This is a genomic window from Streptomyces gilvus, from assembly GCF_022513565.1.
Classification (GTDB): domain Bacteria; phylum Actinomycetota; class Actinomycetes; order Streptomycetales; family Streptomycetaceae; genus Streptomyces; species Streptomyces gilvus.
Map to the genome: position 1 here is coordinate 55,766 of NZ_JAKWBE010000031.1, position 49,904 is coordinate 105,669.

Annotated in this window: 48 protein-coding genes and 4 pseudogenes (1 of these 52 cut by a window edge); 20 read left to right on the forward strand and 32 right to left on the reverse strand. The window is 70.2% G+C overall.

The annotated features are described in order from the left end of the window. The 4 genes from MKW14_RS33675 to MKW14_RS33690 form a co-directional block, all read right to left on the reverse strand. On the reverse strand, positions 1–1,313 hold the 5' portion of the coding sequence (locus MKW14_RS33675; RefSeq protein WP_240869402.1) for a sensor histidine kinase. Its footprint begins 127 nt before the window's first position; the window shows 1,313 of its 1,440 coding nt (coding positions 1–1,313); its start codon is at positions 1,311–1,313; its stop codon lies off the left edge, out of view. Then, positions 1,314–2,054, reverse strand: coding sequence for a response regulator transcription factor (locus MKW14_RS33680; protein ID WP_240869404.1), 741 nt, complete (start codon positions 2,052–2,054; stop codon positions 1,314–1,316). It lies immediately after the preceding gene. 140 nt (positions 2,055–2,194) lie between these two features. Continuing rightward, a complete protein-coding gene (locus MKW14_RS33685) occupies positions 2,195–2,806 on the reverse strand; it encodes an FMN reductase (protein WP_240869407.1) in 612 nt (203 codons plus the stop codon). Next, on the reverse strand, positions 2,803–3,963 hold the full coding sequence (locus MKW14_RS33690; RefSeq protein WP_240869414.1) for an LLM class flavin-dependent oxidoreductase: 1,161 nt from the start codon (positions 3,961–3,963) through the stop codon (positions 2,803–2,805). Before MKW14_RS33690 ends, MKW14_RS33685 begins: the two co-directional genes overlap by 4 nt. Before the next feature lie 105 nt (positions 3,964–4,068). Between MKW14_RS33690 and MKW14_RS33695 the strand changes: the two are divergent. After that, positions 4,069–4,898: pseudogene (locus MKW14_RS33695) on the forward strand (DUF6597 domain-containing transcriptional factor). Positions 4,899–4,968: 70 nt separating this feature from the next. Here the strand turns inward: MKW14_RS33695 and MKW14_RS33700 are convergent. Further along, positions 4,969–5,442 (reverse strand): MarR family winged helix-turn-helix transcriptional regulator, encoded by a 474-nt coding sequence (locus MKW14_RS33700; RefSeq protein ID WP_240869416.1) that lies wholly within the window; start codon positions 5,440–5,442, stop codon positions 4,969–4,971. Between the two features lie 117 nt (positions 5,443–5,559). Then, positions 5,560–6,027 carry a hypothetical protein gene (locus tag MKW14_RS33705; RefSeq protein ID WP_240869421.1) on the reverse strand — a complete coding sequence of 156 codons (468 nt, stop codon included), beginning with the start codon at positions 6,025–6,027 and terminating at the stop codon, positions 5,560–5,562. 105 nt (positions 6,028–6,132) lie between these two features. Here MKW14_RS33705 and MKW14_RS33710 point away from each other — a divergent pair, with 105 nt between their 5' ends. The 4 genes from MKW14_RS33710 (at position 6,133) to MKW14_RS33725 (ending at position 8,763) form a co-directional block, all read left to right on the forward strand. Beyond that, positions 6,133–6,471: a YnfA family protein gene (locus tag MKW14_RS33710; RefSeq protein WP_240869424.1), complete on the forward strand. Its 339-nt coding sequence runs from the start codon at positions 6,133–6,135 to the stop codon at positions 6,469–6,471. A gap of 107 nt (positions 6,472–6,578) precedes the next feature. Continuing rightward, positions 6,579–7,337, forward strand: coding sequence for an SDR family NAD(P)-dependent oxidoreductase (locus MKW14_RS33715; RefSeq protein ID WP_240869427.1), 759 nt, complete (start codon positions 6,579–6,581; stop codon positions 7,335–7,337). After that, a complete protein-coding gene (locus tag MKW14_RS33720) occupies positions 7,337–7,480 on the forward strand; it encodes a hypothetical protein (RefSeq protein ID WP_240869430.1) in 144 nt (47 codons plus the stop codon). The genes MKW14_RS33715 and MKW14_RS33720 overlap by 1 nt, the downstream gene beginning before the upstream one ends. 17 nt (positions 7,481–7,497) lie before the next feature. Then, entirely contained in the window at positions 7,498–8,763 is a 1,266-nt protein-coding gene (locus tag MKW14_RS33725) for a GNAT family N-acetyltransferase (protein WP_240869433.1), read from the forward strand. A 1-nt stretch (position 8,764) separates the two neighbouring features. On the opposite strand, the gene MKW14_RS33730 is transcribed toward MKW14_RS33725, so the two are convergent. Continuing rightward, positions 8,765–9,958: an RtcB family protein gene (locus MKW14_RS33730; protein ID WP_240869436.1), complete on the reverse strand. Its 1,194-nt coding sequence runs from the start codon at positions 9,956–9,958 to the stop codon at positions 8,765–8,767. Positions 9,959–10,138: 180 nt separating this feature from the next. On the opposite strand from MKW14_RS33730, the gene MKW14_RS33735 reads away from it, so the two are divergent. The 3 genes from MKW14_RS33735 to MKW14_RS33745 all read left to right on the forward strand — a co-directional run bounded on the left by MKW14_RS33735 (position 10,139) and on the right by MKW14_RS33745 (position 13,480). Beyond that, entirely contained in the window at positions 10,139–10,954 is an 816-nt protein-coding gene (locus MKW14_RS33735) for a DUF3558 domain-containing protein (RefSeq protein WP_240869440.1), read from the forward strand. 118 nt (positions 10,955–11,072) lie between these two features. Next, positions 11,073–12,023 carry a DUF3558 family protein gene (locus MKW14_RS33740; protein ID WP_240869443.1) on the forward strand — a complete coding sequence of 317 codons (951 nt, stop codon included), beginning with the start codon at positions 11,073–11,075 and terminating at the stop codon, positions 12,021–12,023. A 155-nt stretch (positions 12,024–12,178) separates the two neighbouring features. Then, the gene (locus MKW14_RS33745; RefSeq protein WP_240869446.1) at positions 12,179–13,480 is read left to right on the forward strand and encodes a DUF2637 domain-containing protein; all 1,302 of its coding nucleotides are present in this window, start codon (positions 12,179–12,181) and stop codon (positions 13,478–13,480) included. 100 nt (positions 13,481–13,580) lie between these two features. On the opposite strand, the gene lysS is transcribed toward MKW14_RS33745, so the two are convergent. Continuing rightward, positions 13,581–15,323 carry a lysine--tRNA ligase gene (gene lysS, locus MKW14_RS33750; RefSeq protein WP_240869449.1) on the reverse strand — a complete coding sequence of 581 codons (1,743 nt, stop codon included), beginning with the start codon at positions 15,321–15,323 and terminating at the stop codon, positions 13,581–13,583. A 127-nt stretch (positions 15,324–15,450) separates the two neighbouring features. Here lysS and argS point away from each other — a divergent pair, with 127 nt between their 5' ends. Beyond that, positions 15,451–17,208, forward strand: coding sequence for an arginine--tRNA ligase (gene argS, locus MKW14_RS33755; RefSeq protein ID WP_240869451.1), 1,758 nt, complete (start codon positions 15,451–15,453; stop codon positions 17,206–17,208). Here the strand turns inward: argS and MKW14_RS33760 are convergent. Then, the gene (locus MKW14_RS33760) at positions 17,186–17,611 is read right to left on the reverse strand and encodes an ATP-binding protein (protein ID WP_240869453.1); all 426 of its coding nucleotides are present in this window, start codon (positions 17,609–17,611) and stop codon (positions 17,186–17,188) included. The genes argS and MKW14_RS33760 overlap by 23 nt on opposite strands. Before the next feature lie 113 nt (positions 17,612–17,724). Here MKW14_RS33760 and MKW14_RS33765 point away from each other — a divergent pair. Beyond that, positions 17,725–18,553, forward strand: a pseudogene (locus tag MKW14_RS33765) (helix-turn-helix domain-containing protein). After that, the gene (locus MKW14_RS33770; protein WP_240869455.1) at positions 18,550–18,792 is read left to right on the forward strand and encodes a DUF397 domain-containing protein; all 243 of its coding nucleotides are present in this window, start codon (positions 18,550–18,552) and stop codon (positions 18,790–18,792) included. The pseudogene MKW14_RS33765 and the gene MKW14_RS33770 overlap by 4 nt, the downstream one beginning before the upstream one ends. On the opposite strand, the gene MKW14_RS33775 is transcribed toward MKW14_RS33770, so the two are convergent. Beyond that, positions 18,776–19,591 (reverse strand): class I SAM-dependent methyltransferase, encoded by an 816-nt coding sequence (locus MKW14_RS33775; RefSeq protein ID WP_240869470.1) that lies wholly within the window; start codon positions 19,589–19,591, stop codon positions 18,776–18,778. The genes MKW14_RS33770 and MKW14_RS33775 overlap by 17 nt on opposite strands. Before the next feature lie 74 nt (positions 19,592–19,665). Here MKW14_RS33775 and MKW14_RS33780 point away from each other — a divergent pair, with 74 nt between their 5' ends. The 3 genes from MKW14_RS33780 (at position 19,666) to MKW14_RS33790 (ending at position 22,489) form a co-directional block, all read left to right on the forward strand. Beyond that, positions 19,666–20,256 carry a TetR/AcrR family transcriptional regulator gene (locus MKW14_RS33780; protein ID WP_240869473.1) on the forward strand — a complete coding sequence of 197 codons (591 nt, stop codon included), beginning with the start codon at positions 19,666–19,668 and terminating at the stop codon, positions 20,254–20,256. A 406-nt stretch (positions 20,257–20,662) separates the two neighbouring features. Next, positions 20,663–22,081, forward strand: a complete 1,419-nt coding sequence (locus MKW14_RS33785) for a phage exclusion protein Lit family protein (protein WP_240869475.1) — start codon at positions 20,663–20,665, stop codon at positions 22,079–22,081. 15 nt (positions 22,082–22,096) lie between these two features. Further along, positions 22,097–22,489, forward strand: a complete 393-nt coding sequence (locus MKW14_RS33790) for a hypothetical protein (RefSeq protein ID WP_240869477.1) — start codon at positions 22,097–22,099, stop codon at positions 22,487–22,489. Here MKW14_RS33790 and MKW14_RS33795 read toward each other — a convergent pair. The 4 genes and pseudogenes from MKW14_RS33795 to MKW14_RS33810 form a co-directional block, all read right to left on the reverse strand. Beyond that, positions 22,455–22,727, reverse strand: coding sequence for a hypothetical protein (locus MKW14_RS33795; RefSeq protein ID WP_240869480.1), 273 nt, complete (start codon positions 22,725–22,727; stop codon positions 22,455–22,457). The two genes, MKW14_RS33790 and MKW14_RS33795, sit on opposite strands and share 35 nt — an antisense overlap. Further along, positions 22,724–23,452: pseudogene (locus MKW14_RS41675) on the reverse strand (AAA family ATPase). The gene MKW14_RS33795 and the pseudogene MKW14_RS41675 overlap by 4 nt, the downstream one beginning before the upstream one ends. A 48-nt stretch (positions 23,453–23,500) precedes the next feature. Beyond that, the gene (locus tag MKW14_RS33805; protein ID WP_240869484.1) at positions 23,501–24,127 is read right to left on the reverse strand and encodes a DUF4276 family protein; all 627 of its coding nucleotides are present in this window, start codon (positions 24,125–24,127) and stop codon (positions 23,501–23,503) included. After that, positions 24,124–25,545 (reverse strand): AAA family ATPase, encoded by a 1,422-nt coding sequence (locus MKW14_RS33810; RefSeq protein ID WP_240869489.1) that lies wholly within the window; start codon positions 25,543–25,545, stop codon positions 24,124–24,126. The genes MKW14_RS33805 and MKW14_RS33810 overlap by 4 nt, the downstream gene beginning before the upstream one ends. A 540-nt stretch (positions 25,546–26,085) precedes the next feature. Between MKW14_RS33810 and MKW14_RS33820 the strand changes: the two are divergent. Next, a pseudogene (locus MKW14_RS33820) lies at positions 26,086–26,274 on the forward strand (IS5/IS1182 family transposase); the annotation flags it as partial. Positions 26,275–26,340: 66 nt separating this feature from the next. Here the strand turns inward: MKW14_RS33820 and helR are convergent. Continuing rightward, the gene (gene helR / locus MKW14_RS33825; protein ID WP_240869491.1) at positions 26,341–28,503 is read right to left on the reverse strand and encodes an RNA polymerase recycling motor ATPase HelR; all 2,163 of its coding nucleotides are present in this window, start codon (positions 28,501–28,503) and stop codon (positions 26,341–26,343) included. A 146-nt stretch (positions 28,504–28,649) separates the two neighbouring features. Between helR and MKW14_RS33830 the strand changes: the two genes are divergently transcribed. Next, entirely contained in the window at positions 28,650–29,417 is a 768-nt protein-coding gene (locus MKW14_RS33830; RefSeq protein WP_240869493.1) for a DUF4253 domain-containing protein, read from the forward strand. A 202-nt stretch (positions 29,418–29,619) separates the two neighbouring features. Here the strand turns inward: MKW14_RS33830 and MKW14_RS33835 are convergent, their stop codons facing one another. Further along, positions 29,620–30,522: an SAM-dependent methyltransferase gene (locus MKW14_RS33835; protein WP_240869495.1), complete on the reverse strand. Its 903-nt coding sequence runs from the start codon at positions 30,520–30,522 to the stop codon at positions 29,620–29,622. A gap of 284 nt (positions 30,523–30,806) precedes the next feature. On the opposite strand from MKW14_RS33835, the gene MKW14_RS33840 reads away from it, so the two are divergent. Next, a complete protein-coding gene (locus MKW14_RS33840; protein WP_240869497.1) occupies positions 30,807–31,004 on the forward strand; it encodes a hypothetical protein in 198 nt (65 codons plus the stop codon). Between the two features lie 5 nt (positions 31,005–31,009). On the opposite strand, the gene MKW14_RS33845 is transcribed toward MKW14_RS33840, so the two are convergent. From MKW14_RS33845 to MKW14_RS33875, 7 genes are all read right to left on the reverse strand, one after another. Then, positions 31,010–31,378, reverse strand: coding sequence for a DUF805 domain-containing protein (locus MKW14_RS33845; RefSeq protein ID WP_240869500.1), 369 nt, complete (start codon positions 31,376–31,378; stop codon positions 31,010–31,012). A gap of 281 nt (positions 31,379–31,659) precedes the next feature. Next, positions 31,660–32,652 (reverse strand): porphobilinogen synthase, encoded by a 993-nt coding sequence (gene hemB / locus MKW14_RS33850; RefSeq protein WP_240869503.1) that lies wholly within the window; start codon positions 32,650–32,652, stop codon positions 31,660–31,662. Positions 32,653–32,764: 112 nt separating this feature from the next. Continuing rightward, complete coding sequence (locus MKW14_RS33855) at positions 32,765–34,468, reverse strand: bifunctional uroporphyrinogen-III C-methyltransferase/uroporphyrinogen-III synthase (protein WP_240869514.1); 1,704 nt, start codon at positions 34,466–34,468, stop codon at positions 32,765–32,767. Next, positions 34,465–35,424: a hydroxymethylbilane synthase gene (gene hemC, locus MKW14_RS33860; RefSeq protein WP_240869517.1), complete on the reverse strand. Its 960-nt coding sequence runs from the start codon at positions 35,422–35,424 to the stop codon at positions 34,465–34,467. Before hemC ends, MKW14_RS33855 begins: the two co-directional genes overlap by 4 nt. After that, entirely contained in the window at positions 35,421–37,175 is a 1,755-nt protein-coding gene (locus MKW14_RS33865; protein ID WP_240869521.1) for a glutamyl-tRNA reductase, read from the reverse strand. Before MKW14_RS33865 ends, hemC begins: the two co-directional genes overlap by 4 nt. Beyond that, positions 37,172–37,936, reverse strand: coding sequence for a redox-sensing transcriptional repressor Rex (locus tag MKW14_RS33870; RefSeq protein WP_240869523.1), 765 nt, complete (start codon positions 37,934–37,936; stop codon positions 37,172–37,174). Before MKW14_RS33870 ends, MKW14_RS33865 begins: the two co-directional genes overlap by 4 nt. Positions 37,937–38,182: 246 nt before the next feature. Continuing rightward, a complete protein-coding gene (locus MKW14_RS33875; protein WP_240869524.1) occupies positions 38,183–38,455 on the reverse strand; it encodes a glutaredoxin family protein in 273 nt (90 codons plus the stop codon). 104 nt (positions 38,456–38,559) lie between these two features. Between MKW14_RS33875 and MKW14_RS33880 the strand changes: the two genes are divergently transcribed. The 3 genes from MKW14_RS33880 to MKW14_RS33890 all read left to right on the forward strand — a co-directional run bounded on the left by MKW14_RS33880 (position 38,560) and on the right by MKW14_RS33890 (position 42,019). After that, positions 38,560–39,474, forward strand: a complete 915-nt coding sequence (locus tag MKW14_RS33880) for an HAD family hydrolase (protein WP_240869526.1) — start codon at positions 38,560–38,562, stop codon at positions 39,472–39,474. 308 nt (positions 39,475–39,782) lie between these two features. Further along, positions 39,783–40,556, forward strand: coding sequence for an ECF subfamily RNA polymerase sigma factor, BldN family (locus MKW14_RS33885; RefSeq protein WP_240869528.1), 774 nt, complete (start codon positions 39,783–39,785; stop codon positions 40,554–40,556). 245 nt (positions 40,557–40,801) lie between these two features. After that, positions 40,802–42,019 (forward strand): DUF5667 domain-containing protein, encoded by a 1,218-nt coding sequence (locus tag MKW14_RS33890; protein ID WP_240869535.1) that lies wholly within the window; start codon positions 40,802–40,804, stop codon positions 42,017–42,019. Between the two features lie 55 nt (positions 42,020–42,074). Here the strand turns inward: MKW14_RS33890 and MKW14_RS33895 are convergent, their stop codons facing one another. The 9 genes from MKW14_RS33895 to MKW14_RS33935 all read right to left on the reverse strand — a co-directional run bounded on the left by MKW14_RS33895 (position 42,075) and on the right by MKW14_RS33935 (position 49,844). Beyond that, positions 42,075–43,121 carry a lysophospholipid acyltransferase family protein gene (locus tag MKW14_RS33895; RefSeq protein WP_240869539.1) on the reverse strand — a complete coding sequence of 349 codons (1,047 nt, stop codon included), beginning with the start codon at positions 43,119–43,121 and terminating at the stop codon, positions 42,075–42,077. Positions 43,122–43,135: 14 nt separating this feature from the next. After that, the gene (locus tag MKW14_RS33900) at positions 43,136–44,197 is read right to left on the reverse strand and encodes an NAD-dependent epimerase/dehydratase family protein (protein WP_240869542.1); all 1,062 of its coding nucleotides are present in this window, start codon (positions 44,195–44,197) and stop codon (positions 43,136–43,138) included. A 248-nt stretch (positions 44,198–44,445) separates the two neighbouring features. After that, entirely contained in the window at positions 44,446–44,544 is a 99-nt protein-coding gene (locus MKW14_RS33905; RefSeq protein ID WP_003948845.1) for a 30S ribosomal protein bS22, read from the reverse strand. A 157-nt stretch (positions 44,545–44,701) separates the two neighbouring features. After that, the gene (locus MKW14_RS33910) at positions 44,702–44,911 is read right to left on the reverse strand and encodes a helix-turn-helix domain-containing protein (RefSeq protein WP_016437488.1); all 210 of its coding nucleotides are present in this window, start codon (positions 44,909–44,911) and stop codon (positions 44,702–44,704) included. Between the two features lie 129 nt (positions 44,912–45,040). Beyond that, a complete protein-coding gene (locus tag MKW14_RS33915; RefSeq protein ID WP_240869561.1) occupies positions 45,041–45,856 on the reverse strand; it encodes a phosphatase in 816 nt (271 codons plus the stop codon). A gap of 143 nt (positions 45,857–45,999) precedes the next feature. Then, positions 46,000–47,172 carry an acetoin utilization protein AcuC gene (locus MKW14_RS33920; RefSeq protein ID WP_240869545.1) on the reverse strand — a complete coding sequence of 391 codons (1,173 nt, stop codon included), beginning with the start codon at positions 47,170–47,172 and terminating at the stop codon, positions 46,000–46,002. After that, positions 47,123–48,337: an MFS transporter gene (locus MKW14_RS33925; protein ID WP_240869548.1), complete on the reverse strand. Its 1,215-nt coding sequence runs from the start codon at positions 48,335–48,337 to the stop codon at positions 47,123–47,125. The genes MKW14_RS33920 and MKW14_RS33925 overlap by 50 nt, the downstream gene beginning before the upstream one ends. Before the next feature lie 81 nt (positions 48,338–48,418). After that, positions 48,419–49,129, reverse strand: coding sequence for a VC0807 family protein (locus MKW14_RS33930; RefSeq protein WP_240869550.1), 711 nt, complete (start codon positions 49,127–49,129; stop codon positions 48,419–48,421). 70 nt (positions 49,130–49,199) lie between these two features. Then, on the reverse strand, positions 49,200–49,844 hold the full coding sequence (locus MKW14_RS33935) for an HAD family hydrolase (protein WP_240869555.1): 645 nt from the start codon (positions 49,842–49,844) through the stop codon (positions 49,200–49,202). Positions 49,845–49,904: the final 60 nt, after the last annotated feature.

Here is a 49,904-nt window from a genome sequence, read left to right on the forward strand (position 1 = left end):
GAGAGGCCGAGGCCGGAGCCGGGGAGGGAGCGGGCGTCGGCGGCGCGGTAGAAGCGGTCGAAGACACGGACGAGGTCGCAGTCGGCGATGCCGGGGCCCCGGTCGAGGACCTCGACACGGACCGTGCCGGTCCGGGCGGGCCCGGAGACGGAGATCTCGATGGGACCGGTGCCGTCGCGGTCGAACTTCGCCGCGTTCTCCACGAGGTTGGACAGCGCCCGGGTCAGCATCCCGAGCCGCCCGTCCGTCGTCGTGTCGCCGCTGGAGCGGACCGTGACCTCCCGCCCCGTACGGCGCCGGGCGACCCCCGCGACGTCCTCGGCGATGTCGACGAGGTCCACCCGCTGCGGCGGCTCCGTGTCGGACTGCCCGGCGGCGAGATCGACCAACTCGTTGACGAGGTCGGTGAGTTCGCGTGCCTCCTGGCCGAGGTCGGCGACCAGTTCCTCCCTCGTCGAGGGCGGCAGTTCGTCGATGCGGCGCAGCAGGGAGATGTTCGTCCGCAGAGAGGTGAGCGGGGTGCGCAGTTCGTGGCCCGCGTCCTGGACCAGGCGCCGCTGGTCCTCCTCCGACTGGGCGAGCCGGCCGAGCATCCGGTCGAAGGCGCGGCCGAGGCGGCCCACCTCGTCGTACCCGGTGACCGGCACGTCGATGCCGAGCCGGCGGGTGCGGGCCACGTCCTCGGCGGCCGAGGTCAGGATGATCAGCCGGCGGGTGATGCGCCGGGCCAGCCACCAGCCGAACAGACCGGCGGCGGTGACCACGGCGGCCATCAGGATCAGCGTGCGCTGCTGCAGCGCCCGCAGCAGGTCCTCGGTGTCGCTGAACTCCTGCGCCACCTGCACGGCACCCCGCCCGTCGCCGAGCGACACGGTCGCGATGCGGTAGACGTCCGCGTCGACGCCGACGTCCTTGTGCTCGACCATCTGCGCGGCCGCGCGCGTCACCGCGATCGCCCGGTCCGCGGCCGTCACCGGCAGCCCCGGGCTCCCGGAGTCGACGACCTTGCCGTCCGGCCCCAGCACCTGCACGTCCGTCCGGGCCGGCCGCACGATGTCATGGCCCGGCGCCGACGAGGAGAAGTCGTCCGGGGTCATCCGGTGCTGGCGCACCTCGTCCCGCAGGTCCTGCACGACCTGGTCGAACACCGACTCCTGGTCCACCCGCACCAGCCGCGCCGCCGCGCTGTACGACAGCACGCCGACCAGCACGGTCACACAGGCGGTGACCGTCGCGAACGACACCGCGAACGTGGTGCGCAGGGAGACCAGCCCGGGCCGCCGTCTGGCCAGCAGCCGCCTGAGCCGGCCCACTCAGTCCTCCCGGAGCACGTAACCCACGCCACGGACCGTGTGGATCAGCGCGGGCGCGCCGGGCACGTCGAGCTTGCGGCGCAGATAGCCGACGTACACGGCGAGGTTCTTCGAGCCGGGGCCGAAGTCGTAGCCCCAGATCCGGTCGTAGATCGTGGAGTGGTCGAGCACGATGCCGGCGTTGCGCACCAGCAGTTCCAGCAGCTCGAACTCGGTACGGGTCAGCTCCAGCTCGCGCTCCCCGCGCCAGGCGCGCCGGGCCTGGACGTCCATGCGCAGCCCGGCGGCCTCGATCTGCCGGCCGGAGGACGGGAAGGCGTCCTTCGTCCCCCTGGCCTCCTTCGGCGGTACGTCGGGCCCGGCGCCGTTCTCCAGGCTGCTGCGGCGCAGCAGGGCCCGCAGCCGGGCGAAGACCTCCTCGACGTCGAAGGGCTTGACCACGTAGTCGTCGGCGCCGGCGTCCAGGCCGGCGATGCGGTCCGCGGTCTCCACGAGCGCGGTGAGCATGAGGATGGGCGTGCGGTCACCCTCGGCGCGCAGTACCCGGCAGACCTGGAGGCCGTCGATGCCGGGCATCATCACGTCGAGCAGCAGCACGTCGGGCGGGGTCTTGTGGGCCTGCGCCAGTGCCTCGACACCGTCGGCGACCGCGGTGACCTGGTAGCCCTCCAGGGTCAGGGCGCGCTCCAGCGCGTGGCGGATGGCGCGGTCGTCTTCGGCGAGCAGCACAGTTTGGGGCACGTACCCAGTCTGCCAAGCCCTGTGGGGGTTCGGCCGAGGTGAGCGGACCGACGATCACCCTTTTTACCCGCCTCTCACCGTCACACAGGCAACCGAAGACGTACGCCTACCGTCTTCTCACCGACGGCCGGAGGTACCGCTCACCCGCCTGACGGACCGGTGGGGGACAGCGCCGCCAGCTGCTGCGCGAACGGCACGACCTCCAGGTCGTCCCTGGCCGGCCGCGGACCCGGGAGCGCCGACAGTCCCGTCATCAGCCGGGCCAGCTCCCCCGCCGCCCGCTCGATCCGGCCCTCCAGGCCCTCCGCGCCCCAGTCCTCCGAGGCCGCGTACACCCCGGTGGGCACGACCACCGCCCGCAAGTACGCGAACAGCGGACGCAGCGCGTGTTCCAGGACCAGCGAGTGGCGGGCCGAGCCGCCCGTCGCCGCGACCAGGACCGGCTTGCCCTCCAGCGCGTCCTTGTCGAGGACGTCGAAGAACGACTTGAACAGGCCGCTGTAGGAGGCCGAGAACACCGGCGTGACGACGACCAGTCCGTCCGCCGACGTCACGGCGTCCTGCGCGGCGGCCAGGGTGCGGCCCGGGAAGCCGTTGGTCAAGTTGTGCGCGATCTCCACGGCGAGGTCGCGCAGCTCGACCACCTCGACCTCGACCGGGGCCTGCCGGCCCACCGCCGCGGCCAGCCGGTCGGCCAGCAGCCGCGTGGACGACGGAACGCTCAGCCCCGCCGAGACGACGACGAGCTTCATGCGACGACCTCCTCATCCGCGGCCTTGCGTCCGGCCTTCTCCGCGTCCTTCTGTGCGTCCTTCTGTGCGACCTTCTGTACGGCCTTCTGCGCGTCGGCGAGCAGCGACGCGTGGGTCGGCGCCTCCGGCACGTCCGCCGGACGGCCCGCCGCGAACTCCTTGCGCAGCACCGGCACGACCTCCTCGCCCAGCATGTCCAGTTGCTCCAGCACGGTCTTCAGCGGCAGCCCGGCGTGGTCCACCAGGAACAGCTGGCGCTGGTAGTCACCTGCGTACTCCCGGAAGGCGAGCGTCTTCTCGATGACCTCCTGCGGGGAGCCGACGGTCAGCGGGGTCTGGTCGGTGAAGTCCTCCAGCGAGGGCCCGTGGCCGTACACCGGAGCGTTGTCGAAGTACGGACGGAACTCGCGCACCGCGTCCTGCGAGTTGCGGCGCATGAACACCTGCCCGCCGAGGCCCACGATCGCCTGCTCCGGCGTCCCGTGCCCGTAGTGCGCGTACCGGGTCCGGTACAGCTCGACCATGCGCTTGGTGTGGTCGGCCGGCCAGAAGATGTTGTTGTGGAAGAAGCCGTCGCCGTAGTACGCGGCCTGCTCGGCGATCTCCGGCGAGCGGATCGAGCCGTGCCAGACGAACGGGGGCACCCCGTCCAGCGGCCTCGGCGTCGAGGTGAAGCCCTGCAACGGCGTCCGGAACTTCCCCTCCCAGTCCACGACGTCCTCACGCCACAGGCGGCGCAGCAACGCGTAGTTCTCTATCGCGAGGTTGACGCCCTGGCGGATGTCCTGGCCGAACCAGGGGTAGACCGGCCCGGTGTTGCCGCGGCCCATCATCAGGTCCACCCGGCCGTCGGCCAGGTGCTGGAGCATCGCGAAGTCCTCGGCGATCTTCACCGGGTCGTTGGTGGTGATGAGGGTCGTCGAGGTGGAGAGGATCAGCCTCTCCGTGCGCGCGGCGACGTATCCGAGCATCGTGGTCGGGGACGAGGGCACGAACGGCGGGTTGTGGTGCTCGCCGGTCGCGAACACGTCCAGGCCGACCTCCTCGGCCTTCAGGGCGATGGCGACCATGGCCTTGATGCGCTCACGCTCGGTCGGCGTACGGCCCGTGGTGGGGTCCGGCGTCACATCGCCGACGCTGAAGATCCCGAACTGCATGGTCGCTCGACCTCCAAGTTGTTGACGGTTCAACTATACCCCCCTAACGAGGCCCGGCTCCCCTGTATTCCGCGCACTGTCAGTGCCCCGTCCTACGATCCCGCCATGGCCGCCGAACGCCGTGACACCCGAGGCATCGTCGGCGCCGCGGACTTCCTCGCCCGCGTCGACTTCCGCCGCCCCGACGCCGCCGAGCCGCTGCGCGCGTACGTCGAGCACTACTGGCTGATCGACTGGGACCTCCCCGAGCCCTACGTCTCACACGTGGTCCCGCATCCCGCCGTGCACATCGTCTTCCAGCAGTTCGAAGGCCAGGAGCCCTTCGTGGAGATCGCCGGCGTCCAGCACGGCCTCTTCACCCAGAAACTCGAGGGGCGGGGCCGGGTGTGCGGCATCAAGTTCCGGCCGGGCCGCTTCCGCGCCTTCGCGCCGGACCGGCCGGTGAGCGCGTGGACGGGCCACCGGGTCCGCTCCCCCGAGGTCCTCCCGGACGCCGATCCCGCCGCCGTCCTCGCCCCCGACGACGAGCCGACCCGCATCGCCGCCCTCGACACCTTCCTCCTCACCCGGAACCCACGCCCCGACCCCCAGGCCGAACTCGCCGCGGCCCTGGTCGACCGCGCCCGCACCGACCGCTCCATCCGTCGGGTCACCGAACTGGCCCACACGGAGGGCATGTCCGTACGCCTGCTGCAGCGCCTGTTCGCCGCCCACGTCGGCGTAGGCCCTGGGGGTCCCCCCTCTGGGGGAGGGTGATCCTGCGCTACCGCATCCACGAGGCCCTGGAGCGCGCCGAGTCCTCGGACAAGCTCGACTGGGCCACCCTCGCCGCCGACCTCGGCTACGCCGACCAGGCCCACCTGGTACGCGACTTCACCGCGACGGTGGGGGTACCGCCGACGGCGTACGCGGCACAGGGCGGCGGGGTGGGCTGAGCCGACACCGCTCCGGCGCCGCTCGGTCGCCGATCCGGCAGCGCTCCGGCACCAGCCGCGCCCGGACGCGCTAGACGTCCCCGGCGCGCAGCCGGGTGATCTGCCGGCCGCTGAACTCCACCGTCCGCCTCATGTGCCAGACGACAACGGCGAGTTGGGCATCGTCCAGGTCGTCGAAGAGGGTGGACCAGCCGCCGCTCAGCCGCTCCCACATCCGGCCGAACTCGGCGATCTTCTCCGGCACCGTCAGCACCAGCACCTTGCGCCGGTCGTCCGCGTCCCGCCGCCGTACGACGTACCCGGCCTTCTCCAGCCGGTCCACCAGCCGCGTCGCCGACCCGGTCGTCAGTCCCGTCAGCTCGGCGATCCGGCCCGTGGTCACCGGCCCGCCCTCCAGCGTCAGCAGGTTCAGGCACTGCAGATCCGTCGGATGCAGCCCGATGCGGTCGGCCACGGCCTGGTTGAACAGGGCGTAGGAGGCCATGTAGCGGCGCGAGACCGTGGACAGCTCCTCCAGCAGCCGCTCCCGTGCGCCACCCGCCATGCCCCGCTCCTTCACTTCTGCACCGTGCAGAGATCGTACGGCGCAGAGGTCCGCCGGCCCGGAAGCCACGGCTGCCGCGACTCAGCAGTAGTAACTCAGCAGTAGTAGTCGTCGCCCTCAGAAGCAGTAGTCGTCGCCCGTGGCCAGGACGAGTACCCGCTGCCGGTCGTTCCGCCGGTTCCGGTCCACCGTGCCGCCGCTCCACACCGTGTCGATCTCCAGCAGCACCTCCGACGGCGCCCCCCGCAGCCGTACCCTCAGCCCGATCCGCTCGCCCACCCCGTCCGCCGCCAGCGCCCCCACCCGGCACAGCACCGCCTGCGGCTCCGACCGCGCACACCCCGCCGGCCACGACTGCGCGTCCGCCAGCGCCCGCGACCAGCGCAGCCGTACCGTCGCGTCCGGTACGGCGGACGGCCCGAAGTTGCCGGGCGTGAACCGCACCTCCACCCGCCCGTCGGTCAGCGAGGCGGCACCGTGGTAGGCGAGGTCGGCCTCCGGACCGCCCCCGACGGCCCGCGCGGGACCCACCGCCCCCCAGACCGCGGCCAGCACCGCCGCCGCCCCCGCAAGAACCCTCCGCATGCCCCACTCCTCACTCCGGCGCCGTGGACGTACGGATGTATCCCGCGCGCGGGCGCTCCGCAGGCGCCCTCCATCAGGTGACACCGCGCGTGACACGCTGCTGCCATGCTCATCGCCCGCTCCGCCGCCCTCTTCGTCCTCGCCGCCCTCTTCGAGATCGGCGGCGCCTGGCTGATCTGGCAGGGCGTCCGCGAACACCGCGGCTGGCTGTGGATGGCCGGCGGCGTCCTCGCACTCGGCGCGTACGGCTTCGTGGCCACCTTCCAGCCCGACGCGCACTTCGGCCGCATCCTGGCGGCGTACGGCGGCATCTTCGTCGCGGGTTCGATCCTGTGGGGGGTGGTCGCGGACGGGTACCGGCCGGACCGCTGGGACGTGACGGGGGCCGCGATCTGCCTGGCCGGCATGGCCGTGATCATGTGGGCCCCGAGAAACGGCGGATGACCGCCCCGTACCGAGGAGCGCTCCCCCATACCAAGGGACGCCCGGTGCCTCCCGCCTATCCTGTCCGGGACGAACCCGCACACCGAACCCCGCCGAGGAGCAACCTGATGGCCCCGTCCCGCATAGCGATCGTCACCGGCGCGAGCAGCGGAATCGGCGCCGCGACCGCCCGCAGGCTCGCCGAGGCCGGCTACCGCGTCGTCCTCACCGCCCGCCGCGAGGACCGCATCGAGGCGCTGGCCAAGGAGCTCAACGAGGCGGGCCACCAGGCGACCGCGTACCGGCTCGACGTCACCGACCGCGCCGCCGTCGACGAGTTCGCGACGGCCTTCACGACGGTCGCCGTCCTCGTCAACAACGCCGGTGGAGCCCTCGGCGCCGACCCGGTCGCGACCGGCGACCCGGCCGACTGGCGCACGATGTACGAGACGAACGTCCTCGGCACGCTGAACGTCACCCAGGCCCTGCTGCCCAAGCTGGTCGCGAGCGGCGACGGCACGGTGGTCGTGATCTCCTCCACCGCGGGCCACGGCACCTACGAGGGCGGCGCGGGCTATGTCGCCGCCAAGCACGGGGCCCACGTCCTCGCCGAGACCCTCCGCCTGGAGATCGTCGGACAGCCGGTGCGGGTCATCGAGATCGCGCCCGGCATGGTCAAGACCGACGAGTTCGCACTGACCCGCTACGGCGGGGACGCGGAGGCGGCGTCCAAGGTGTACGAGGGCGTGGCCGAGCCGCTGACCGCCGACGACGTGGCCGACACCATCAGTTGGGCGGTCACCCGCCCCCACCACGTCAACGTCGACCTCCTGGTCCTGCGTCCGCGCGCCCAGGCGTCCAACACCAAGGTCCACCGGGACCTGTGATGGCCGCCGACGAGGGTGAACAGCGGCGCCTCGCCCTGGAGAAGAAACGCGAACGCTACGTCTGGTACTACCTCGCGTACTTCCTCTTCGGCATCCATGTCGTCGCGTTCGTGATGATCTACGCCGTGCTGCACGCCAAGTAGGCATAGAGTCACAGCCTGTGGACAGACACCTACGCTTCGACGCGCTGCACAACTTCCGTGACCTGGGCGGCTATTCGACCCCCGACGGGCACCGGATCCGTCCCGGGCGCCTGTACCGGGCGGACTCGCTGGCCAAGTTGGGGCGGGGCACGGAGGACTGGTCCCGGTTCCTCTCACTGGGCGTCCGCACGGTCGTCGACCTCCGCCACCCCTGGGAGATCGAGAAGCGCGGCCGCGTCCCCGACGACCCGTCCTTCACCTACCACAACCTCAGCATCGAGCACCGCCCGTACAACCAGCCGGCGTTGCCGCCCGAAATCGACCCGGGTCCGTATCTGGCGGAGCGGTACATGGAGGTGGCGGAGGACGGCACCAAGGAGATCCGCCGGGCGCTGGAACTCGTCGTGGCCGCGGCGGAGTCCGCCGACCCCCTGGTCTTCCACTGCGCCTCCGGCAAGGACCGCACCGGCCAACTGGCCGCACTCGTCCTGACGTTGCTGGGCATCCCGGACGAGACGATCATCGAGGACTACAGCCTCACCGAACTCGCGACACCGGCGATCCTCGCGGCCTGGACGGCACGCGAGGGCCACGCCCCGACCTGGCTGGGCTTCGGCCGCGCCCCGGCGACGGTGATGCGCACGTACCTGACCGCCATGAAGGCACGCTACGGCTCGATCGAGAGCTACGTGACGGGGGAACTCTCCTTGGACGCTGGGGAGTTGTCATCCCGCCTCCGAGCTTCCCTCCTGGAACCCCGCCCCACCACCTGGCCACCCCTGACCTACCGCAGAGCGACCCCCTCCGACGCCCCCACCCTGGTCCGCCTCCGCGACACAGCCGCCCTCTGGCAACTGGCCCGCGGCATCGACCAGTGGAAGCCGGGCGAGAAGGACGAAACCCACTTCCGCACCCGCATACGGGAGGGCGAGGTCTGGCTGGCCTACGCGGACGACCACCTGACCGGCGCCTACGAACTCTGGTGGGACGACCCGGCAGCCTGGGGCCCCCGCCCCTCCGACGCCGGCTACATCCACCGCCTCATGACGGTCCCCCACACCTCCCCACCCGGCACGGGCCGCCACCTCCTCACCCACGCCGAATCCCGCATCACCGCAAAGGGCCGCCCCTACGCCCGCCTTGACTGCCTGTCCTCCAACCCCCGACTGCGCGCGTACTACGAGTCGGCGGGCTACGCGGTCGTAGGCGAACAGCCGGCCAAGCCGGCCGGCACGGGCAGCCCGTACGCGGTGACCCTGCTGGAGAAGCGGCTGACGGGCTGACTCAGCCCTTCACGCAGACGACCTGCTTCAGCTTCGCCACGACCTCGACGAGGTCCCGCTGCTGGTCGATGACCTGCTCGATCGGCTTGTAGGCACCCGGGATCTCGTCGACCACGCCGGAGTCCTTGCGGCACTCCACGCCTCGCGTCTGCTCCTCCAGGTCCTTGGTGGAGAAGCGGCGCTTGGCGGCGTTGCGGCTCATGCGCCGACCCGCGCCGTGGGAGGCCGAGTTGAAGGCCTTCTCGTTGCCGAGACCCTTCACGATGTACGAACCCGTGCCCATGGAGCCCGGGATGATGCCGTACTCGCCGGAGCCCGCCCGGATCGCGCCCTTGCGGGTGACGAGCAGGTCCATCCCGTCGTACCGCTCCTCCGAGACGTAGTTGTGGTGGGCGCTGATCTCCGGCTCGAACGTCGGCTTCGCCTTCTTGAACTCCTTGCGGACCACGTCCTTCAGGAGCGCCATCATCATCGTACGGTTGTGCTTGGCATACTCCTGCGCCCAGAAGAGGTCGTTCCGGTATGCCGCCATCTGCGGAGTGTCCGCCACGAACACCGCGAGGTCACGGTCGACCAGGCCCTGGTTGTGCGGAAGTTTTTGCGCCACACCGATGTGGTGTTCCGCGAGTTCTTTACCGATGTTCCGCGAACCGGAGTGAAGCATGAGCCACACCGAATCGGACAAATCGATACAAACCTCCACAAAATGATTCCCTTGGCCAAGGGTTCCCATTTGCGCAGCGGCCCGCTCCCGCCGGAATCTGACCGCTTCTGCAACCCCGTCGAACCGGGCCCAGAAGTCCTCCCATCCTCCAGTGGCCAGCCCGTGGAAGCGCCCCGGCTCCACCGGGCTGTCATGCATCCCCCGCCCCACCGGAATCGCCTGCTCGATCTTCGAGCGCAGCCGGGAGAGATCTCCCGGGAGGTCGTTCGCCGTCAGGGACGTCTTCACCGCCGACATTCCGCAGCCGATGTCCACCCCCACCGCCGCCGGGCACACCGCACCCCGCATCGCGATCACCGAGCCGACCGTCGCGCCCTTGCCGTAGTGGACGTCCGGCATGACCGCGAGGCCCTTGATCCAGGGCAGGGTGGCGACGTTGCGGAGCTGCTGGAGGGCGCCCTCCTCGACCGACGCGGGGTCGGTCCACAGACGGATCGGGACCTTCGCCCCCGGTATCTCCACGTACGACATGTCTTCCTCATTCCCCCGGAAATGACAACAAAGATATCCACAGGTGGGTAATCGCAAAAACGGCGCCAAGGTCTACGAAAAGGACAGCGGACCGGCGGTCACGGCGTTGCGTGCGATAGACATTGTCTGCAGGGGTGCCCCCTGCGCGGCAAGCGATTAACCAGCGAGAGGAGCCTGACCGTGCAGCGGAAGGCGTACGTATCCGGCGTCGCCGCGCTCCTCGCGGCGCTGCTGGCCGGCTGCACCGGCGGCTCCAGCGGCGGCGGCACGACGGACGACGCGAACCGGGGCAACGCCGGCACGGCCACCCCCGCCGCCCAGCCGGGCAAGTACGACACGCTCCCGGAACCCTGCAGCGCGGTCAGCCACAACACCCTCGACTCCCTGCTGCCCGGCATCAAGCAGATCGCCGACCAGGACCAGCGCCAGAAGGCGTACGAGGGAGAGGCCGACCTCACCTACGACACCGACCGCAAGTCCGGCTGCCGTTGGAAGGTGGAGTCCACGGACGCGACGGACCATCTCCTCGTCGACTTCGAGCGGGTGGTGTCGTACGACAACGCGGTGAGCGACGACGCCGAGGCCCAGCAGTTGTTCGCGGCGAAGGTGGAGGCGGCGGACCTGCCCGAGCCGACCACCTCCAGCTCGGCCGCGGGCGTCACCGCCGACGCCGGTACCTCACCCACCACCTCGTCCTCACCCTCCTCATCACCCTCGCCATCGGCGTCCTCCTCGTCGTCCGCGGCCCCCTCCGACCTCCAGCCCCGCGTCCTGTCCGGTCTCGGCGACGAGGCGTTCCTCGACGACGTGGTCAGCGGCTCCGGTTCGACGGCTCAGCAGCGCACGGTGACTGTGGCGTTCCGCACGTCGAACGTCATCGTGACCATCGAGTACACGGAGCAGCCGGCCACCGTCGGCACGGTCCCGGACAGCAAGGAAATGCAGGACAGGGCAAGGAAACTGGCCTCTCAGCTGGCGGACACGCTGGGCGGATAAGGGGTGTTCACCGCTCCCCCGCGTCCCTTCGCAAAGCTTTCAAAGCAAAACCGCACAGCTTCCTCACCGCGTACCGTGGCCCCTCGGACCCGATCCGACGGCAGGAACCACGAGCGTCATGAGTGAAGGAACCATGCAGCGACCAGCACAGCGAGATGAGCTCGACCAGCGAGAGAAGCGGGCGGGGCGCCTGGGCCGTGTCCTTGTCTGCGCGGCGGCGGTCCCCGTGATGCTGATCGTCGCCGGCTGTTCCTCGGACTCCGGCTCCGGTGACAGTGGGAGCAAGGGGTCGCAGAGCGGCGGGAAGACGTCCGCGTCGGCGGGCGGGAGCGCGTCGCCGACGGTGCAGGCGGCGGCGTACCGGACGATTCCCGACTCGTGCGGGACGTTGTCGCAGAAGACGCTGACCTCGCTGGTGCCGAAGGGGGTCAAGTCCGCCAAGAAGGGCGCTTCGGACGAGGCGGGCACGCGGGCGAGCTGCTCGTGGAGCAGTCTGGCCAACAACGGTGTGAAGGGCTCGCAGTTCCGCTGGTTGAACGTGTCGCTGCTGCGCTTCGACTCGGACGCGGCGCGTGGTGAGGGCAACCAGCTGGCGCACGTGTACTACGAGAAGCAGGTCAAGGACGCCCAGTCGGTGGCGGGCGCGAAGAACGTGAAGTCGCAGGCGGTCGCCGGGACGGGCGACGAGGCGACGGCGGTGCGCTACGACCTGAAGAAGAAGGAGGGCGCCTTCAAGCAGCAGACGGTCGTGGCGCGGGTGGAGAACGTGGTGGTCACCCTCGACTACAACGGCGCGGGTCTGGCCGGTGACAAGACGCCGAACGCCGACGATCTGAGCAAGCTGGCGCAGCAGGCGGCCAAGGAGGCGGTGGCCTCGGTGGCGGCGGCCAACGGCGACGGCGGCCAGGGCGGCGGTTCCGGCGGCGGCTCGGGTGGCGGTTCGGGTTCGGGCACGGCGAAGCCGTCGCCTTCGAAGTCCGCGGCGCCGTCGGCGTCGGCGTCGAAGGCCGCGAAGTCCTCCGCGTCCCCCTCGGCCTCCCCTTCCTCCTCAGCGTCGCAGAAGAGCTGACCGTCACATCTGGACGGCAAATCGCAGCTCAACACCGCATTTTGACGGAGCCCGGCCCCCGGTGAGGGCCGGGCTCCTCCCGTCCGGCAGTACGACTGACATACACATGTGCCACCCTGTTGCGCGCAACAACACGCAAGGGGAGGGGAGTACGGGTGGCCGCGCCACTGCAGCTGACTCGGATGCACCGCGTTCTCATCGGCGTGGTCGTGACCGGCGCCGTGATCATCGCCGGCATCGGCTTCGCCGGTTCGTACGCGGCGGTCCGCGAGTTGGCCATCAAGAAGGGCTTCGGGAACTTCGCGTACGTGTTCCCGATCGGCATCGACGCCGGTATCTGTGTCCTGCTCGCCCTGGACCTCCTCCTGACCTGGATCCGCATCCCCTTCCCGTTGTTGCGGCAGACGGCGTGGCTGCTGACGGCGGCGACGATCGCCTTCAACGGCGCGGCGGCCTGGCCGGACCCGCTGGGTGTGGGCATGCACGGTGTGATCCCGGTGCTGTTCATCGTCGCCGTGGAGGCGGCCCGGCACGCGATCGGCCGGATCGCGGACATCACGGCCGACAAGCACATGGAGGGCGTGCGGCTGACCCGTTGGCTGCTGTCCCCGGTGCCGACCTTTCTGCTGTGGCGCCGGATGAAGCTGTGGGAGCTGCGCTCCTACGAGCAGGTCATCAAGCTGGAGCAGGAACGTCTCGTCTATCAGGCGCGGCTGCATTCGCGGTTCGGCCGCGCGTGGCGCCGCAAGGCTCCGGTGGAGTCCCTGATGCCGCTGCGGCTGGCCCGTTACGGCGTCCCGCTGGCGGACACGGCTCCGTCGGGCCTGGCCGCGGCGGGCATCGAGCCGGTCCTGCTGCCCCCGGCCCCGGCTCCGACGCCCACGCAGCAGATCGCCCCGCCGCCGGTGAACCGCGCGGTGGAGGCGCCGAAGGCTCCGGAGCCGGTGGAGCAGTACGACTACCCGCCCGAGGCGCCCGAGCCGGAGGTGAGCCCCTGGCTGCACGCCCGGCACCCGCAGCAGATCGAGTACCACGGCGACTACGACCCGACGTACGACCCGGAGCAGTACGCCCAGTGGTACGCGGAACAGCAGCAGGCCGAGCAGTACCAGCAGGAGCAGTACCAGCAGGAGCAGTACCAGCAGGAGCAGTACCAGCAGGAGCAGCAGTACCAGGAAGAGCCGTCCCCGGAGGAGACCGGCAGCTTTCCCATCCCGGTGAGTCCCGGCCGTACCCGCGAGCTGGGTGAGGGAGGCGGGCCGCCGGAGCTGACCGAGGAGGACTACTACCTGGTCTTCAAGAAGTCGATAGACGGCAGCTATCCCACCTCGGGCCAGTTCAGGGACGACGTGGAGGCGACCTACGGCACCGCGCTCCCGCAGCGGGAGGCCGAGCGCATGGTCAACCGCTTCACCAACCGGCACACAGCGGAACTGCAGGAAGACCACATCGCCTGACCGGCACCGGCGCAGGCAAAGGCGCAGGCACAGGAAAAGGGGCCCTCGGCAGAGGGCCCCTTTCCGTTGCCGTTACGCACTGCTCGCTGCTCGCTACTCGCTACTCGCCGAGCAGGCGCCGCACCCGGTCCTGTCCCACCGCCAGCAGCAGCGTGGGCAGTCGCGGGCCCGTGTCGCGCCCGACCAGCAGGTGGTACAGCAGCGCGAAGAAGGTCCGCTGGGCCGTCTTGATCTCGGCCGGCAGTTCCTTGGGCGTGGCGTCGGCCGCGAACCCGGCCTGCACCTTGGGGACGCCGTAGACGAGGTGGGTCAGGCCGTCCAGCGACCAGTGCGACTCCAGTCCGTCGAGCAGCAGCCGCAGCGACTGCTGGGAGGCCTCGTCGAGGGACTTCAGCAGTTCGGCGTCGGGCTCGTCCCGCACGATGGTGCGCTGGTCGGCGGGGACCTGGGTGTTGATCCAGGACTCGGCACGGTCGTACCGCGGGCGTGCCTCGTCCAGCGAGGCGAGCGGGTTCTCGGGGTCGAGCTCGGAGAGGATCCTGAGCGCCTGGTCCTCGTGTCCGGCGGTGATGTCGGCGACCGAGGCGAGCGTGCGGTACGGCAGCGGTCGCGGCGTCGTCGGCAGCGCACCGGCAGCCGTGCCCACCGCGCGGGCGTGCGCGGCGACGTCACCCGGCAGGGACGAGCCGTCGGCGACCTTGGCGTCGAGCTTGTCCCACTCGTCGTAGAGCCGCTGGATCTCCTGGTCGAAGGCGATCTTGAAGGACTGGTTGGGCCGGCGGCGGGCGTAGAGCCAGCGCAGGATCTGCGGCTCCATGATCTTCAGGGCGTCGGCGGGCGTCGGCACACCGCCGCGCGAGGAGGACATCTTCGCCATGCCGCTGATGCCCACGAACGCGTACATGGGGCCGATGGGCTGCTTGCCGCCGAAGATGCCGACGATCTGGCCGCCGACCTGGAAGCTGGAGCCGGGGGACGAGTGGTCGACGCCGGACGGCTCGAAGACGACGCCCTCGTAGGCCCAGCGCATCGGCCAGTCGACCTTCCAGACCAGCTTGCCGCGGTTGAACTCGTTGAGCCGGACGGTCTCGGAGAAGCCGCAGGAGGTGCAGGAGTAGGTCAGCTCGGTGGTGTCGTCGTCGTAGGACGTGACGGTGGTGAGGTCCTTCTCGCAGTTGCCGCAGTAGGGCTTGTACGGGAAGTAGCCGACGGAGCCGGAGGCGGAGCCGTCGTCCTCGCCGGCCGCGCCGGAACCCTCGGCGGCCTCCAGTTCGGCCTCGTCGACCGGCTTCTGGGACTGCTTGGCCGGGGCCTTCTTGGTGCGGTACTGGTCGAGGATCGCGTCGATCTCGGCCCGGTGCGCGACCGCGTGCAGGATCTGGTCCCGGTAGACGCCGGAGGTGTACTGGGCGGTCTGGCTGATCCCGTCGAACTCCACGCCGAGCTGGGCCAGCGACTCGATCATCGCGGCCTTGAAGTGCTCGGCCCAGTTCGGGAACGGGGAGCCCTTCGGCGCGGGAACGGAGGTCAGCGGCTTGCCGATGTGCTCGGCCCAGGTCTCGTCGACCCCGGCGACACCCGCCGGCACCTTGCGGTAGCGGTCGTAGTCGTCCCAGGAGATGAGGTGGCGCACCTCGTGTCCGCGGCGCCGGATCTCGTCGGCGACGAGGTGCGGGGTCATCACCTCGCGCAGGTTGCCGAGGTGGATCGGACCGGACGGCGACAGCCCGGAGGCGACGACGACCGGTTTGCCGGGGGCTCGACGCTCCGACTCCTCGATGACCTCATCCGCGAAACGGGAGACCCAGTCGGTGGTCTCGGTGCTCTGAGCCACGATCGGCACGTCCTTCTTTCTGAACGGGTGACGCTCCATTGTCACAGACGCCCCCGCGCCCGGGAAAACCGCTTTACCTCCCATGGGATACTGGTTGGGTCTATCGATCCCCACGAGGAGAACGGCACCCATTCCTATGGCCCCGGTCACGTCCCTCAGCGACTCCGTCAACCAGCAGCTCACGAACGCCCTCTCGGCCACCCTGCCGGAGGCCGTCGCGGAGCCGCTGCTGCGACGCAGTGACCGGGCGGACTTCCAGGCGAACGGCATCCTCGCCCTCGCCAAGAAGGCCAAGGCCAACCCGCGTGAGCTGGCGACGCAGGTCGTCTCGCACATCGTGACCGGCGACGACCTGATCAAGGACGTCGAGGTGTCCGGCCCCGGCTTCCTGAACCTCACGATCTCCGACCGGGCGATCACCGGGAACCTCGCCGCCCGGTACGCGGACGGCGACCGCCTCGGTGTGCCCCTGAAGGAGAACGCGGGCATCACGGTCATCGACTACGCCCAGCCGAACGTGGCGAAGGAGATGCACGTCGGTCACCTGCGCTCCGCGGTCATCGGCGACGCCCTGCGCGGCATGCTCGACTTCACCGGCGAGACGACGATCGGCCGGCACCACATCGGCGACTGGGGCACCCAGTTCGGCATGCTCATCCAGTACCTGTTCGAGCACCCCGGCGAGCTGGCCCCGGCGGACGACGTCGACGGCGAGCAGGCCATGTCGAACCTGAACCGGGTGTACAAGGCCTCGCGCGCGGTCTTCGAGGCGGACGAGGAGTTCAAGGAGCGGGCGCGGAAGCGGGTCGTCGCCCTGCAGTCCGGCGACAAGGAGACCCTCGACCTGTGGCAGCAGTTCGTGGACGAGTCGAAGGTCTACTTCTACTCGGTCTTCGAGAAGCTGGACATGCGGATCCGGGACGAGGAGATCGTCGGCGAGTCCGCGTACAACGAGGGCATGCCCGAGACCGCCCGGCTCCTGGAGGAGATGGGTGTCGCGGTGCGCTCCGAGGGCGCGCTCGTGGTCTTCTTCGACGACATCCGGGGCAAGGACGACCAGCCGGTGCCGCTGATCGTGCAGAAGGCGGACGGCGGCTTCGGTTACGCCGCCTCGGACCTGACGGCGATCCGCAACAGGGTCACCGACCTGCACGCGACGTCCCTGTTGTACGTGGTGGACGTACGCCAGTCCCTCCACTTCAAGATGGTCTTCGAGGCGGCGAGGCGTGCGGGCTGGCTGACCGACGCCGTGACCGCGCACAACATGGGCTACGGCACGGTGCTCGGCGCGGACGGCAAGCCGTTCAAGACGCGTGAGGGCGCGAGCGTACGGCTGGAGGACCTGCTGGACGAGGCGGTCCAGCGGGCCGCCGAGGTCGTACGCGAGAAGGCCCAGGACCTCACCGAGGACGAGATCCAGGAGCGGGCCGCGCAGGTCGGCATCGGCGCCGTGAAGTACGCCGACCTGTCGACGTCCCCCAACCGGGACTACAAGTTCGACCTGGACCAGATGGTCTCGCTGAACGGCGACACGAGCGTGTACCTCCAGTACGCGTACGCCCGTATCCAGTCGATCCTGCGCAAGGCGGGCGACACGAAGCCGGCCGCCCACCCGGAGCTCGAACTCGCCCCGGCGGAGCGGGCGTTGGGCCTGCACCTGGACGCGTTCGGCGACACGGTCTTCGAGGCGGCCGCGGAGTACGCCCCGCACAAGCTGGCGTCCTACCTCTACCAACTGGCGTCGCTCTACACGTCGTTCTACGACAAGTGCCCGGTCCTCAAGGCCGATACCCCGGCGCAGGTCGAGAACCGTCTGTTCCTGTGCGACATGACGGCCCGTACGCTCCACCAGGGCATGGCGCTGCTCGGGATCAGGACGCCCGAGCGTCTCTGACCTCGAACTCGCACCACACGGCCTTGCCCAACTCGCGCTCCCGGACACCCCACTTGTCGCTCAGGGCCGCGACCAGCAGCAGTCCGCGCCCGCCTTCGGCCCCGGTGTCCCCGCTCTCCACAATGCGGGGCTCGCCGGGGCCGCTGTCGTGCACCTCGACGCCCAGCACCCGTCCGTCGTAGCGCAGGAGCAGCCGTGAGTGGCGGCCGGGCGGGACGCCGTGCAGCAGGGCGTTGGTGACCAGTTCGCTCACGCAGAGCAGTACGTCGTCGGCGCGGTCGGTTCCGGCGAGGCCCCAGCCGGTCAAGGTCTCCGCCGTGAACCTCCGCGCGGCCTGCACGGATCGGCGCTCACGGCGGAAGAACCGCTCGCGCAGGGTGGGGAGTTGGATCGTGTCATTCACAGGACGAGAGTTGCGCAGAGTGACTAGTGTTGATCACTCCGTAAATCCGTACAGATTTTTTGTACGGGCTCGCACCCGGTGACGTACGCGCCCCGAGGGGGAGGGAGTCCTGCATGAGTGCCAGGAGGCCACCGCGGCCGAAGAACCTCACGTCCATGAAGATGCTGGGCAAGCAACTGGGCGCCGCGCGTCGCGCCGCGGGCCTCACCCAGAGCTCCCTCGCCGCGGCCGTCCGGGTCGACGAGGAGACCATCGCCTCGATCGAACAGGGCAGACGCGCCCTGAAGCCGGACCTGGCCGCCGCGCTCGACGACCTCCTCCAGACCAAGGGCACGTTGTCGGCGGGCGTGGCCAACCTCCCGGACATCGACCAGTTCCCGATGTGGGCGGAGCTTTACATGGAGCATGAGAGGGAGGCGATTGCGTTGTCCTGGTACGACAACGCGGTGCTTCCCGGTCTGCTCCAGACGGATGCGTACGTGCGCGGGGTACTGCGCAATCGTGTCCCCGCCTACGACGAGACCGAGATCGAGACGCGTACGGCCGCCCGTCTCGAACGCCAGGAGATCCTGCACCGCAGGAATCCGCCGACCTTGAGCTTCATCGTGTGGGAGCCGGTGCTGCGCATGCGCATCGGCGGGGCGGAGGTGTGGCGCGAGCAGCTTCGGCACCTGGCGGGCGGTGGCTGAACTGCCCTGCGTGTCACTGCAGTTCCTGCAGCTGGACAGTCCATACAACGCGGGCCTGAACGGCCCCTTCACGCTGCTCGAAACACCGGACCACCAGCACCTCGCCTACACCGAGTCGCAACGCGGCAGCCAGTGGGTTTCCGACGCAGATGAGGTGTCCATCCTCGCGCGCAAGTATGCGATGCTGCGGACGCAGGCTCTGACCACCCAGGATTCCATGGGCCTGCTCGACCGCCTGCTAGGAGACGAATGAGCACCGAATCACTGGAGTGGTTCAAATCGAGCTACAGCGGCGACGAGGGCGGACAATGCGTCGAAGTCGCCTTTTCATGGCGCAAGTCCAGCCATAGCAGCAGTGAAGGCGGCCAGTGCCTCGAAGTTGCTGTCGGCCCCCACACCATCCACATCCGCGACTCCAAGAACCCGGCGGACACCGGCCCCACCCTCCAGGTCACCCCGTCCGCCTGGGCCGCCTTCACCGCAACGAGGTGACGAGGGCCAGCGTCGCGTAGGGCACCGTCACGGTGCCGCCCCGCGCGTCGATGGCGGAGCCCACCGCGTCCAGAAGCTCGGCCAGCGCGTCGGCGGGCAGGCGCGTGAACGCGCCCTGCGTGGGCAGGACGTCCAGCCAGGCGTCGCGGGTGTAGGTGAACTCCCAGTCGTAGCGCCACCGTTCGGGCTCGGTGAAGCCGCCCGCCGCGCGGATGCCCTCGGCGGCCCGGTCGAGGAAGACCTGGTAGCCGTCGATCATCGAGCGCTGCACGGCCGCCCGGAAGTCGAACGGCGCGTCCGGCATGAGGCGTTCGGCGACGTCGGCGACCACTTCCGCGAGGTCCGTCGGAAGGTCGGCGACGTTCCAGAAGGGGACCAGGAGGCCGCCGGGACGAAGAGCCTGCGCCGCTCGCGCCGCGCCCCCGGTGAGGTCGATCCAGTGCCAGGCCGTCGCGGCGACGACGGCGTCGAAGCGCCGCTCCCCCGGCTCCCAGTCCTCGAACTTCGCCCCCTCCGTCTCCGTGCCGAGCCGTCGGGCCAACTCGGCCATGCGGGCGTCGGGTTCGACGCCGAGGACCGTGCAGCCGGCCGCCTGGAACTGCCGGGCTGCGATGCCGGTTCCGCAGCCGACGTCCAGGACGTCCGTGCCGGGCGCGGCGGCGACGATCCGCCGGATCAGGGGATCGGGGTAGCGAGGGCGGGCGCGGTCGTAGCGCTCGGCGTCCGTGCCGAAGGACTCGGCGATGTCGCGGTGCCGGTGGGGCTCGGGCGTGTGCCCGGAAGACGCTAGAGTGGGCATGCGCCCACCATGGGTGGGCACGCGCCCACTCGTCAATGGGCGCTCGCCCACTCACGCCGTACAGGAAGGACCGCATGCCGACAGGAGTGGCCATCCGCGACCCCCGCGAGCAGCTCTTCGCCGCCGCCCAGCGCATCCTGCTCCGGGACGGTCCGAACGCGCTGACCAGCAGGGCGGTCACGACGGAGGCCGGGGTCGCCAAGGGCGTGCTGCACCGGCACTTCGCGGACTTCGACGCCTTTCTCGCCGCCTTGGTGCTGGACCGCATCCGTCGGGTGGAGCGTCAGGGCGAGGCCCTTCGGGAGGCCGCCGGGACCGGAACCGTCACCGGCAACCTCACCGCCGCGCTCGCGGACCTCTTCGACCCGGTGGCCGTCTCGGTCGTCGGCCTTGTCATCGCCCGCGACGAACTCCGCGCCCGGCTGCGGGCGGCCGGTTCGGCCGGCATCCCGCTGATGACAGAGGCGGGGGCGATGCTCACGGCCTACCTCACGGCCGAACGCGACCTGAACCGCCTCACCCCCGAAGCCGACGTACACGTCCTCGCCCCGACCCTCCTGGGCGCCGCCCACCTGCTGTACGCGGACCGCGAGGCGGGTCCACCGTCCGAGGACGCCGTACGCCGCATCGTCGCGACGGTCGTCGCGGGTGCCCTGCGGGGCTGACTGGCGTGCGTATCGAGTCGGGCTCGGAGGTGGAGGCCGGCACCGTAGCTTCGGAGACATACTCGTATCGCAGCGTGACACTGGCGATGATCGTCCACGAGGCAACCGACAGCAACACCTCTACAGGCAACCACGCTCAACGTGAAGTGCCTCTGAAAACCAACCCGGCTGGCGCAGGCAGCACGTTCCCAATCCTGAAATCCGCAGGACAGATGGCCGTTGACGCACAAGGCTCAAGTACTCACAGGGGTGCCCGGGGCGCGAGGAGGTGGTCGGGCTGCTCGTGCCAGTCCGTTCACGCAGGCGGACGACGGATGGGGTCGCGGAACTGATGTGACCTCAACGCTCCGCACGCCCGCCTGAGTTCTGCCATCCTGTTTCTCCCGGTCTAGGGGGAGGCGAGGGCATGGCGGGGGACGCGAGTGAGTCCATGGCGAAGGCCCGTCGGCGTGTCCTGGCCTCCGACCGGGTAGGGCAGTTGCGGGAAACCCGCCGCAGGGCCGAGAAACTGGGCGCCCACAGTCTCGTACAGGAGGTGGACGAACTCCTGCGCCTGGCAGTGAAGGGCGAGGACCCGCTGGCGCTCGCTCTGGAGCACATACTGCGTGCGGTCCTGGATGCCGCCGCGGAGACGGCGCGCTGCCCGGACGGTGTCTCCATCGAGGTCGGTACGCTCGGTTACGACCTCAAGTCCGCTCTGCTGGCGAAGACGCTGCCCTTCGATGACGGGTCCAGGCTCATCCTGGTGAGTGACGCCCTGGGGTCCATGTGCGACATGCTCGCCAGGATCTGGGCCCTCAACCTGTCCCCTCGGCAGAGCCGGGTGGCCCCGTTCGGGTACCTCGGACTCACGGCCGAGCGCCGAGCACGCGAGCCGTGGCAGGACCCGACCATCCAGTCCTCCGTGGCACTCCTTCGATGGCACGGACTTCATCAGCGCTACCACAGCGTCCCCGCCAAACTCCGGGTACTTCTGGAGGAGCGGTACCGCCGCCTCGTTGACCGCTTCAACCTGGTGTCCGGGGCGTTCATCGTCGCCCATGAGGTGGGCCACATCCTCCTGGGGCATCCCCTCGGCCCCAGCGATGCCGCCGGCACCCGCAGCGTCCGGTTCGGTCCGGAAATGGAGCATGAGGCCGATGACTTCGCCATGGCCGTCCTGGACCGGATGGTGCGTGACACCATGCAGGCCGGCCGCACCGGAGCACTGATCGCCCTCCTGGCGTTGGAGTCCGAGGAGAGCTTCTCGTTCATCCGTCCGCAGAAGACGCACCCGCCCGTCACGGAGCGGATCGAGCGGACCCTCGCGGGGATGGGAGGCTTCCAGAGGTCCGGATTGGCTGCGTTGGCGCGGCCGCTCGTCAGGGCCTGCGGGGGCGCGAGTGACGTCCGACGTCCGATCCCGGATGAGTGGTGGGACGGGCTGATGGCCAACTCCCGGGTGAGCAAGGAGACACATGGCCCTTCCCACTTCGAGATCATCAGCTTCAAGGACGGCCTGGCCGGGGTGAAACCCGACCGGTGGATGGAGCTGATCGGGGACAGCGTCGCCAAGAAGGGCCAGCCCGATGTTCGGCAGGGACTGCGCGCCATCTTTGCCGGGCAGGTGCGCTCGGGACTCGCCCAGTGGGGGGTGCCCCCTGCCGTCGCCGACGCCGTCGACGATCCGGAGCGCTCCTTCACGGCCTACTGGCTGCTGACACGCATACAGGAGGAGGCTACCGTTCTCGCCGGCGCGGAGACGACCTACCGGTTCGCCGTGTCTGCGGCCGCGGTGAACGCGATCGACCTCCACATCCGCCAAGAACGCCAAGAACGCCAGTAACCAGCAAAGGGAGAAATGGTGACGAATTCTTCCGGTCGGTCGGACGACCGCGCGGTCGAGGCTGTGGAGAAGTACCTGGAGTGGAGCGAGGAGCAACTGTTCGCCGCTCTGGGAGCGGAGTTGGTGGGCGGAGGTCTCGGTCTCGGCGGTGAGGACCAGGACGAGAACGAGCGATTCGCCCGGAAGTGGTTCAGCCGCAACGTCGACGAACTCCGCAGCAAGATCTGCTTCACGCCTCAAGCGCAAGGGCTGATGGGCGCGACGGGCGACCGGACGGTCGAGGTCGCCACTATCGCGGAACTTCTCTCCGAGGCCACGAGTCTGGGGGCGCATCCGAGCATGCTCGTGTCCGTCCTGATCGCCCGCATGGGCCTCACGATGTTCTGCCGGGACGCCACTCCCCGTTGACGGCAGTGGGATGCCCCAACCAATGCACGGCGGAACCGAGGTCCGGACCGGACTTCTTGCGCAGCCGCACCGGGTCGTTGATGCGGACCAGCTTGGCCGCCGCGTCGAGGTCGGGCCAGTGAGCACGTATGAGGGTGGCAAGGTAAAAGTCGTTCTGGTCCTCACCGGCCAGCACGATGACGCCCCGATCCTGGTCTCTGGAGGGCCGCCCGCCGCTCTGCCGCGCCTTCGGGGTCACAGTTCCCCTCCGGTGAGATCGCCGCCCAGCACCCCGGAGAACCACAGCTCCCCGAGCGGCTGTTCGCCAGACTCCTCGACGATGTCCTTCACCTCGTCGACGGTGAGAGCAGGGATCGACTTCCTCGAACTCGATGTTCTCCAACTGAGGGAGGACGGCCCGGCGTCAGCGACCAAAACATCCAGATCTCCTCCCGACCACTGAGGTGGATCAGGAACCCGCCAAGGTTCTCGGCATGCGCTGAGAGGGTGACGAAGTCCGCGCCGCGCAGGCGGGTCGGCTGCCGGGCCGCCACGTCGACATCGAACACCCGGAACAACAACAGCCGGTCGGCGACCCGGTCACCTCGTCGCCGCCGTCGGTGGGACCGAGCCGGGGAAGCGTGGACAGGCCGCTGCTCAGCCTCCGGATACTGAAGTCATTGAGGGTGGAGTTGGTCGTCCACGTCGCCTTGAGGTTGACGTGCATCAATGTGGGCGGCGTGGTCCCACCCCAGAAAGCCACCTCGTCGAACCCGCCGCCGCGTCCAGCGCTGGCTTGAGGTCGGTGCGGATGATGTCGGCGAGGAAGCCGAACACCTTCAGCACGTTGGACTTGCCCGCCCCGTTCGGGCCCACCAACACGTGAGCGGACCGAGCGGCACGGTCACGTCGCGCAGACTGCGGAAGTTCGACGTGCGGTTCGAGGAGACGGCCAGGCGCGGGGAACCTATCGAGTGGATGCACGGAACGGCGGACCCGCTGTCGCGGAGGGTGGCGGCACAGGGCGTGCTGTCATGCACGGTCGAGCGCTGCTCTGAGATCGGTCATGAAGGCCTGCCAGGAAGGCAGTACGGACACTGGTCCATGAGGGTCCAGAGCTTCCAGGAGCTTGTGCCGGTGCCGGGGGAATCGGCTGCGGAACGTGGCCAGACGGCGCCCGGAGACACCGCTCGCCGTCGCCAGGGTCTGCTGCAGAACTTTCTTCGGGTCGGCGATCCGCTCGGCGCCGCTCCCCTTGGGAAGGTCGAGTGCCATACGCCCACGCGGGTTCTCCGCGACCCGGCGGATGGCCGCTTCGTCGAGGAGCAGCCAGGCTTCCAAAGCACGCACGGGAACGACCGCAATGTGCGGTCGGCCGGGCCATTCCGAGGTCACGGCCTCGGCCACCTCCTGGTGCCGCTTTCCCGGATCCACGCCGTCGGCGTCTCGGTGCACGATCACCAGGTCGTAGGCGTCATCCAGGCTCCGCACCGCACGGAGCTTGTCCGCCACGGCGTGGCAGTCGGTCAATCCGAGGCGACCGAAGTCAGGAGCGGTGACCACGGCCCGCGTTCCGGCCTCTGCCGCCACCGCCTCGATGTGAGGCACCAGCCCGTTGTCGCTCGTGCCCTCGCCGGTGAAGAGGACGCGCAGAGTCACGCCGCCCCCAGATCAAGGGTGATCTGAGCCCCCGGCGGAGTGGTCAGGTAGGGGAGGATGTCCGCCTTGGTGACGTAGTCCCGCCGTCCGTGCGCGACGCGCCACGTACCCTGCAGCGGGCGCAGCCGTAGGCCGTGGACCAGTCCACCGTCCTCCGTCCGCTGCATGGCCGCATCCGCGAAGAGGAGATCGTCGGGGGACACGAGCTGCACGACACCGGGTGAGTGGGTGTTGATGAGAACCTGGCGGAAGGGATTGTCGGGCCCGGGTTTCTCGCTGGGGTCGACCGCGAGTTCCCGGACCAGCTCCACCATTGGGTTCAGGTTCGCCGGATGGATGCCGTTCTCGGGTTCCTCCATGCAGATCATGCCCCGTACGGTCGGATCCTCGAGCAGCACGCACAACGCCAGGAAGCGGAGCGTGCCCTCGGACAGGCTGCGCGCGGGCAACAGCATCCCGTCCGCCTCCCGGACCTGGACCGTCAGCAGTTGCCGTACCTCGTCCTGGTCGACCGTGAGTTCGCGGACCTGCACTCCCGTGAGATCCGACAGTCGGCCGGCCACGCGCGCGTACACCTGGTCGGGATCCGTCTCGGGCAGGGTGTGCGCGACCCGGTAGAGGGCGGCGGGCAGGTGCGAGCCGTCGACGTCCATGCTCTGCGGATCCATGTACCGGTCCGCACTGCGCAGAGCGGAGGGCTCCAGCGCGAGCCTGCGCCACGACTCCATCTCCCGCCGGGCGGCGAGGATCGTCGGATCGTCGCTCGACGTGATGGTCGAGACGACTGTGGCCGGGGCGCGTGAGGCCGCCGCCGGTTTGGGCTGACCGCGACTGCCGCCGTCCTGATGGATCTTGACGATGGGCTCGCCGGACGACGCGTCCGTGTCGGTCGAGATGTAGGGAGCGCCGCTGCGGTGCCCGATGATCACCTCGTTGCGGAAGCGGCCGGCGCTGTGAGGAAACCGCAGGTGGTTCTTGGCGGCGCCCTTGATGATGTGCTGCAGGTTCTCGCGAAGCAGCGTCAACCGGCCGAAGCGGTCGAGCCCGGAGGGCTCCTGATAACCGATCTCCAGCTCATAGCGCAGGAAGGAGGTCGTCGGTTTGGCCACCCGCCCGAAGTCGTCCTCGATGACCGGTGGGACGATCATCTCGGCGGCGAAGCGCATGCGGTGCCGCCCCGCCCCGTATCCCTTCCAGAAGAGATCTCTCGGGTCGCCGTGGCGCTCGCCGTGCACCCCGCGGACTTCCTGCGCGGCCTCCATCATGGACCGGTCAGCGAGGAGGGACAGGAACTGGATCGCGTCGAACACGTTCGACTTGCCGGTCCCGTTCTCTCCCGCGATGCAGGTGAACGGTCCGAAGTCGATCGACAGGTCCAGCAGGTTCTTGAACCCGTGGACCTCCAAGCGGGTCAGCATCTGCCCTCCGTGAGGTCTGGCTTCCACTCCTGGACGGTCATCGTCCAGGAGTGGAACATCGTTGCTCAGCGTATCCGGGACGGCTGACAGCGGGCTGCGCATTCGGTGTGGTCATTCCGCCGAGGACCGGCGCGTACCCAGGGACGCCCACACGGTCTTGCCGTGGCCGGAACGGCGATCGGTGACGCCCCAGCCGTCGGCCAGGGCGGTGACGAGGAGGAGGCCGCAGCCGGACTCGGATTCGGCGTCGGGATCCGTGGGGGGTGGTGACGATGGGCCGACGGTCCGCGCGGGTGTCGGAGACTTCCAACCGCAGGCGCGTGCCGTCCGCCTCGGTGGCCAACCGGACGTGGAAGTCCCGGAATCCGCCCGTGCCGTACGGCGTTGGCACGCAGCTCGGCGGTGATCAGGGTCAGCGTCTCGTTGACGTCGCCGTCGTAGGGGTGGCCCCAGGAATCCTGGCCGTGGGGCGGTCGCAGACTCCTTGTAGCGCCGCCAGGTGTGATCATCTTCGTGTCGGCAAGCTGGCCGGCCGTGGAGGTCGCCGAGCAGTCGCAGAACTACCGATACGCGGCCAACGATCAGGTCGTCATCGACACCGACAACCAGCTCGTCGCCTCCCTCGGTCGACCGCTTCCCGGTAACCGCCACGACTGCAGGGCATGGGAGTTGTCCGGTGCGCAAGCCGCCGTCGGCGTGGCCACGGTGATCGCAGGCAGAGGTCACCAACGGAGCTCTTGCCGCTTCTCGTCATTTCAGCCCGGTCGGCAGGACAGCGCGCTGGTAGTTGAGGGGTCAAGCCGCCAGGGGAGTCCGGAGGACGACCAGGCGTTGGGTCGCGCGGGTCATCGCCACGTAGTGGTCGACCGCGCCCTCGATGCCGTCCCCGAACCTCTCCGGGTCGACGAGGACGACGAGGTCGAACTCGAGGCCCTTGGACAGTTCCGGGGTGAGGGAGCGGACGCGGGGGGTCGGGGGGCGGTAGGCGGGGGCGCCGATGACGCAGGCGATGCCGTCGGTGTGCTCGGCGAGCCAGGTGTCGAGGGTCGCGTCCAGGTCGGTGGCCGGGCCGTGCGTGACCGGGATGCCGCCGCTGCGGATGGAGGTGGGCACGTTGGCGTCGGGGAGCGCTGCCCGGATGACCGGCTCGGCCTCCGCCATGATCTCCTGCGGGGTGCGGTAGTTGACGGTCAGGGAGGCCAGTTCGACGCGGTCGAGTCCGACGCGTTCGAGGCGTTCCTGCCACGACTCGGTGAAGCCGTGCCGGGCCTGGGCGCGGTCGCCGACGATGGTGAAGCTGCGGGACGGACAGCGCGAGAGCAGCATCTGCCACTCCGCGTCGGTGAGTTCCTGCGCCTCGTCGACGACGATGTGCGCGAACGGGCCCGCGAGGAGGTCCGGTTCGGCGGCGGGCGGCGCGTCCAGGGGGACCAGGGAGTTCTGCAGGTCCTGGCCCTTCAGCATGGTCATCAGCATGCGCTGCCAGTCGTCGTCGGTCTGCTGGAGGTTCTCCGTGACCTGGGCCCGGTAGGCGCGTTCGGCGGCGACCTCGGCCTCGTGGCGGCGCCTGCGCCGGGACGCCTCCGGGTCGCCGAGCCGCTGCCGTGCCGCGTCCAGGATCGGCAGGTCCGACACCGTCCAGGCCTGCGGCTCGGCGCGCTGGAGCCGTCGTACCTCGTCCCGGTCGAGCCAGGGCGCGCACATGCGCAGATAGGCGGGCACCGACCACAGGTCGCCGACCAGGTCGGCCGCCTCGATCAGCGGCCAGGCGCGGCCGAGGGCCGCGTTCAGCTCCTGGTCCTGGCGCAGCGCCCTGCGGAACTGGTCGGGCGGGATGTCGCCGTCGTACTTGTCCATGAGGATCGCGACCAGCCGCTCCCAGACCTGGTCGCGGGCCTCGTTGTGCGGGGTGCCGGGTTCCGGGGCGTCGAAGGCCTCGGCCCAGTCGTCGGCGGTGAGCGGGATGCCGACCCAGTCGACGGTGACCGTGAGCCCCTCGGTGGGCGGCTCCTCGTAGAACCGGACGGCCTTCTCGACCGCCTTCACGAGGTCCGCGGACTCCTTCAGCCGGGCCACCTCCGGATCGGCCTCCACGCCCGCCGTCGCCCCCTCGGCGACCAGGTCCCGCAGGACGCAGGTCTGCACGCCCTCCTCGCCGAGACTGGGCAGCACGTCGGACACGTACGCCAGATACGGCCGGTGCGGGCCGACGAACAGCACGCCGCCGCGCCGGTGGCCGAGGCGAGGGTCGGAGTAGAGGAGGTGGGCGGTGCGGTGCAAAGCGACGACGGTCTTGCCGGTGCCGGGACCGCCGTCGACGACGAGCGCGCCCCGGGAGCCCGCGCGAATGATGGCGTCCTGGTCGGCCTGGATGGTGGCCAGCACGTCCCGCATGCGCTCGGAGCGGTTGGTGCCGAGGCTGGCGATGAAGGCGGACTGGTCGTCGAGCGCGACGTTGTGCTCCAGCTGGTCGGCGGTGAACACCTCGTCCCAGTAGTCCCTGATCCGCCCGTCGGTCCAGCGGTAGCGGCGACGGCTGACCAGGCCCATCGGGTTGGCGTGGGTCGCCGCGAAGAAGGGCTCGGCGGCCGGGGAACGCCAGTCGGTGAGCAGGCGGCGGCCCTCGTTGTCGGTGAGCCCGAGACGGCCGATGTAGACGGGCTGCTCGGGGTCGTCGGCCTGGACCATGCGTCCGAGGCACAGGTCGAGACCGAAGCGGCGCAGGGTGCGCAGCCGTCCGTTCAGCCGGTGCACCTCGATGTCCCGGTCCATGGCGGCCTGGCCGATCCCGCCGGGCGCCTTGAGTTCGGCGTCGAGGCGTTCGGACACCTCGGTGATCGCCTGCTTCAGGCTCGCCGCGATGGCCGCGAACTGCTGCTCGTCGCGGGCGATCAGCGCGGGGTCGGACTTCGCGGTGAGGTTGTCGGAAAGGTCGAACGCGGACAAAGACACAGACACTTCCTGAATCCCCCATTTACCCAGCTTCTCGGCTTCGGCCTGTGATTGTGCGCCACGAGGGGGGCCTTGCCGCAAGGCCCCCCTTGCGCTATAAGTTGAAAGTGGCGGGGAGTGTGATGTCAGTGCCTCCCTCTACAGTCACCGACATGGCGACACTTCCGAACCCCCTCCCGAGGCTCACGTCCCTCGGCTTGAGGCTGCCCGCGGGCCGACTGGTCGACGAGACGACCGAAGGACCGTGGCACGAACCCCTGTTGTGGCTGGCGGAGGAGCAGGCGACGGCCGGCGCCTGGGCGCGTCTGCGGGCAGCCGCTCCGCAAGCCGGGCTGCTGCCGGTCCTGTTGGACGTGGGCGGAGGCCATGGCGAGCCCGAGGGCTGGGAGTTGATGCCGGGGGAGGTCTCCTATCCCGGTGATCACGACGCCGACGAGGTGCTGGCGGCGTTCTGGGACGAGGACCCGCTGGAGGACGAGGACTGGCCGGGGCTCGCGCCCTCCCCGGTGCCGGCCGCCGACCCCGACGAGCGGGCCGCCGCGGTCGCCGACTCCCTCACCGACGGGCGGCCCTGGTTCAAGGAGCCGCACCTGGCCCTGGTGCCCGCCCGCCGCAGCGCCGACATCCCGGCGGCCATCGGCTGGAGCGGGCCCGTGAACTACGAGGAGGACGTCGCCCGTCTGTGCGCGGTACTGCGCTCCTGGGAGGACCGCTTCGGCATACGGGTCGTGGCGCTCGGCTTCGACCACCTGGCCGTCTCGGTGGCGGCGCCGCCCACCGACCTCGCCGAGGCGGAGGCGGTCGCCGCCGAGCACTACGCCTTCTGCCCGTACACGGTCCTGGTGGACACCGACGACACCCTCACCTCGCACGCCCAGAAGCTGGTCGGCGAGCGGATCTGGCACTTCTGGTGGGACTGACGGCCGGCCGCGCTGAAGACTCGACACGGCTCGCAGCGCGATGTCGACGCGTTCCATCTGATCGACGGGGATGTCTCGATGGTGTGGACCCCCGCACGTCACAGCGACGGCGGCGAGGCGGGCAGGGGGCGGCCGGTCGGAGGCACGCCCGAAACGCCCCGGCCCACCCGCGCGGCGGGACGGGACGGCTCCCGTTCCGTTCTCAGGCCTTGCGGCCGATTCCCGCGTACACGTTGATGTCGGCGTCCGTCACGTCGTTGATGTCGGCGTACCGGACCTTCTCGATCGCGTCGAGGGTCTCCAGGTAGGAGGCCTCCGGCTGCTGCGGCACCGGGGCGGCGTTGTCGGCCCGCCACCGGTGGGCGGGGACGACCCCCGGCTCGGCGAGTTCGAGGGAGCTCTCCGTGAAGAACCGCTCGACCTCGGCCTTGGACCGCAGCACGAAGGTGAACCCCCGCTCGGTGTACGTGCGTTGGACCGCACGGATGTTCTCGGGGTTGAGGTCCTCGGTGAGGTGGCTGAGCACCAGCCGGCTCCCGGAGGGCAGCGCCTCCATCAGCTCGCGCACGATCGGGTAGGCCTCCGCGTCCTCCACGAAGTGCAGGATCGCCACCAGGCAGAGCGCGATCGGCTGGTCGAAGTCCAGCGTCTTCGCTGCCTGTTCGAGGATGTGCGCCGGGTTGTTGAAGTCGGCGTCGATGTAGTCCGTACGGCCCTCGGGCCCGCTGGTGAGCAGGGCACGGGCGTGGGTGAGCACCACCGGGTCGTTGTCGACGTACACCACCCGTGAGTCGGGGATGATCCGCTGGGCGATCTGGTGGACGTTCTCCGCGGTGGGCAGGCCGGTGCCGATGTCGAGGAACTGACGGATGCCGTCGTCCTGGGCGAGCGTGTTCACCGCGCGGCGCAGGAAGTCGCGGTTGTGCCGTACGTCCAGGTAGCCGCGCGGGTTGGCGGCGAGCGCGGCGGCGGCCGCGGCGCGGTCGACCGGGTAGTTGTCCTTGCCGCCGAGGAAGACGTCGTAGACCCGGGCCGGGTGCGCCTTGGTGGTGTCGATCCTGCCGCGCAGCAGGGCGGGGTCTTGGCTCAGTGCGTCACCGGACACGGGTGTCTCCTGGAGAGTCGAGGCGGTCGTACGGGCGACCACGACCAGTCGCCAACAACCTAACTCCCGGCCGTACTTGATGGTGCCCGACCGGCGATCCCGCCGTTCCGGCACCCACGATCCGTCCCGCGAGCCCCCTGCGGGAAACCACGTCCCAGCAGGTCAGACGACGTCCCGTCACGTCGGCGTCCCGAATCTCGCGCGGACTGTGGCGTCGATGGCCGATCATCACTCAGGCTGAGGCCCGCACTCCAGCCGCCACCCCACAGAAGGCCCCCACGCCCATGCCCGCCACCCGCCGCTCGCTCACCGCCCTGCTCCTCGTCGCGCTCGTCGCGCTCGGCCTGACGGGATGCCAGGACGGCACGGGCCTCAAGGACGAGGGCCCGGCGACCCGTCACGCCCGGTCCCTGCACGCCCCCGGTCCCCCGTATGCGAAGAGGCCGCCCGGCGGGGAGCCGGGCGGCCTCGGAGGTCGCTGAGGAGATCAGCCGGCGTAGACCGGCGCCTCCTTGGGGTTCGGGCCGTACTTGTTCGGACCCGGCTCGCTGTCCAGGCAGGTGAAGACCAGCAGCGTGATGCCGCCGACGAGCGGGACGATCCCGAACAGCAGCCACCAGCCGGACTTGCCGGTGTCGTGCAGCCGGCGGACACCGACGGCCAGGCTGGGGAGCAGGATGGCGAGGTAGAAGACGCCCAGAAGCGCGATGCCCGCCATCGACTTCGACGCGCCGGCGATGACGGCCAGCACGATGTAGATGATGCCGACGAACAGCGCGTACATCCAGTACTCCTTGCGGCGCGCGCGCCCGCTGAACACCGCGTACTTCTTCAGCGCTTCGAGAAACCAGCTCATGGTGCGTCCCCCAGGGATCGACGTTCGGACCATCCGGAACGGATCAGGCCAGTCGCAGAAGGTAGGGACGGTGACGAGAACTCGTCAATTCCCCATGGCCGGCACACGAGTTCGCGGAAATACGGACAGATCCATCCGAGATCCATCACCGACCACGACGAATCGCCCGCCGTGCAACGCGAGTTCACGGGATCGAGTTGCTTCCGTTGCCGAACCGAAGGCGTTCCGATGCCGGTCGGTGGCCGATTCGAGGCCTGATCTGTTCCGTACCGTTGCCCGGTTCAGCGCACCTTCCGCGCCACCTCGGTCGCCCAGTACGTCAGGATGTTCCGCGCGCCGGCCCGCTTGATGCCGGTGAGGGCCTCCAGGATCGCCCGGTCGCGGTCGATCCAGCCCTTCTCGGCGGCGGCCTCGATCATCGAGTACTCGCCGGAGATCTGGTAGGCGGCCACCGGAACGTCCACGGTGTCGGCGACCCGCGCGACGATGTCGAGGTAGGGGCCGGCGGGCTTGACCATCACCATGTCGGCTCCCTCCTCCAGGTCCAGCGCCAGCTCCCGCAGCGCGTCGCCCACGTTCGCCGGGTCCTGCTGGTACGTCTTGCGGTCCCCCTGGAGCGAGGAGCCGACGGCCTCGCGGAAGGGGCCGTAGAACGCGGAGGCGTACTTGACGGTGTAGGCGAGGACGGCCACGTCCTCCCGCCCGATCTGGTCGAGCGCGTCCCGGATGACCCCGATCTGCCCGTCCATCATCCCGCTGGGGCCGACGACATGGGCGCCGGCGTCCGCCTGCACCTGGGCCATCTCGGCGTACCGCTCCAGCGTCGCGTCGTTGTCGACGCGCCCCTGCGCGTCGAGGACACCGCAGTGCCCGTGGTCGGTCGTCTCGTCGAGGCACAGGTCGGACATGACCAGCAGCTCGTCGCCCACCTCGGCGCGCACATCGCGGATCGCGACCTGCAGGATCCCGTCCGGGTCGGTGCCCGGCGTCCCGATGGCGTCCTTCTTCGACTCCTCCGGCACCCCGAACAGCATGATCCCGGAGATCCCGGCCTCCACCGCCTCCGCGGCCGCCTTCTTCAGGCTGTCCCGGGTGTGCTGGACGACACCGGGCATCGCGGCGATCGGCACGGGCTCGCTCACGCCCTCCCGCACGAAGGCGGGGAGGATGAAGTCGGCCGGGTGCAGCCGCGTCTCGGCGACCATGCGCCGCATCACGGGAGTGGTCCGCAGCCGACGGGGTCGGGCACCGGGAAACGATCCGTACTTCGACATGCCCTCTACGCTACGCCCGCCCCGTGGGCACCTTTGCCGACGCCGTGTCGAGCGCACCCGTGGGGTGCCGGGAACGGTGGGGCGTCCCCGCGCGGGACGCCCCACCCACTCCTCAGGTCGTCCGGCGCCGCCGGGCTCCCGGCCGCCGCTCGCTCGGCCGGGTCACCGGGTCGCCGGCCTCCAGTGCGGCGGCGCGGCGGCGCAGGCCGTAGTCGGCGAGGGCCTCCGTCAGCTTGTGCACGGACGGCTCCGGGGCCATGACGTCCACCCGCAGCCCGTGCTCCTCGGCGGTCTTCGCCGTGGCCGGACCGATACAGGCGATCACCGTCACGTTGTGCGGCTTGCCCGCGATGCCCACCAGGTTGCGCACGGTCGAGGACGAGGTGAAGAGAACGGCGTCGAAGCCGCCGCCCTTGATCGCCTCCCGCGTCTCCGCCGGCGGCGGCGAGGCCCGCACGGTCCGGTACGCGGTGACGTCGTCGACCTCCCAGCCCAGCTCGATGAGCCCGGCGACCAGGGTCTCGGTGGCGATGTCGGCGCGCGGCAGGAACACCCGGTCGATCGGGTCGAAGACCGGGTCGTAGGGCGGCCAGTCCTCCAGCAGACCGGCCGCGGACTGCTCCCCGCTCGGCACCAGGTCCGGCTTCACGCCGAAGGCGACCAGGGCCTTCGCCGTCTGCTCGCCCACCGCGGCGACCTTGATCCCCGCGAAGGCCCGGGCGTCGAGCCCGTACTCCTCGAACTTCTCCCGCACGGCCCGGACGGCGTTGACCGAGGTGAACGCGATCCACTCGTAGCGCCCGGTCACGAGTCCCTTCACGGCCCGCTCCATCTGCTGGGGCGTGCGCGGCGGCTCGACGGCGATCGTCGGGACCTCGTGCGGCACGGCCCCGTAGGACCGCAGCTGGTCGGAGAGCGACGCCGCCTGCTCCTTCGTCCGCGGCACGAGAACCTTCCAGCCGAACAGCGGCTTGTTCTCGAACCAGGACAGCTGGTCGCGCTGGGCGGCGGCGGAACGCTCACCGACCACGGCTATCACCGGCCGGCCGCCGTCCGGCGAGGGCAGCACCTTTGCCTGCTTCAGCATCTGCGCGACCGTGCCGAGCGTCGCGGTCCAAGTCCGCTGCCGCGTGGTGGTACCGGCGACCGTGACGGTCATCGGGGTGTCCGGCTTGCGGCCGGCCGACACCAGCTCGCCCGCCGCCGCGCCCACCGAGTCGAGCGTCGTGGAGACGACGACCGTCCCGTCCGAGGCGCCCACCTCCGTCCAGCACCGGTCGGAGGCCGTACGGGCGTCCACGAACCGCACGTCCGCGCCCTCGGCGTCCCGCAGCGGGACACCGGCGTACGCGGGCACGCCGACGGCCGCGGCGACACCCGGCACGACCTCGAACGGCACGCCCTCACGGGCGCACGCCAGCATCTCCTCGGCGGCGTAAGCGTCCAGGCCAGGGTCCCCGGACACCGCACGGACGACCCGCCTGCCGCCCCGCGCGGCCTCCATGACAAGATGTGCGGCATCCCGTACCGCGGGGGCCCCAAGGGTTGTTGACGTGCCGTCAACGACCGCCAGCTGAGGTGTGCCCGTGCCCGGAACAGGGTCCGACGAAGGACCCCCGTCCGTGTGCACCTCGGCGACGCCCTGCCTGGCGTGCCGGCGCACCACGTCGAGCACGTCGTGCTCGGCGACGAGGACGTCCGCGTTCGCCAGCGCCTCCACGGCGCGCAGAGTCAGCAGTCCCGGATCCCCGGGTCCGGCACCCAGGAAGGTGACGTGCCCGTGATCGAGGCCGGTGGGAAGGGTGGTGGGGCTCAATGTGCTCGCTCCCCCATCAGACCGGCCGCGCCCTGGGCAAGCATCTCGGCCGCGAGCGCACGGCCGAGCGCCGTTGCCTGGTCGTATGTCTCGGGCACGGGACCGGTGGTGGACAGCTGCACCGTACGGACGCCGTCGGTCGTGCCGACGACGCCCCGCAGGCGCATTTCCTTGACAAACTGCCCGTCGGCCAGAAGGTCGGCCAGCGCGCCCACAGGGGCGCTGCAGCCGGCCTCCAGGGCGGCGAGCAGTGACCGTTCGGCGGTCACGGCGGCCCGGGTGAACGGGTCGTCGAGTTCGCCGAGCGAGGCGATCAGGTCCGCGTGGTCCGCGGCGCATTCGATCGCCAGTGCCCCCTGGCCGGGGGCGGGCAGAACCGTGTCTATCGACAGGAAGTCGGTGACCTCGTCGATCCGGCCGATCCGGCTCAGGCCGGCGGCGGCCAGGACGACGGCGTCCAGCTCACCGTCGCGTACGTACCGGATCCGGGTGTCGACGTTCCCCCGGATCGGCACGGTCTCTATGTCCAGCCCGTGCCCGCGCGCGTACGCGTTCAGCTGGGCCATCCGCCGCGGCGAACCCGTCCCGATCCGCGCCCCGCGGGGCAGGTCGGTGAACTTCAGCGCGTCCCGGGCGACGATGACGTCCCTCGGGTCCTCGCGTTCCGGTACGGCGGCCAGGACCAGGTCCTCGGGCTGCGCGGTCGGCAGGTCCTTGAGCGAATGAACCGCGAAGTCGACCTCCCCCCGCAGCAGCGCGTCGCGCAGCGCCGTGACGAACACACCGGTGCCGCCGATCTGCGCGAGGTGCTCGCGGGAGGTGTCGCCGTACGTCGTGATCTCGACCAGCTCGACGGGCCGGCCGGTCACCCGGCTCACGGCCTCAGCCACCTGCCCGGACTGGGCCATGGCGAGTCTGCTCCGCCTCGTCCCCAGTCTCAGTGTCCTGTCAGTCATGCCGGCCCTCGGTCCTTGCTGTTCTCGGGTTCGTCATCGGCGCGCTCGGCGCGGGAGACGGCGGCGACCGTCTCCTGGTCCAGGTCGAAGAGGGTGCGCAACGCGTCCGCGTACCCAGCTCCGCCCGGCTCAGCCGCGAGTTGCTTGACCCGTACGGTCGGCGCGTGCAGCAGCTTGTCGACGACACGTTTCACGGTCTGCGTGATCTCGGCGCGGTGCTTGTCGTCCAGCGCCGGCAGCCGCCCCTCGAGCCGCGCGATCTCGTTCGCCACGACGTCGGCGGCCATGGTCCGCAGCGCCACCACGGTCGGTGTGATGTGGGCCGCCCTGAGCGCCGCCCCGAAGGCGGCGACCTCGTCGGCGACGATCCGCCGCACCTGGTCGACGTCGGCCGCCATCGGAGCGTCCGCGGACGCCTCGGCCAGCGACTCGATGTCCACCAGCCGCACCCCGACCAGCCGGTGCACGGCCGCGTCGATGTCCCGGGGCATGGCCAGGTCCAGCAGGAACAGCACGGGCGCGGGCCGCGGCGGCCCCACGACGGGTTCGGGCTTGCGCCGCTCCGGGATCCGTCCGACGGTGGCGGCGAGCGCGGCCAGCGCGACGATGGCGTCGGTGTCCTGCGCGGGATCGAACGAGGCCCCCGCCCCGCCCGTCTGCGGCCGAGGCGCGTTGTCCACCCAGGCAGCATGCTGCTCAAGCTCAGCAGCAGCCATCCCGGCAACGGCCCCTTCCCCGAGCACGGAGAAGTCGGCGGCGGCCTGCATGGGAGCAAGATCAAGCGGACAGTTCTCATCGCTTGAGCTGCGGGCATTCGTGCCGCCTAGGGCGGCTCCCGACCCAAAGACGGGCGGCACCTCGCCAGCGCCGAGTTGCGCGTCCAACCCCCGGCCGGCACCAGCATCCGGCACCCGCCCACCAACAGCCGCGGCAACCGCCTCAGCCGACAGCACAAGCCCAGTGGCCCCGGTACAGGACACCACGACATCGGCACGTGTCAGCTCACCCGGCACCGAGTCCATCGACACCGCCCGAGCCACACCCCCCGCGTCACCCCCGTCGTTGAGGATCTCCGCCAGCCGCTCGGCCCGATCAGCCGTGCGGTTGGCGATCACCACCTCACCGACCCCGGCCCGCGCCAGCGTCGCCGCCGCCAGCGACGACATCGACCCGGCCCCGATGACCAGCGCCTTCTTCCCCCGCGCCCACACCTGCACATCCGCACCGGCGGCCAACTGCTCCAGCCCGAAGGTCACGAGCGACTGCCCGGCCCGGTCGATCCCCGTCTCGGAGTGCGCCCGCTTCCCGACCCGCAACGCCTGCTGGAACAGATCGTTGAGCAGGCGCCCGGCGGTGTGCAGATCCTGTGCCCTGGCCAGCGAGTCCTTTATCTGCCCGAGGATCTGCCCCTCACCGACGACCATCGAGTCCAGCCCGCAGGCCACGGAGAACAGATGGTGGACGGCACGGTCCTCGTAGTGCACGTACAGATAGGGCGTCAGCTCATCCAGCCCCACCCCGCTGTGCTGCGCCAGCAGCGTCGACAGCTCGGCGACACCCGCGTGGAACTTGTCCACGTCCGCGTACAACTCGATCCGGTTGCACGTGGCCAGCACCGCCGCCTCGCTCGCCGGCTCCGCCGCGACCGTGTCCTGCAACAGCTTGACCTGGGCGTCCATGGCCAGCGCGGCCCGCTCCAGCACGCTGACCGGGGCGCTGCGATGGCTCAGCCCGACGACGAGGAGACTCATGCCGGCATCACGGCGGGTACGTCCCCGTCGGGTCCCTGCTCGGCGGACTCCTTGCGCGGCGCGGCGGCCGGGTGCGCGCCGTCGGCCCCCGCGCCCTCCTCCACGGCCTTGCGCTGCTCGTGGAAGGCGAGGATCTGCAGCTCGATGGAGAGGTCGACCTTGCGCACGTCGACGCCGTCCGGCACGGACAGCACGGTCGGCGCGAAGTTCAGGATGGAGGTGACCCCGGCGGCCACGAGCCGGTCGCAGACCTGCTGGGCGGCTCCGGCGGGAGTGGCGATCACACCGATCGACACCCCGTTGTCCTCGATGATCTTCTCCAGGTCATCGGTGTGCTGCACGGGGATCCCGGCGACCGGCTTGCCGGCCATCGCCGGATCGGCGTCGATCAGCGCGGCGACCCGGAAGCCACGGGAGGCGAACCCGCCGTAGTTGGCCAGGGCGGCGCCGAGGTTACCGATACCGACGATGACGACCGGCCAGTCCTGGGTGAGCCCGAGCTCGCGGGAGATCTGGTAGACGAGATACTCGACGTCGTAGCCGACACCGCGGGTGCCGTACGAGCCCAGGTACGAGAAGTCCTTGCGCAGCTTGGCGGAGTTGACCCCCGCCGCGGCCGCGAGCTCCTCGGAGGAGACCGTGGGTACCGAGCGCTCCGACAGTGCGGTCAGGGCTCGGAGGTACAGCGGAAGCCTGGCGACGGTGGCCTCGGGAATCCCTCGGCTACGGGTCGCCGGTCGGTGAGTTCGGCCAGTTGCCACGGTGCTCCTGCGGGTAGAGCGGGGCTGCAGGCGGTCACACGTTCCTGGACCGCCCCGTCGAATGCAGGCTATGTCTTTGTGAACGCGTGCACAAAGATGGTGTCCGATTTGCCCGGGCAACGTGACCGGGGTCACGCACACACGTCCCAGGCGCATCCCAGGGGGCAAAACCGACACTCTCCTCGCGAATCCCGCCCCCGAGACCAGATCTCCGTCGATCCTAGGCGACTTCCGGGCCGCCTTGTACTAATCAGTCAGTTCCCGGCGCAGCCGGCCCTCGTCGACCCGCCAGAACGTGTGCTGCCTGCCGTCGACGAGCACGACCGGGATCTGCTCCCAGTACTCGTCGTACAGGGCGCGGTCCTGGGTGATGTCCTTCTGCTCCCACGACACGCCGAGTTCGCCGCAGACCTTTTCCACGACGAGCTGCGCGTCCTCGCACAGATGACAGTCGGGCTTGCCGATGAGAGTGACCAACCGCTCATGCGGAGCGGCCTTGCGCCGGAAGATGGGAGCCATGTCGGCCATTGTCCCGCCTGTTTAACGACACGGTCGTGCAGTGTTCACAGCCTCCAAACCTCTCGACTCCGGAACCACCGAACAAACTGGCTATGCTCACGGGCATGGCCGCTCTCGGATGGCTCACTCCCCGTAGGCGCTCCGCCACGGCGCGGAGCGTGTTGGCAGGCGAGGCCTCGGCGGAGGCCGCGCGCAAGTCCTCGCAGGACGTCGTCCCCCAGGAGGAACCGGAGTTCCCGGTCCTCGGCGACGACAAGGCTGCCGCGTTCTTCGACCTGGACAACACCGTGATGCAAGGTGCTGCCCTCTTCCACTTCGGCCGCGGCCTGTACAAGCGGAAGTTCTTCGAGACCCGCGACCTCGCCCGGTTCGCCTGGCAGCAGGCCTGGTTCCGCCTCGCCGGGGTCGAGGACCCCGAGCACATGCAGGAGGCCCGCGACTCCGCGCTGTCCATCGTCAAGGGCCACCGCGTCGCCGAGCTGCAGTCGATCGGCGAGGAGATCTACGACGAGTACATGGCCGAGCGCATCTGGCCGGGCACCCGCGCCCTCGCCCAGGCCCACCTGGACGCGGGCCAGAAGGTGTGGTTGGTCACAGCGGCCCCCGTGGAGATCGCCACGGTGATCGCCCGCCGCCTCGGCCTCACCGGCGCCCTCGGCACGGTCGCCGAGTCGGTCGACGGCGTCTACACGGGCAAGCTGGTCGGCGAGCCCCTGCACGGCCCCGCGAAGGCGGAGGCGGTCCGCGCCCTGGCCGCGGCGGAGGGCCTCGACCTCTCCCGCTGCGCCGCCTACAGCGACAGCCACAACGACATCCCCATGCTGTCCCTGGTCGGCCACCCCTACGCCATCAACCCGGACACCAAGCTCCGCAAACACGCCCGAAACCTCGACTGGCGCCTACGGGACTACAGGACGGGCAGGAAGGCGGCGAAGGTGGGCATCCCGGCGGCGGCCGGAGTGGGCGCGGTAGCGGGAGGCACTGCAGCGGCGATCGCGATCAGCCGACGCCGGCGCTGAGCCGCATCCAAATCGCAGGGCGTACCCCCCAACCCCCACCCTCAGTCCTCTTGTCGGCGCACAGCCACAACACGCCCTGATCCCACCCCCAACCCGATCCTTTCCCGTCAACAACCGGTCACTCTCCGGCACTTGACAGGGCGTCATTCGGTTACAGAAGCGACGTAATCGATGATTTGAGCAACTCGGTGTAGCGGCGCCTGCACGAAGCGTTATTCTCCTCAGACGCAAACCGGTACCCCTCCGTCGCTACGACGGGTGAACGGTCCCGCACTGCACGTGATGGAAGCTCTGCCTCTGGGAGTCCCGTGTCCTCACACGTCGGGGTTGACGCCTCGGGCCTGGCTACGCTGCGCGCAACGGTCCAACGGCTGCTGCGCGACTTCGTCCCCACCGCGTACGCCGCCCCCGCCCTCGCCGTAGCCGCCACCCCCGTCGGCCCGTGCTACGCGCTCGCGGACGGCGGCGCCGCCGTCGGCAGACGCGGGCGTACGGCCGGTGCCACCACCGTCCGCCGTCCCGCCGCGGACAGCGACAGCGCGCGGATGATGGACCTGGTCGAGCGCGCCCAGGCCGGCGAGGCCGACGCCTTCGGACGCCTGTACGACCAGTACAGCGACACCGTCTACCGGTACATCTACTACCGCGTCGGCGGCAAGGCCACCGCCGAGGACCTCACCAGCGAGACGTTCCTGCGCGCCCTGCGCCGCATCGGCACGTTCACCTGGCAGGGCCGCGACTTCGGCGCCTGGCTCGTCACGATCGCCCGCAACCTGGTGGCCGACCACTTCAAGTCCAGCCGCTTCCGGCTGGAGGTCACCACCGGCGAGATGCTCGACGCCAACGAGGTCGAGCGCTCCCCCGAGGACTCCGTCCTGGAGTCCCTGTCGAACGCCGCGCTGCTGGACGCCGTACGCCGGCTGAACCCGCAGCAGCAGGAGTGCGTCACGCTCCGCTTCCTGCAGGGCCTGTCCGTCGCCGAGACCGCGCGCGCGATGGGCAAGAACGAGGGCGCCATCAAGACGCTGCAGTACCGGGCCGTCCGCACCCTCGCCCGGCTGCTGCCGGACGACGCCCGCTGAGGCGGCGCCGGGACCGGCACCCTCAGTGACGCTCAACTCGCCCACAGTGAAAGTCCGTTGACTCCTCGATCCGGTCATCCGCCGTCCGTAACCCAAGTGCCGCGCCGCTCGTTGTGCGGGATGCAGGCTCCCTGTGGTCACTCCCTGGCCGACTCCGATCACCCGATCGTGTGGATGTCGTCGGGGTGTGCAACCCTCAGGACCCCCTGGGGAGTCGACCGTCATGACGAGAGGAGGTGCCGCCAGTGATCGCGAACGTATCGGCGCACCGGCGGGCGAACGCCTTCGCCCAGGCCCTGGACGAGCAGCCCGACCGGGACACGGCGGCCGAGCGGTCCGAAACGCCCCCACCAGCGGCGGAGCGGACCGAGCAGGCCGAGCTGTTGGCCCTGGTGGTCGACCTCGGCGAGCTGCCCAGGCCGGAGCTGGACCCCGAGGTCAAGGTCGTCCAGCGGGCCCGGCTGGTGGCCGCGTTCGAGGCCATGCTGCAGGAGGGCGCGGGTGGCGAGGCGGCGGATGCCGAGGTGCCCGAGCAGCGCTCCCACCGCGCCCGGGGCGCGCACCGGGCGAGTGGGCTGGGCAAGCTCCGCCCGCGGTCCCGACTGACCAAGGGGCTCGCCGCGGGCGGGCTGAGTGTCGGTGTCGCCGCGGGAGCCTTCGGCGGGGTCGCCGCCGCCAGCTCGGACGCGCTGCCCGGTGACTCGCTCTACGGCCTCAAACGCGGCATCGAGGACTTCAAGCTCGACTACCTCAGCGACGGCGCCGACGAGCAGGGCCAGGCCTATCTCGACCAGGCCTCCACCCGGCTCAACGAGGCCCGCCGGCTGCTCGACCGCGGCCGCGGCGGCCATCTCGACCACGAGTCCCTGGGCGAGATCCGCCGCACCCTGTCGGGCATGACCGAGGACGCGAGCGAGGGCCACCGTCTGCTGCACGAGGCGTACGAGCGCGACCCGCACCAGCTGGGCCCCATCCAGGCCCTCTCCGTCTTCTCCCGCTCGCACCGTGAGGCCTGGGGCGCCCTGCGCGACAAGCTCCCGGTCCAGCTCGGGGACGTCAGCGAGCAGGTGTCGTCGGTGTTCGCCGCCATAGACGAAGAGGTCGCCCCGCTGCAGTCGCTGCTCCCCCAGCCCCCGGCCCAGGGCGGCGACAGCGGCCGGCACGGCTCGGGTACGCCGTCGACGGGCACGTCCGGCTCCGGCCACGGCTCGACGGCACCCGGCACGGGCGACGGCACCTCCGAGACCGGCCACTCCAGCAGCCCCAGCAAGTCGGCGTCCACCGGCAACGATGGCCTGCTCGGCGGCAACACGGGCGGCCTGCTCGACCCGCCCAAGTCCAGCGGCAGCGCCTCCCCGTCCGAGAGCAAGTCCCCCACGACCAACCCGGACGTCACCATCCCGCCCCTCCTCCCCGGCATCCTGCCCGGCCTGGGCATCAACGGCGAGGAAACGAACTCCTAGCCGGTACGACAGTGGGGGCGCCCTTTCCACGAAGGGCGCCCCCACTGTCGTACCCCTAGAAGAACACCGACCGCCGCTGCACCAGCAGCTTGTAGAGGGTGTGCTGGATCTGTTCCCTGACCTGGTCCGTCAGGTTGAACATCAGCATCGGGTCCTCCGCCGCCTCCGGCGGATAGCCGTCCGTCGGGATCGGCTCACCGAACTGGATCGTCCACTTGGTCGGAAGCGGAACGGCACCCAGAGGACCAAGCCACGGGAAGGTCGGCGTCAGGGGGAAGTAGGGGAAGCCGAGCAGGCGGGCGAGAGTCTTGGCGTTGCCGATCATCGGGTAGATCTCCTCCGCGCCGACGATCGAGCACGGGATGATCGGTGTGCCCCTGCGCAGGGCCGTGGAGACGAAGCCGCCGCGGCCGAAGCGCTGCAGCTTGTAGCGCTCGCTGAAGGGCTTGCCGATGCCCTTGAAGCCCTCCGGCATGACCCCCACCAACTCGCCCTGCCCGAGGAGCCGTTCGGCGTCCTCCGCGCAGGCCAGGGTGTGGCCGAGCTTGCGGGCCAGTTCGTTGACCACCGGCAGCACGAAGACGAGGTCCGCGGCCAGCAGACGCAGATGCCGGCCGGCCGGGTGGTGGTCGTGGACGGCGACCTGCATCATCAGGCCGTCCAGCGGCAGCGTGCCGGAGTGGTTGGCGACGATCAGCGCGCCGCCCTCGGCCGGGATGTTCTCGACGCCCTTCACCTCGACCCGGAAGTACTTCTCGTACACCGGGCGCAGCAGGGACATCAGGACCTGGTCGGTCAGCTCCTCGTCGTACCCGAAGTCGTCGACCTCGTAGTCGCCGGTGAGGCGCCGGCGCAGGAAGTCCAGCCCCCCGGCGATCCGGCGCTCGAGGCCGCCGTCGTCCCGCGGCTTCTCGGCCGGTTGTTCCTCACGCGTCACGGGAACATCATCCTGCGCCGGCCCCCTGCCCGGCAGGGGCTGGACCTCACCGACCGAATCCGTGTTCCTGCGCCTGCTCCCCGCGCCCCGGCGCCGCGCCGGCCGCGGCACGGCGCCCCCGCGGGACCGGTCGTCGTCGAACGGAATGACCTTGGCGTCCGCCATCGTTGATGCGCTCCTCAGTTGGCGCTCTGCGTCGGGGGGTGGCCACCGCCCAGGACGGGCAGTGCGGCGATCCGGTCGACGGCCCCCGCGAGGGCCTCCGGCGGCAGCAGTCCGGGCCCGTGACTGCGGGCGAAGTCCGCGAACGTCTCCGCGGTCGTGTACTTCGGCTGGAAGCCGAGCGTCTCCCGCATCTGGTCCGTCGCCACGACCCGGCCGTGCGTCAGCAGCCGGATCTGCTCGGGCGAGAAGTCCGTCACTCCCAGCGTACGCACCAGCGAGCCGGCCCAGGTGACGGCCGGCAGCAGCAGGGGCACGGTGGGCTTGCCGAGCCGCCGTGAGCACTGCGACAGCAGCAGCACGCCGTCCCCGGCGATGTTGAAGGTGCCGCTGTTGAGCGTGCCGCGCTCCGGCTCGTGCGAGGCGATCCGCAGCACCTCCATCACGTCGTCCTCGTGCACGAACTGCAGCCGCGGGTCGTAGCCGAACACCGTCGGCAGCACGGGCAGCGAGAAGTACGAGGCGAGCGGGGTGTCCGCGGCCGGCCCCAGGATGTTGGCGAACCGCAGCACGGCTACCGCCACATCGGGCCGGCGCCGCGCGAATCCCCGCACGTACCCCTCGACCTCGACCGCGTCCTTCGCGAACCCGCCGGAGGGCAGCGACTTCGGCGGGGTCGTCTCGGTGAACACGGCCGGGTCGCGGGAGGCGGAGCCGTAGACGTTCGTACTGGACTTCACCACCAGCCGCTTCACCGTCGGCGACTTCTGGCAGGCGCCCAGCAGCTGCATGGTGCCGATGACGTTGGTTTCCTTGACCGTGGTCCGGCTGCCACTGCCCAGCGCCATCGCCGTCACGTCCAGGTGGACGACCGTGTCGGCGGCGGTCTCCGCGAGGATCCGCGCGATGCCGGGCTGCCGGATGTCGGCCTGGATGAAGTCGGCGCCCCCGAGATGGTGCTCGGGAGGGACCGCGTCCACGGCCACGACCCGGTCCACCTGCGGGTCACGCTGGATCCGTCGTACGAACCGGCCCCCGAGCCTGCGGGCCACTCCGGTCACGAGCACGACCTTGCCCAAGATCAGCGCCTTCCTTCCAGACCGTCCGGTAGTCGTAGCCTGCCGCGTTCCCCGTGTGCGGCCAACTTAGCGGGTCGATGTTGCGCTGTGATGACCACCCAATGCACGAAGTAACGACATCCACAGACGTACGAACAGACCAAGCCATGTGAACCACGTGCGCGGGCACCGACACGCCGGGAGCGCGTATGCGTGTGGCCCCCCACCCAGTCTGGTGGGGGGCCACAGAACACGCTCTACGGCGCCGCTTACTTCTTGTTGCGACGCTGAACGCGCGTGCGCTTGAGCAGCTTGCGGTGCTTCTTCTTGGCCATCCGCTTGCGCCGCTTCTTGATAACAGAGCCCACGACTACCCTCGCTCACTTCTCATCACTCGGTGTTTGGGCGCCATGGGCCCACACGACCTACGAGGGGCTAGCCTACCGGTCCGAGCGCTGAGGTCGTAATCGAGGTTGCCGGGGGAGATCCCGAAGTGCCCTGAGGATCCCCCCGGAGCCACCGTCGTCAGGCGGTTTCCACCCCCACGTAACTCTCGCGGAGGTACTCGTGAACCGCGTTCTCGGGGACGCGGAAGGACCGCCCCACCCTGATCGCGGGCAGATGACCGCTGTGCACCAGCCGGTACACGGTCATCTTCGACACTCGCATCACCGAGGCGACCTCCGCCACGGTAAGGAACTGAACCTCGCTCAGAGGCCTCTGCTCAGCAGCCATGACACACCTGAACCTTCCGCACTCGACGGCCACCGGCTTCCCCTTCCGGTGACTCTTCGTCGCTGCGTGCTCACTCCCCAATGTAGGGGCGGGTGATGCGAGTGGGGAAGAGGTGCACCCATCGCAGGCCTACTGTGACAGACACGCTCGATTGAGTACGTAGCGGGTCAGCGGCCGGTAGTAAGCGGACCGCACGGCGTCATCAAGTGGAACGACGACGGACACGCGCCCCTCGGCCTCCCCCACGAACAGCGCGGGGTCGTCCGTATCGGCGAGACCGATGGCCTCGAACCCCAGCTGACCTGCCCCGCAGACCCAGCCGTGGTCTCCGACGACGAGCTCGGGCAGCGGCCCGCCGCCCTCCGCGGCCGCCGCCAGCGCCAGCCGAACCGGGAGCGGCGAATGAGTGTGCGCGCCGGTCGCACAACCGGGGCGAGAGGCGCCGGGTTGCCGGACGAGCGCGACTCCTCGTACGTACTCAAGGTTGTACGTACGTAGACCAAACCGGGTCGTTATGTCGACACGGCGACCATGCGCCGGTGTGAGGACGGCACATCCCGCCGCCGACAGAGCGTCCGCCAAGGCTGCGTAGAAGCCGAGCAGCCGATGCGGGTGTCCGGTGCCGAACAGCACGGGGGCACCGCGCCGGGCGACCACGGCCAGACGCCCGGCGAACGCGTCCAGAGCGGCCAGCGTGAGCTCCGGATCGATCACATCGTGACCGGAAACATGGCCAGGATCGTCCGAAACCCCACACTTGTCCGCCATCAGACCCATCACATCCCGCTCCCGCCACGTCCATTCGGGATCGAGACCGATCAGCACGCGAGGATCCCGAGCGGCGAAAAGCCGATAACTGCGCAGACTCTCCTCACGCGAGGTGGCGACGGCCCCGGCGAGACGAGCGGCCAGCAGATGGGCTCGCAGGGCCCCGGTGCTCAACACGTCAGCGATGGTGACGGACACCCCCGCCCCGGACCACACGAACAGCCAAACACCGCACAGTTGGCGTAACGGCCGCCGTCACGGTGCGCACCCGGCCCGGCGCCTGCACGACCTGGAGCGGCGGCGTGGCCGACCCCGGCCGGCTACGCCAGCAGCCCCCGCAGCGGGAACACCGCCCGCCGGGTCGCCAGCACCGCCTGGTCCAGGCGGTCGGCGGGGTCGTAGCCCTCGTCCCAGCTCGCGAAGGACACCGGCCACCGCCCGTCCGTCATCCTCGCCGGCGCCAACTGCCGGGTCCGCGCGAAGACTTCCTGCCGCCAGCCCTCCGGGATCATCGCCTCCGGCTCCACCGGCCGCCCCGCCGCGATCCCGACGAGATGCGTCCACGACCGCGGCACGACCTCGACCACGGCGTAACCGCCGCCGCCGAGCGCGACCCACCGCCCGTCGGCGTACTCGTGGGCCAGCTCGTGACAGGCCACCTGCACGGCCCGCTGCGCGTCCAGGGAGACGGCGAGATGTGCGAGCGGGTCCTCGAAGTGCGTGTCGGCCCCGTGCTGGGTCACCAGCACCTGCGGCCGGAAGTCCGCGATCAGCTCCGGCACCACCGCGTGAAAGGCCCGCAGCCACCCCGCGTCGCCGGTCCCCGCGGGCAGCGCGACATTCACCGCCGACCCCTCCGCCGAGTCCGCGCCCGTCTCCTCCGGCCACCCGGTCTGCGGGAACAGCGTCCGCGGATGCTCGTGCAGGGAGATCGTCAGAACCCGCGGATCCTCCCAGAAGGCCGCCTGCACCCCGTCCCCGTGATGCACGTCCACGTCGACGTAGGCGACCCGCTCGGCCCCCAGCTCCAGCAGCCGCGCGATCGCGAGCGAGGCGTCGTTGTAGATGCAGAACCCGGACGCACCGCCCGGCATGGCGTGGTGCAGCCCGCCCGCGAAGTTCACGGCGTGCAACGCCTCACCCCGCCACACGGCCTCCGCCGCCCCCACCGACTGCCCGGCGATCATCGCCGACACCTCGTGCATACCGGCGAAGGCGGGATCGTCCATCGTCCCGAGCCCGTACGCCCCGTCCGCCGCCCCCGGATCCGCCGAGGCCGCCTTCACGGCCGCGATGTAGTCCTCCCGGTGGACGAGCCGCAGCGTCGACTCCCCGGCGGGCCTCGCCGCCGCCACCTGGACGTCCTTGTCGAGCCCGAAGGCGTCGACAAGCCGCCGGGTCAGGGCGAGCCGGACCGGGTCCATCGGATGGTCCGGACCGAAGTCATAGCCCGTTACTGCCTCGTCCCACATCAGCTGTGCGCGGCCGCTCATGCCCGCCACCGTATCGGTCCGACGCGGGAGCGAACGAGCGGGCGTAGACCAGGGTCACCAGCACCAACACCATCGGCACGAGCATCGCCCAGCGGTAGCTCCAGGCATCCCCCAGCGCACCCACCAGCGGCGACCCGATCAGAAAGCCGACGTAGTTGAACACATTCAGCCGCGCCACGGCCGCGTCGGAGGCGTTCGGGAACAGCCGCCCGGCGGCCGCGAAGGTCTGCGGCACCAGCACACACAGCCCGAGCCCCAGCAGAGTGAACCCGAGCATCCCCACCCATGCCCCGGGCGCGACAGCCACCACGGCGAACCCGCCCGCGGCCACCACAGCCCCCAGCCGCACGACCGCCACGGCCCCGAACCGCCGCACGCCCAGGTCCCCCAGCGACCGCCCCACCAGCGTGGTCACCATGTACACGTTGTACGGCACCGTCGACAGCTGCTCCGAACTGCCGAGCACGTCCTTCAGATACTTGGCGCTCCAGTTGGAGACGGTCGAGTCACCGATGTACGCGAAGGTCATCACCAGACACAGCGGCAACAGCAGCTTGAAGACGACCGACTGCCCCTGGCTCCGCTCCTCCGCCAACTCGGCCACCGGATCGGCGTCGACGTACCACCGGCTCCCGACCAGCACGGCCGGCAGCAGCACCGCGATGACCGGCAGATACGACACCCACAGCGCGAGATGCCAGTGCGCCCCCACCCAGGCCAGCGAGGCCCCCACGATGCCGCCCAGACTGAACGCGGCGTGGAAGCTGAGCATGATGCTGCGCCCGTACGACCGCTGCAGGCTCACCCCGAGCATGTTCATCGAGGCGTCCAGGCCGCCCACGGCCAGCCCGAAGGCGGCCAGCGCGATCCCCAGCTCGGCCAGCTGGTCCCCGGAGCCGACACCGACCAGCGCCAGCATCACCACCGGCTGCAGGCACCGCAGCAGCACACTGGGCCGTATGCGCTTCACCAGCTGCTCGGTGGTCACGCTTCCGACGCCGGCCAGGATGGGCACGGCGGCCAGGAAGGCGGGCAGCAGCGCGTCGGAGACGCCGTACCGGTCCTGGATGGCCGGGATGCGGGTCACCAGAAGGGCGAAGGTGGCGCCCTGGGCGAAGAAGCTCAACGCCAAAGAGGCCCTACCGCGCCGCAAGACATCTGTCATGGCGGCGAGCGTAGGGCCCCTGGCTACCTGTGGGTAGATCCAGCCAAAGATGAATTTCCTTCACCTTTACCTTCGGTGCCTTCAGGCGGCGACAGCGACCTCGGGAACCTCGGCGGTGTCGGCGGCTTCGGCGGCGGCCACCTCGGCGGAGACCATCCGTGCCATCGGCTCGGCGGCGAGCCCGCCGCTGACCACGATCCCGATCCCGATCGCCCCGAGCAGGATGACCGTGCCGAGCCACACCATGGTGTCCACCGGCAGCGTGTACGCCCCCACGACCCGCACCACGCACTCGGCGAGCAGCGCCACGCCCCACACCACGGAGTACGCGCTCTCCGACCTCCGGAAGGCGGCGGATCCGCTCCGCAGCCGCTCGAAGGCCGCGTCCCGGGCCGCGTCCCCCTTGACCAGGAAGGGCCTGAGCCCCTCGGTCATCATCGGCCGTCCCAGCGCCACCGACACCAGGATCGCGATACCGATGGTGCTGCTGACCCCGCTGTCCTTGGCGAGCATCAGCCGCGGGTCACCGGAGACGAAGCTCAGCGCCAGCGACACCACGTTCACGAGCAGGATGAGCCCGGCCAGACCGTTGACCCGGCGCTCCTTGACCACGCCCCACACCGTCCGCAGAGCCGGCCCGACACTGCTCCACGCCAGGGCGGCGAAGGTGCTCGCGCCGAACCCGTCCTTCAGCAGGTAGTACGTTCCGAGCGGCACCGCCACGTCCACGATCAGCGGCCCGAAGGTGCTCTGCTTGCTCGCCTTGTCGGTGTTGCTCGTCTTCTTCGTCATGCCCTCTACCTTCGCGGAGGGCACCCCCACGGCAGTAGAAACGATCGTCCAGGGCTCGGCATGACATTTGTCAGCCGAGCAGCCCTGCCAACTCACACATGTCGCTGAACAGTTGGGTGGCCCCGGCGAGCTTGGCAGCGGGCGTCATGGCGGTGAACCCGTAGACGTCCATCCCGGCCGCCACAGCCGCCCGCACCCCCAGCGGACTGTCCTCGACGACCACACACCGCTCCGGCGCGACACCCATCCGCTCGGCCGCGTACAGGAACAGATCCGGCGCCGGCTTCCCCCGCCCCACGTCCTCGGAACTGAAGATCTGCTGCTCCCCGAACCACCGGTCCAGCCCGGTCTTCCGATGCCCCACCCGAATCCGCGCATGACTCCCCGAGGACGCCACGCAGTACGGCACCCCGTCCGCCGCGAGCTTCCCCAGCACGTCGACGGCCCCGGGCATCGGCTCCAACTCCCGCTCGAAAGCGGCGAACACCCGCGCATGGAAGACGTCGTCGAAGTCGTCCGGGAGCCGCCGTCCCGTCCGCTCCAGCACCAGGTCATGCACCCGGTGCATCGCCGACCCCATGTAGTCCCGGATGGAGTCCTCGTACGACGTCGGATGCCCCAGCTCCGTCAGATAGGCGGCCAGGAGCCGGTTGGAGATGGGCTCACTGTCGACGAGGACGCCGTCGTTGTCGAAGATGACGAGGTCATAGCGCATGAAGTCACTGTAAACGCAGAAAACCCCGCACCGGAAAGGTGCGGGGTTTTCTCACGAATT

Bases quoted from the DNA above. Each gene is read 5' to 3' on its own strand.
- MKW14_RS33775 (WP_240869470.1), bottom strand. From the start codon at position 19,591: ATGCCCACTCTAGCGTCTTCCGGGCACACGCCCGAGCCCCACCGGCAC.
- MKW14_RS33730 (WP_240869436.1), bottom strand. From the start codon at position 9,958: ATGTCGTACGTGGAGATACCGGGGGCGAAGGTCCCGATCCGTCTGTGG.
- MKW14_RS33720 (WP_240869430.1), top strand. From the start codon at position 7,337: ATGGCCGCCGACGAGGGTGAACAGCGGCGCCTCGCCCTGGAGAAGAAA.
- MKW14_RS33740 (WP_240869443.1), top strand. From the start codon at position 11,073: ATGAGTGAAGGAACCATGCAGCGACCAGCACAGCGAGATGAGCTCGAC.
- MKW14_RS33925 (WP_240869548.1), bottom strand. From the start codon at position 48,337: ATGACAGATGTCTTGCGGCGCGGTAGGGCCTCTTTGGCGTTGAGCTTC.
- MKW14_RS33930 (WP_240869550.1), bottom strand. From the start codon at position 49,129: ATGACGAAGAAGACGAGCAACACCGACAAGGCGAGCAAGCAGAGCACC.
- hemB (WP_240869503.1), bottom strand. From the start codon at position 32,652: ATGTCGAAGTACGGATCGTTTCCCGGTGCCCGACCCCGTCGGCTGCGG.
- MKW14_RS33710 (WP_240869424.1), top strand. From the start codon at position 6,133: ATGCTCATCGCCCGCTCCGCCGCCCTCTTCGTCCTCGCCGCCCTCTTC.
- MKW14_RS33865 (WP_240869521.1), bottom strand. From the start codon at position 37,175: ATGAGTCTCCTCGTCGTCGGGCTGAGCCATCGCAGCGCCCCGGTCAGC.
- MKW14_RS33780 (WP_240869473.1), top strand. From the start codon at position 19,666: ATGCCGACAGGAGTGGCCATCCGCGACCCCCGCGAGCAGCTCTTCGCC.
- hemC (WP_240869517.1), bottom strand. From the start codon at position 35,424: ATGACTGACAGGACACTGAGACTGGGGACGAGGCGGAGCAGACTCGCC.
- MKW14_RS33830 (WP_240869493.1), top strand. From the start codon at position 28,650: ATGGCGACACTTCCGAACCCCCTCCCGAGGCTCACGTCCCTCGGCTTG.
- MKW14_RS33895 (WP_240869539.1), bottom strand. From the start codon at position 43,121: ATGGCGGACGCCAAGGTCATTCCGTTCGACGACGACCGGTCCCGCGGG.
- MKW14_RS33910 (WP_016437488.1), bottom strand. From the start codon at position 44,911: ATGGCTGCTGAGCAGAGGCCTCTGAGCGAGGTTCAGTTCCTTACCGTG.
- MKW14_RS33715 (WP_240869427.1), top strand. From the start codon at position 6,579: ATGGCCCCGTCCCGCATAGCGATCGTCACCGGCGCGAGCAGCGGAATC.
- MKW14_RS33845 (WP_240869500.1), bottom strand. From the start codon at position 31,378: ATGAGCTGGTTTCTCGAAGCGCTGAAGAAGTACGCGGTGTTCAGCGGG.
- MKW14_RS33810 (WP_240869489.1), bottom strand. From the start codon at position 25,545: ATGCTGACCCGCTTGGAGGTCCACGGGTTCAAGAACCTGCTGGACCTG.
- MKW14_RS33935 (WP_240869555.1), bottom strand. From the start codon at position 49,844: ATGCGCTATGACCTCGTCATCTTCGACAACGACGGCGTCCTCGTCGAC.
- argS (WP_240869451.1), top strand. From the start codon at position 15,451: ATGGCCCCGGTCACGTCCCTCAGCGACTCCGTCAACCAGCAGCTCACG.
- MKW14_RS33770 (WP_240869455.1), top strand. From the start codon at position 18,550: ATGAGCACCGAATCACTGGAGTGGTTCAAATCGAGCTACAGCGGCGAC.
- MKW14_RS33880 (WP_240869526.1), top strand. From the start codon at position 38,560: ATGGCCGCTCTCGGATGGCTCACTCCCCGTAGGCGCTCCGCCACGGCG.
- MKW14_RS33785 (WP_240869475.1), top strand. From the start codon at position 20,663: ATGGCGGGGGACGCGAGTGAGTCCATGGCGAAGGCCCGTCGGCGTGTC.
- MKW14_RS33875 (WP_240869524.1), bottom strand. From the start codon at position 38,455: ATGGCTCCCATCTTCCGGCGCAAGGCCGCTCCGCATGAGCGGTTGGTC.
- MKW14_RS33685 (WP_240869407.1), bottom strand. From the start codon at position 2,806: ATGAAGCTCGTCGTCGTCTCGGCGGGGCTGAGCGTTCCGTCGTCCACG.
- MKW14_RS33790 (WP_240869477.1), top strand. From the start codon at position 22,097: ATGGTGACGAATTCTTCCGGTCGGTCGGACGACCGCGCGGTCGAGGCT.
- MKW14_RS33920 (WP_240869545.1), bottom strand. From the start codon at position 47,172: ATGAGCGGCCGCGCACAGCTGATGTGGGACGAGGCAGTAACGGGCTAT.
- MKW14_RS33705 (WP_240869421.1), bottom strand. From the start codon at position 6,027: ATGCGGAGGGTTCTTGCGGGGGCGGCGGCGGTGCTGGCCGCGGTCTGG.
- MKW14_RS33700 (WP_240869416.1), bottom strand. From the start codon at position 5,442: ATGGCGGGTGGCGCACGGGAGCGGCTGCTGGAGGAGCTGTCCACGGTC.
- MKW14_RS33840 (WP_240869497.1), top strand. From the start codon at position 30,807: ATGCCCGCCACCCGCCGCTCGCTCACCGCCCTGCTCCTCGTCGCGCTC.
- MKW14_RS33690 (WP_240869414.1), bottom strand. From the start codon at position 3,963: ATGCAGTTCGGGATCTTCAGCGTCGGCGATGTGACGCCGGACCCCACC.